Origin of the sequence: Dokdonia sp. (assembly GCF_039945015.1) — a bacterium.
Lineage (GTDB): Bacteria > Bacteroidota > Bacteroidia > Flavobacteriales > Flavobacteriaceae > Dokdonia.
The window spans coordinates 1-57,671 of the sequence record NZ_JBDUXP010000009.1; the positions used below are offsets into that span (position 1 = coordinate 1).

Sequence of the window (57,671 nt, forward strand, 5' to 3'; positions counted from 1 at the left end):
TGTTGTAGGGTTTAATGATAATAATCAGTATACAAATTCTACGGGTGAAATTGATTATGCATTCTTTTTTGCTTGGAATGATCCTGGAAGATATAGAGTAAGAATTCGTGAAAATGATGTTAGCTCGTATATAACAGGATACATTAATTACAATGCGAATGACCATTTTGCTATAGAGAGAGAAGGGAATGTACTTTCCTTTATTCAAAATGGAACAGTCGTAGCAACCCATACCATGACGCAAAACTTCCCTTCTTTAGTTGGGGATATGGTAATGGCTGATAATGGAGCACAGATCAGTAATCTTAATCTATATGCAACAAATATCGATAAGAGTCTTCAAAAAGTAGACTATCAGTATAATATCCGTGGATGGCTTACAGATATCAATGATGTGGATTCTAATGCAAGAACACCTGCCCTATTTAACTTTCATATTAACTATGATAATACTGTAGAAGGCGATGCAGCAGCTCCTGGACAAGCGGTATCTCTTTATAACGGAAACATCTCACAAACGATCTGGAGAAGTGCAAACGCTGATAGCCAGAAAAGAACCTATGGGTATAAGTATGACGCCTTAAACCGCATCAATACAGCTTATAGTAGAAAAGGAACTAATCTTACAGACTATGATCATTTTAATGTCTCTGGAATTGACTATGATAAAAACGGAAATATTCAGAGTTTAACACGTCAAGCAGATTATAATGGGAATGCTCTAAATATGGATGATCTAGTCTATTCCTATAGCGGAAATCAACTATTAAATGTAGGTGATAATGGACATGTTAATTTGAAAAATGAAGGATTCTTTGATGGAAATACTACTGGAGATGATTACATTTATGATGTAAATGGGAATATGATCATTGATCGCAATAAAGGAATTACAGATATCACTTATAATCACTTAAATCTTCCTACTTCTGTTGAAATTAATACTACAGATCCAGATGGAGATTTGCAAGATGGAACTATTACGTATATTTATGATGCCACAGGCGTAAAACTCGCAAAAGTGCTTCAAGATGATATACAAAATAGTACCATTACCACCTCATATGCAGGTGGATATATCTATGAAAATAACAATGGAACAGAGGCACTAAAAATGTTCCCGCATCCTGAAGGATATATAGAGCCCGTATATGGTACAGAAAAATCTATAGAGAAATTCAATAAAGAAACTGGAACATCTAGTTTTTCTGGATATCAATATGCTTTTAATTATACCGATCATCTAGGAAATGTACGACTCACTTATAGTGACTCTGATGGAGATGGGGCTATTGAACCTAAAACGGAAATTATCTCTGAGAAAAACTACTATCCTTTCGGATTGCAGCAAAAAGGATACAACGACGTGGTTACGAGTAATGTGAACAGCGTTGCCAACCGTTTTGGGTTTGGAAACAAAGAATTAGGAGAAGAACTTGGTTTGGATTGGTACGATATTTCTGCAAGAAATTACGATCCTGCAATTGGACGATGGATGAATCTTGACCCGTTAGCAGAATTAATGAGGCGTCATAGCCCATATAATTATGCCTTTGATAATCCTGTCTTCTTTCAAGATCCTGATGGAATGATGCCACAAGGATGTTGTCCAAATCCTTTTGCAGGAATAGGTGAAGGAATTGCAAATTCAGTTACAACAGCTATAAATAATACATCCGAAAAAGTAAGCAATGCCTGGAATAGTTTTACATCAGGAGTTGTAAATTTATTTAGCCCAGGTAATGAAGGAGGTATGGGGGCAGATGGTGGAGTCGTATTTTACATCGAGGGCTCATCCACAAAAGAGGGTTTATCAACACCTAATACTGCAAATCCAGGTGCTGACGTTAATTACATAGATGCAACAGGTGTTATGAATGTAGCAGATAGTCAGCCAGGCACATTTGGATCAGATAGTAAAGCAGGTGATTTAGCACAGTCAGGAGGCGATCTTTTAAATAAAGTTGCTCCAGAATTTATAGGTCCTATCGAAGAGAATGGAGGATCAATAAGCAATAGTGGTTCAGAAGAACCTACAGTATTAAAAGAAGAACTCCCATTTAGTACTTTTATGATGACTTTTAAGGATGGAAGTAAGACCACATTCCACGAAGGAAATAATGTTCAAGAAACTATAAAAAAAGGTGATTCGATAATGCAAAATGACCCAAAGGTTGATTCACTTCAAATTAAAACTTTCTTTGCCACAGGCGCTCCACCTCCTGGGTTTAAAAGAACAGAAGTTGATACTACTCTTCAAAATTAAAATGAATATGATAAAAATTGTAATTCCATTCTTATTACTAATCTTGATTTCTTGTAATAATAAGAAAAGTGTTGATGATGAAAGTATTTATGATGAAAAAAGTGTCGGAGAGTATGATGGAAGAAGGCATTCTATTAAAGTATCCAAAGATACAGTAGAGGTCAATCAAATGGTTCAAGCATTAGTATATCTTGCTGCTCCATATAATGTTTCATCAGAAACTAAAATGGTAGTTTTTCTAGAAAGAGATGGTTATTCTATGGTGGCAAATAAAGATAGCCTAGACTATTTACCTAAATTAGGTTTTCATAACTTAGAATATAACGTAGATAATCAGAAGTGGACTAGCGATAAATTCGAATATAGATTAACTTCTGCCATAGGTAAACAATTTAATGCACCTGGAGAACACCATTTAAGAGGATATATTTTAGAGTATTATGAAGGTGATCCATTACTTGATTCTGTATTTGATTATTCAAAAACAAAGAAGCATTTTTTTGAGGAAAAAGTATATGTTACTAAACCCAAAGTAATAGATGAAATTAAGTGGTAAGGGTAATGGGTCAAATTAGGTGATGTAGTAAAATGGTGGGCGCTAATCGTTAAAAGCACGACAAAAGTGTTCCAAGTTTGGAACATGCCTGTAAAAGAACAAGTTAGAGTTAAGACAGTTTTTATTAGAACTGTCTTTCTCTTTTTAGAAGTTCATTGATATATTGGAAATAGATTTCAAAAATAGAGACGAGTAAAAAGTAGACCGCGGCTATTTCTACGACTATTCTGAAATAAAACGTCCCTTATAAGGGAAATGACTCAAAGTAAACTAATTATAAAATAGCACAATAATTTTAAACTACTTCAGCACATTTCCTAACTCAAACATAGGCAAGTACATCGATATCAGGATAACACCTACAATAATGCCTACTATTAAAATGATGATAGGCTCTAGAATGGTAGAAAATGATTTAGACTTTCTCAATACTTCTTCGTTGTATTGCTCATTAAGCCTAGAGAATACAAATTCGGTTTGATTAGTCTCTTCTGCTACACGTACAAGCGCAATCATTTTTGCATCAAAAAAAGAATGTTCTTTTAAACTTTCGCTCAAGCTTTTCCCTCTTAAAATATCTTTTTCTACTTGCTCTAATGCGCTTTCTAAAGGAACAAATTCTATCATCTCTTTTGCTAGATGAATACTTTGGACAATAGACACTTTTGTACTTACCAATAAAGAAACAGCCTGTGTAAAACGAGCAATATTTGATGTTTTTATAAAAGAGCCTATGATAGGTATTTTTAATAGTAGTGCATCTCTCTTAGAACGATACCAAGCTTGTTTAATAAGATGTTTTTGAGAAATCACAAATATACTTAACACAAATAATAATATCCATCCATAGTCCCCTAGCCACTCTGAAGTGCTGATAACTCCTTGTGTAATCGCTGGAAGCTCTACATTGTTTTGCTTAAAGATATCTTTAAACATAGGTACAACAAACTGCAACATAAAAATCACAGCAAGTGTTGCTGTACTCAGTACAATGATTGGGTATGTAAGAGCGCTTATTACATTACGTCGTTGCTGATTCTTTCGGGTATAAAAATCAGCAAGTGAATTACATACTTTTTCTAAAGCGCCACTTTGCTCTCCTATACGTATAGAATGTTCTTCATACACTGTAAAGTTCTTATTCTCCTGCAGTACTTTAGAAAAATCATCACCAGCAATGATACGGTCTCCTATCTCTTGAAATAAACGAGCGTCTTCTTTCTTCTTTTGAGATTCCGCTATAAGATAGATAGCATCTTTAAGACGTATTCCAGAGGTAAGTAATACACTTAATTCTGTATAAAATTGCTCTTTCTTTTTTGAGTTAAAAGAATTTCCAAAAAGCTTAATTTCTTTTTTTAAGATACTATCAAGAGAAGATGACGTGTCTTCACGCTTTTTCTCTTTTTTTATGGTGCTCATCTTTATTCCCATAGTCCTTCCATTATATGTTCTGCATCTACTGTTCTAGACACAAAAAAGTGAATAGGTCGCCCAGAAATTGTAATACCTATTGTAAGTCCGTCTACGGATCCTTCTTCTACGTCATCTCCTAGGTAATAAAAAGAAGTATTTTCTACCTTAAAAGGAATCGTATCTGTATCTCTTAGCACATAATCTGACGCGATTTCATAAGTGACAACCTCATTTTGTGTCGTAATATCTAACTGTTGATTCTTTTCACTCCAAGAAACATTAGATGCTTTATTAAAATCAAAGAGTAATCGCTGTTTAAATTTTGTCACTTCGGTGCGTTGTTCATATCTTAAGCGCATTGTCGTAAACTGTTTAGTCACCAAACGTAATACCGTAAAAGCAATAGCAATTACAATACCTGTGATTGCCAGAACCACAAGTACTTCACTTAGCGTGAAAGCGGGTATCTTATTGGGGTGTTGTTTCATCTATTGTTTGTATAGTCAAAGGTGTCTTTTGTTGTTCTTTGCTAGCCTCGTATATAATATAATGTATGTTGTCTTCTGATGTTCTTTCTATAGATATCTCATATTCCTCAAAGCTTTCATAATACGGCAGGGTAAACTTCTCGTGCACGTATAAATACTGTAAAGTCTCTAATCTGTTTTGTACAGAAAAAGTATCTCTTAATGTTAGTGTTCTAAAGGTGTTATTAAGTACCAAACTTGCTATCACAAACACCATAAGAATGATACTCGTAGCCACTATGGTTTCCATAAGTGTTGTTGCTCGTATTTTCTTTTTTAATATACCCATTGCACAAGATTGGTTTGGGTCTCAGTGGTGATTAGACCGCAAAAGGATTCAGATAACTTTCTTGTATCAATAACGGCATTAAAAAGGTGATTTTTATAAACAGAACCTCTAGTTTTGGTTGCAAATTGATGTGTAAATATGGACCCTTTAACAATTCCTGACACCTGAACGATCTGATCACTATATATTTCCCCTTCTATCGTAGCAGTCTCTGATATGGTAATCATAGATCTTGAATCATTCCTTTCTGAACTTCCTAGATGAATAACACTTCCTTGAATAGTACTTTCCTTATCTAGGGTAATTCCTTCTATGATTTCTTTTTTAGAAGTAAGTAAAGATTTCTTTTTCTCTTGCAGCAATAATACCGAGGGGTATGATAATTTTGTGTTTTCACCAACACGAATACTCTTTGATGCAAAAGCTTGAAAAGAGCCTGTTGCGTTATCTTCTATGATAATATGTGGCGCGACAAGTATAACATTTTTTGCTTTCGCGAAAGCTGAAATCCGAATCAAACTATCTGATTTTATAATGATATTATTCTCTATCGATTGATTGTCTATATGTATTACATCTGGGCTATAGATCCATTTAGGAGCGCCCGTAAAGGAAGAAGAAATCTTCGTAGTATAGGAACCAATAAATAAGGAATCTTGTTGTGGCAGACTTCCAAAAAGGAGATCATTTATATAACTCTTTTTCTCTTCAGATAGTTGCGGTTTTATAGAAGCATTTTGAGTGATGGTACCATACACTAGTTTTTCTCCTTGATAGTAATTTCCAACTATATTCCCAGGCTTTATTCCTTGTCTAGGGAGTGTTACATTGCCATAAATAGTAGTTTCCCCTACAACAACCAAGGGAGAGTTTGTATCTTCTAAATAGATTGCAGGACGATCTTCTTTAGATAATTGTCCTCCTAGAATACCTATTTTTTGAGATGTAAAATTTTTACTCTTTGCCAGTGCTAGTACTTTATCAAAAATTCCCCAATGTGTTCTGATAACAGTAAGCTCTTCTTTTAATTCGTTTTCTATAGGGATTTCAATACTATCCCCATATATAAGGGGTTGTTGTTTGGCATATGCAATACCCATATGAGAAAGTTTGATCGTATTAGAAGAACGTTCCAATTGTTTTGCAAATTGAAGTTGCATATAGGTCAGTAAAATAAAAGCGCTGATAATAACTGCAATCACAACACTAATAAGAATTGCAAATTGCAGCGCACCAGCTTTTATCTTTACTCCTAACCCCAACATTAGCCCGAGATATTAATGGTCTTCTTTTTCCCTTTATAAGAAACTGTAACGTTCTTTGTGCTTCCTGAAATAACACGCACACTATCCACAACACTCCCTTCTTTGGTAATATATTCTTTTGCATTTATTTGGAGTGATAGTACTTTTTTATTTGATCCTGCATCAGAAATAACACCCATATATCTAACACTAGGAAAATAAGTATCTTCTGTTGTTTGCTCCTTTTGTTTTGAGGATATAGTACTCGTTATTTGATTTCCTTTAGAAAGCGTTCCTAAAAATGGATCTCTATAATCGTTGTTGATTGTAAATCTTTCTTTTATAACATATTCAGCAGGGGTAAATACGGTTGTTGCTTCAGGGGTAAAAAAAATATCCCCGCCTTTATTACTTAACATAAAAAAACGTCCTACAACAGCTCCATAAATTAATATGACTGCTAGCAATAAATATGTAGTACGCTTTTTATTTTTCATAGTTTATAAAATGGTAATCATTCGCTGGGTAAAAGGAGTATTCTGCGAGTCATTTTCTGCTCGTACTGCCCAAGAATACATTCCTGTTACAAAATCAATAGTGATATCTGTTGTTGTCACCGTTTGTTCAAGAAAGATACTATCGTCAGATAGATCGGTGATAACTACTCTATATAGTGTAGCTTGTTCTATCATTTCCCAAGACAAAGGGATCATTGTATCTGTCGTTTCAAAATTATCTTCTGGAGATAGTAATGTGACTGTTTGATCTGATAATGGCGAGACATCATCTTCAACAAAAAGAGTTTGTGTGGCATATACCGTCTCAGAAACTTCATTTATGGCTTTGATACGCCACTCATAGCTATTGCTATCAAGCATAGTCATATAAGATAATTCAGATGTGATGGTATCGTTTACGATTTGTACGGGGTTTTCAAAGTTTGGAAAAGCTATTTGAATTTGATAACTCGTTGCATCTGCTACTGCTTCCCAGCTAAATCCTATAGCGCCTGATGAAATTGTAACCCCATCTGATGGAGCTATAGTAGTAACTACCTCAGAAGATATATCTCCTACCATTGCAATAGTATCTACTAGTGTAAAACTTTGTGTCGTGTAATCAGTTTGAAAATTACTATTAAGCCCTCGTACTCTCCACTGATACATCTCTGAAGGTAAAGTTTTAGTAAAACTTCTAAAACTTTGTAATGAATCTCCCAAAATGGTGTCGAGTACAACTTGATTTGCATTTTCAAACGTAGGCTGTGCTACTTGAATTTGATATTGATCGGAAAACTCAATTTCCTCCCAAGTAAAAGTAACGTCTGTATTCTCTAATATAGCTCCATCTGTAGGAGCTAATACCGTAATTATATCTTCTGAAATATCTGGAACACTTACAATATCTTCGCATCCATAAATACCAGCTATCACAAAAAATAATGCTATTAGTTTTCTCATAAGTATCTTCTTTAATAATCAGCTAATCTTTTAATAGTATTCAGTTTTTTGGCTTTTCTTTCTAAAGGCCTCTTGCAGGATTTCCCCTCCTCTACAATATCCATAACTACTACTTGTCCTCGCTCGTTCTTTCCATAACAGAAATAAGAAGTTTGATATTCAAAAATGACCACCTCAGAAAAATTAATTGTCTGTACTAACTCTTCCTTTTTATATAGACTAACAGCATATGTTTTATTTGCTGTATCTTCTATAAAAGAAGCCGTCACTCCAGTCATATCAATCGTTGCCATTGTTACCATAGCAATCTTTGTAATTACTCCTGCGTCTTTTGAATTCTTAACGTACTCTCTAATAGAAATATCATTATTAATCGCAGTAGCATACCCAATATCATCGATAAGTTCTACTTCAAAATAAGTTGGTTTATTTTGAGAATCGTCACTATAGGATACGATTGGTTTTTGTGAGTTATATATAGAATTATACTTTGCAAAAGATGTTTTCGTAAATTCTTTTTGGGTAATGGTTACTTTCAATTTCTCAGTTAATAGAGGGATACCTTTAACTTCAATATTATTTTTTAAGACTCCTTCTTTCTTTACAATTACCCCTAATTCTATGTTATTAGTTGTGCCTTTTTTGAACTGAAGTTGTTTTGTCGTTGTACACTCTATAAACAACAAGCTTAAAAGCATACATACTATATATCGTTTATTATCATTCATATTATTTTCCTTTATTGAACTAACTGTAATACAAATTGTCCTTCTAAAGACTCTTTTGATGTCCGATAGTTTTTAAGTTTTTCAAATTGTAATGATGCAATCATCCCAAATTTACTTTTCTGTTCTAATTGATATGCTAATCCCAAAATAGCATTAAAGTCTCCAGAGACTGTAAATGCATAGGAATTTGTCTTTTTCCCTTTTTGTGTTATGCTATGAGGCTCATCAAAAGAAACAACTTTTATAGGATGATCTTTCGCATAACGATCTATAGTCTTTAATAGATTATTCTGTAATGAAGTCTCTGTAATTTGATAATGTTGTAACAACGAATCATAGTGTTTTTCTTTTTGTTTCAACACTCGTAATCGTAACGGGATATTAGCATATATCTGTTCTTGCTGTTTTAGATTGTCATAATTCTTTTTAATAGATAAGGTCGGAGAAATAGACAAAAAATAGCCTATGATAAGTACTATTGCAAATCCTAATCCTAAGACGTTATTTTTTTGTTTAATTGTCATTATGAGCCTATTAGGAGTTCTATACCAAATGTTGTATTTCTCCCTTCTTTTTCCAAATTTTTAATAGATACACTTTCTGTAAATTCTAATCCTTCTAGTGTTGAAATCCATACTGACAGATCATTATTAACCGTTGTCGTTCCCGTAATTATGATGGTATTCTCTTGTACAATTACTGGTTTATTTTTTCGAATCTTCTTTACTAAAGGGTGGTATTGCAACCCATCCAAAAGAATTGTATGTGGCATCTCCTGTATAATTTCATCTAGAAAATATGATGATGATGATGATGCCGACTCTATCACATCTTCAAACAGTTTCTGTTTTTGATTTACAATAGAATCTTTTTTAATCAGAAGTTGTTTTTGTAATACATTGGTTTCTCCTACTTCCTGAAGGCTGGTTACTTCTGTATAATAATGATTATAGAATAAGAAGTTTACTAAAAAGATAAGTAATAATGCACCTATAGTCAGGGGTACTCCTATAGCAAATATCCTATGCTGCTTAAAATGTGATTGTTGCTCACCTTCTCTCTCATTAAAATTTGTAGTTACTAAATCATCATCTGTTCCTCCTATGATTCTTACAATAGCTCCTAAAGCGTTTACATAATCTCCTTCTACTTTTAATCCTTCTACATCATAATACCTTGTTTGATATTCTCTTTCTATAGTGGGAAAAATACCTGTAAGTTTTCCCTTTTCAAGAGATAGGGTTGTTTTGACTGTTTGAATTTCTGATACATCTTCCAGTAAAGAGAAAAGAGAAACAAGCGCTGTACTTCCTAGACTCCAAGCTGTAATAAAAAGTTTTTGATCTTCATAGGTCTTTATCAGTCCATCTATATAGGCTTTTCTACATATATATACATAGGCTGTTACCTCTGTACGTATTATCTCATAATAAAAAGCATCTAGTTCTATATTAGGGAATGCCCCATTAACAATAACCGTATCAGGAACTTTCTGAGTAATCTGAACTGTTTTCTGAAGAACCAAATCATTATTTATAATCAGATGTGCATATCGTAAGGTGTCATAATGTTCTTTGATATCTTCCACCGTTGAGACGACTGCTCTTTCTTCAAGTAGTAACTCTCCTTTTCTTTTTTTAGCAATAAGAACAGCTATGCTCATATCGCGATCTGTACCTCTATGCTCAAGTGCACAATAGGTAGTCCCATAGATGATATTTCGCGTTAAGCTATCCAACATTAGTAAATGACAGTAGGTTTGATTAAGACTGTTAATTTTGATTTTGAATCCGTACGGACTCGTTTACTAAAGAGCCATTTTATAACTGGAATTCGCGCTAAAAAAGGGATGCCGCTACCTGAATCATTTTTACGATTTTCTTCAAGCCCCCCTAATACGACAATATCGTTATTGCGTGATTTAATAATAGAGGTAAATTCCCTAGAACTAATTTCTGGCGGCCCATTTTCTGTAACGCGTTCTCCATTAAAACTAGATTGAATGACTTTGATATCCATCGTAATAATGCCATCTGCTGAAACAAAAGGAAGTACTTCTAATGACAATTCTGCATCTATAGGGACAAAGTTAACACTCTCACTGACAATCGGATTTTGTGTGCCTACAAATTGGTTATTCGTAATTTGAAAATAACTTGTCTGTCCATTAGAAAAATAAGCTCGATGTCCATTAAGTGTCGTAATACGTGGGGAAGATTTTATTTTAAAATTCCCATTAGATTCTGAGGCGCGTATGGTAGCAAAAAAGTTAGGGCCGACTTGTCCAATATTAAAAAAACTAGAACCATCAATACGACCTAAAATACGATTAATGGTATTGGCTCCCAAGTTAATATTGGTTTCTGGAAATATAGCTCCTTGCGTTGTGGTGGGTTCTGATCCTATTCCCCATTCTATCCCTGCATCGAGTGTTGCATTACGACCTACTTCAAGAATCATCACTTCTATAATCACAATAGGCACTTGCTTATCAATCTCTTTTACAAAACGCTTAAATCGTTCTATATCCGAACTTGCACCACTTACTATAAAACTATTAAGTTCATTATCTGCAATAATATTTAAGTCTTGTTTTACATCATCAGGAATAAGAGAGCTTATATCTAATGTATCACGATTTTGATCTCTTTGGCTTGCCTGTCCAGAAGTTTGCCCGTTTCCATTAGAATTAAATGTTCCTGATGTATTTCCAAACCCTGTGTTGGATCCAAATCTTGAATTATTTCCAAAACTTGTATTTGATCTTCCTGCACTTCTACCTGACCGCTGTGGATCTGCTAGTACTCCAATAGATCTATATCGAAGAGGAATCACCTCAGCTGAACGTAATGTGAGCTGTTTAAAAGTTCCAAAGTAATATACGCCGTCTTCTATCTTAAAGGTAAACCTATCTAATGCAGATGTTGGTGGAGTACTTTGTCCTGCTCTGGTTGGGTTATTTGCTGTAGTATTGGTAGTATTTTGTGAAGCTAACGTGGTATTTTCAAAAATTTTAGTAAGCAATTGATCAAAGGTAATATCCTTTGCCTTTACGCTTGCCACTCCTGCATTATCCAATGGAGACGCTGTAAATACATTCAATTGTAATTCATTCCCGATATCATAAATTATATCTGCGACAGCAACATTTTGAATATCAACTTCAAGTCGTTTTGATTCTTGATCAATAACTTTAAAAAAGAAATTTGCTTTACGCGGTCTAATAGGTCTTGTTATTGCTGTTTGTCCGTTAGTGTTATTTCCATTTGGGAGTACTCTTGATTCAAATTCAAAAGAACCATCTTTGGTTTTGGCTACTATCAGATCATTAGAATACGCTATTTTTTCCATAGCTATATCAAAAGGTAACTCTTTGATAAATGCTGAGATTGTTTGATTTGCTACATCAGGAGTGTAGAATATCCCTTTACCAGAAGTATCCGAAATGAGCTTAAAAGCATCTGCAAGATTATCATTCTTTAAGTCGATAGAAAGATATTGACTAGTTGGTTCATAGTTAATATCAATGATGTGTTTTTCAGAATCATTTTTTTTCTGATAGGGTGTCATATATAAAATACTGCCCGTAAAATCAATGGTTACATTATAGGTTTTACATACATACAAAAGCGCATCAGAAACTAATACATCTTTAAAATTATTGATAATCTGTATACCACTTAACTGAGGATTGACATCTAAATTTAGATTATGAACTTCTGATATTCCTAGAAGGAAAGTAGATAAATTTGTTTGTTGTAATGTAATATTAAGTTTTTCAGAAAGGCCTGGTACATCAGTAGAAATTGCTGTTAGCTTATTCTCTAATTTTTGTATCCGCTGCTGATCATATTCTTGTGCTACGATACATTGTATCATAAAGACACACATCCATAAGAATGTTATTTTTTTAATCATATGCTATTAATTTGCTAGTAATGCAAACACTTCTTCTACAGATGTTTCCCCCATTTGAATAAGATGTATCGCTTGATCGCTTAGTCGTTTTATATTTTCTCGTTCTAGATAGTTATCTATCTGTAATTCATTATTCTTAATATGAACTGATAATTCTTTTGTTATCGGTAAGAGTTCATACATTGCTTTTCTTCCCAAATAACCCGTATGATAGCAATGCGAACATCCCTCTGCAATGTAATGCTTTTTTAATCCTATAGGGTCTGTAAAATTCATTGGAAAGGTGTTTTGTTCTACTAATGTTTCTTTTTTACAATGTATACACAGTTTACGCACCAATCGCTGTGCAACACTTATATTTAAAGTACTGGCAATTAAATGTGCAGGTACACCCATATCAATAAGCCTAGAGATCGTCCCCCAAGCAGAATTCGTATGAATCGTTGAGAGTACAAGATGACCTGTAAGTGCAGCACGTATTGCCATATTTGCTGTTTCTACATCTCGTATTTCTCCTACCATAATAATATCTGGGTCTTGACGTAAAAAAGTCTTAAGCGCAGTCTCAAAATCCAATCCTATATCTTCTCTGAGTTGCATTTGCATAACCCCTTCTAAGGTATATTCTATCGGGTCTTCAATTGTTAGAATTTTTGTATCTGTCTTATTTAATTGTTTTAGAGTCGCATATAAAGTGGTTGTCTTTCCTGACCCTGTGGGGCCTGATATCAAGATAATGCCATTAGGATTACGAATACCTTCTTTATATATGAGTAATTCCTTATCAGTAAACCCTAATTGATCTAACTGGATATTTGAAGTGTCTTTACTTAAAATACGAAGTACAATACTCTCTCCATCCATCGTAGGTAATGTAGAGACACGAATATCAAACTCATCAGTTTGTGTTTTTATAGTAATCCTTCCGTCTTGCGGTAAACGGTTTTGAGAGATATCTAAATTCGCTTGATTCTTGATTTTATTAATAATGACAGGATACTCTTCTTTTGCAATACGATATTGTTCCTTTAGTTTCCCGTCTAGTCTAAAACGAATACGACAACTATTTTCAAAAGGTTCAAAATGAATATCACTACTCCCTATGGATTTTGCAGTTAATAAGATTTTCTCTAAAAAGTCTTGCGTATAAGTAAGCGTCTGATTTTCTGTTTCAAAAGCTTTTCTAAAATTAGAACTTAAATACCTGTCTAGCTCTTTTGTTTCAATTTGCTTAATAGAAACGGTATATCCTAAAAATATAAGAAGTTCTTGAGATAATGTATCTGCTGTCTTTGTGTCAGAATATAAGATTACCGTATCGTTTTCTTTATCAATAGGTACGATACGGTATTGATACGCTTGTTCTGCGCTAATCAATTGTTGTAATTCAACAGGAATGCTATATGTAGTTGTATCTTCCATAAGCTAAATCACATATAAATTATCATAAAAACCTAACCAGTGTACTAATAAAACTCCTGCAAAAAACAGTGATAAATAGCCCGCTAGTGGTACTGTTTTTTCTTTATGCATTGATATATCTTTAGTATGCTTTCGCGAAAGCGTAAACTTTTGAAATACCAAGTGAATTATCAATGAAAAGATGAACCCAAAAACAAGCAAAGTCACAAAACTTAGGGTTGCAAATCCTAACGCTAAAGCAAATAGGAAAAAGATATCTCCGATACCTAACACGTTTTGTAAACTGAATGTTTGCATTCTTATTTTTATATATCCTATAAGTACTAATAACATTAGTAAGACAAGACCACTATTAAATGCACTATGAATACCATATTGCAACCAACCAACTGCATTTATATGTATTACGGAAAGCCCTAAGGCTCCTACTAAAAAAAGCCACCAATACACCAAACGATCTTTTTGGTCTTGATAAAAAATGGCTAGTAAACTAGCCATTACTATAATTTTTATGACAATTAGAATCATTAATCTTTAATGATTTGCTTAGGTGTCCCGTTTTCATCTATTTCCCATACATTAAAGACCCCATCTCGATCAAAATCAATAATAGCTGTTGCTCTTGCTTTAAAGCCTTCTGAAGAAACAGTTGTGATTTCATATACATAATTTGCAGTACCCCCTTCTTTTACTGTTTTTGGAGCTTCAAAATCAATCTCATTAAAATCTCCAGAAAAGGTAGAATATGAATAACTATACAGTGTTTGCATATTATGAATCTGCTTTAATTGTGCTTGTGCTTCTATACTTTTTGTTTTAGCAATCAAGGGCATTAATTTAGGCATTGCTAGTAAGAGCAATATCCCAATAATAGCCAGTACAATGAGCATTTCTTGAAGATTAAATGCAGAGAGTTTATGTTTAAAAAATCGCTTCAAAATGAAATGTATTTGTAACATTAAATATACTAGAAAATAAATATAGTATCTATATTTTGCAAACTTTATTGTCTTATTCATACATATCTTATCTGTATAGCAAAAACATAGGTTCTGTCGCATTAATAACTATATTTCAAGTTTTCTGTTCTATTACTACATAAGCTCTAGATCTTATTCAAAATTCTATTTTTATAGAATTAATGCGACAGAACCGTGCCTAGTACGTTAAATTAATCCAACAAATATTTCAAAAGACTTTTGGCCTCTTCATATTTGTAGTGAGAAGGTATAGCCGCAATCTTTTGTAATTCTGAACCAGCCGTATCCTTATCTCCTTTTTTAAGAAACAATAATGCCATATACCATTCTCCTTTGGGTGCATCTATAACATCACTATTGGCCAGAGTTTCAAAAATCTCTCGAGCCTCCGCATAATTACCTAATTCCATATAAGCGATACCTTTATAAACTTCCAATGTTGTATTGGACGGGTCTTTAGGTCTGAAGTCCTGAAAGTAGGCCAGTGCTTCTTTATAATTTTTATTTTCAAAAGCTTCTTGTGCGACTTCAAGCAATCTTTCTGAGTCATTTTCACCTCTGTATGTCAGTGAAGGTAATTCAGAAAGGTTTAGGGCATTGGTATATAACTCGTCTGTAGTAGGAGTTGTTGGCCATAAAAATACAAGTCCACAAATAATGACTACTGCGGCGGCCGTACTATATATTTTCCACAAGCTATTTTTAGATCCGCTAACTGAATTTTGATAGGTAGCGTTAGCTTTATCAATTGTTTCTTTTAGTTTGAGAATATTCTCTCTTTTAGACAATTCTATGTACGCATTTTTATTCTCTTCGTTCACTTTTTGAACATAACTCCAACGCTCAGGATCAATGGAATCAAAGAGCTGCATCTCGATTAGTACGCTTTCGCGAAAGCTTTTCTCTTCAGAAATTCTCTGCTCAATTTCCTTAGTTTCTTCAAGAGAAAGCATTCCGTTCAAGTAGTTACCTATTAAGTGACTTTCTTCACTAGTCATAATTCCTTAAGAGTATTAAAGCGTCGATCTTGTTTTACAATCTCAATGAGCTTATTCTTACATTTATACACACGCTGACTTACAACTAGTTCAGAGTTATACTCCATCTTAATCATAATTTTAACATAAGGAACTTTCGCTAAATAATACTTAAGTATCTCTTTGCAATTATCTGACAATTCGTCCATTTTCTCTGTTATTAATTCCCACCTTTCCTGTTCTAACACAGTATTGGCAATCTCATCATATTCATCTATAGGTTCAAAAACTCCATCACTTATTACCCTTGGGGTGGATTTATTTAGTTCTCGTCTCCATAAATTTCTGCACACAGTAAAAAAATATGCCTTGAAGGTTGTCTCGATAACAAATGGTTCTTTACTATATCGAATGGCAAGTTGCATTAGACCTTTTTGAAAAACATCCTCAGCATCAACCTGTTGCCCTTTATTCTTTAAAACAAAAGAACGGACACTAGGAAATACGTCATTATAAATAGAAAGAATTACTTTGGAATCATTCGCTACCAAAGCTTTCAAAAACACATCGCTATCTGCCACTGATATTTTTTATTTAATACTCCAACAAAAATAAACTTTTATATTTGTTCGGGTAATATTTGAAATTGTTTTGACACGACATAACATATAAACCCTTTAATTAATTTCAATTTATGAAAACATTTAATCACATTGGCAAATTTGCATTAATCTTTAGCTTTTTTGCTTTTTTTGGTTGTAGTACTGAAACAGAAGAATTTAGTGAGATCCAAACCATTGAAACGGTTACTCCAACTACTAGAGCTTCAGATCCTGTATTAGAGGCAGGAGTGCGACCATTTCAAATTACATACGAGTCTGGAACGACCAGAGTCCAAAGACGTGAAACACGAGAAAGTTTCTTAAACGATCCGTTTACCACCTTTGTTGATTTTACTAGTTGTGGATCTCAATCAGATAAAGAGATTTGGTATATGGATGTACATCCAGAACACGCTCCTCCGTGCCCTCCATGTGGCGGACCAAAAACGGCAGCTTCTCACATCGAAGATGACGGAGACCCCCTTGAAAGAATCCTTCAAGTTCTTGATGATGTAGATACTTGTGACTAAATCGAGTTAACACTTAGAATCTGAAACATTTTTTTTTCAAAAATATCGTCTGGTTATGCACTGTGCTTTTCACAAGAATTGGATATAGCCAGACTTTTATTGACTCCTATCAGCAACTCCAACCAAAAAATAAAGGCCTAGCGGTTATTAAACAAGTAGACAGCTTACTTCTGGCTGCAGAGAATACTAAAACGCTTCAAGATGCTATTTTTATAGCACATGATTACGCTATTCGCTGTGCCAGTAAAAGAGTTTATGACAAAGCTATATATTATGCTCAAAAAGATATAGCGTACTATGAATCTACAGACTCCATAAACGCCAAGTATTCACATGCCCTTTTTAACTTGGGTATTTTCTATTATCGAAGCGGTCAAACGAACCCTTCAATAGAAACCTTTGACAAGGTAATTTCAATAAACAACAATCCTTCAAGAGTTGCTAGAGCATACAGCGAGCTAGGAAAATGCTACAATAGATTACAACAATATTACAAAGCTTTTGACCATTATAAAAAAGCTATATCACTACTTGAAGAAGAAGTTCCAGGTGGAGCCCTTTTCTCTGCCTATGTAAACATCTCCCAGGCCTATGATAATCTAGGAACAAAAGAGAGCTATAAGCAAGAGATTACTTACTTAAAAAAGGCACAGACACTTTCAGATAGCATATCTCTTTCGTATAGTCGTTATACCTCCCTTTACAATACTATTGCACGCTATCACAGAGTTAAAGACGTATACAATTACAATGTCTCCAAATTGTACTACAATAAAAGTCTTGCAATGGCGCAAGCCATAGACGACTCCCTATCTACAGCCAAAATCTACCTGAATTTAGGAGAATTATTGCTTGCCGAAAGTAAAAACAAAAACAATATCCCAAAAGATAGTATTCTCTATTATCTCAATAAAAGTATGACCTATGTGTCCGATGAGTATGTAGAGGAGCGCAGTCTTTTTCACAGTAATTTAGCCGATTACTATTTACTTGAAAACAAGTACGAACTCGCGCTTCAAGAACGCCACAATGCTCTGAAAGCAGTACTGCCTCTTGTGGAAGATATATCACGAGCACCGACATTAGCCGACTTAAAAAAAATTCAGAACCAGCATTTCGTAATTGGCGTATTGAGTGAAAAAGCCAATGTTTTTGTAGACCGCTTTCGCGAAAGCGGACATCGAGAAGATCTCGTTTTTGCTATGAATCACTTACAAGTGGCCGACAGTCTAATTACCTATATGCAAGACAGGACCTACGACACTCAATCCAAACTCTTCTGGCGAGATCAAGCCGTATATCTTTATTCGAAGGCAACGAGCACTGCGCATTTGATGAATAATCCTGAACTTGCCTTTAAGTTTACAGAAAAAAACAAAGCGTACTTACTTACAGAAGCAATTCTAAACAATACGCAGCAGGCCGGCATTCCTGAAGCTCTTTTGGACAAAGAAGTAGCCTTAAAAAAGAGACTCTTTTCACTTGAAAACAGCGTTAAAGTAGATGACACCAACAAGAATCAGGATGCTCTTTTTATCCAAAAAGAAAACTACACTCAATTTCTAGATTCCCTTCAAACTGTTTTTCCTGAATTTTACGAAACAAAGATACAGAGTAGTGTTTTTTCTACAAGACAGATTCAAAAAGAGCTTGATTCGCAGACTGCAATCATCTCGTATATATGGAATGAAGAAGATCTTGATTGGCCTGCCTTGAACGGAGTATTACTTACAAAAGATATTTCTGTTGTTTTTGAAGTTAAAGAAGTTCGAGAAATTGAAGACCTTATCACCAGTTTTCGAGCGGCTATTTCTAAACCCTTTGTAAACAATAAAGACAGTGACTCTTTTAAAGAAAGTGCTACAAGATTACATCAGTATTTACTGCCAGAGAAAATCAAAAAACAATTAACTGGAAAAAAGCTAATCATTATACCAGACGGACAATTACAATATCTTCCTTTTGAAGCCTTGGTCGATACTAAAAATGACAAATACCTTATTGAAGAACATCAAGTAAGTTATGCATATTCGGCTTCATTTTTAGTACATAACAAGAAAGTGAATCGTGAAAACACTTCGGGATTTACTGGTTTTGCGCCCGTCTCGTATAATCACAACAATCTTAACACTTTAAAAAACAGTTCGCAGGAATTGAATAATATTCATAGTCTAATAGACGGCCAAAAGTTTTTGGAAGCGGAAGCTTCAAAGGAAAACTTTTTCGCGAAAGCGTCTCAAAGCAATATCATACATCTCGCTACACATTCTGAAGGATCTAACAACCCATGGATTGCTTTTAATGACAGCAAATTAGAAGTTCATGAACTATACACAAGTAAACATCCTGCAGAATTGGTGGTTCTAAGCGGTTGCGAAACCTCTCTAGGAGAAATAGCCAAAGGAGAGGGTGTAATGAGTCTCTCTCGTGGTTTTTTTCATGCTGGAGCAAACACTGTTGTCTCTACCCTTTGGAGAGCTAACGACAAGTCTACAGCGACTATCATGGCTAGTTTCTATAGCAATCTCAAATCAGGACAAACCAAAGCAGAAGCGTTACACAACGCCAAACTCAATTACCTCAACACTGCCAATCTTTCTGAAAAATCTCCTTCCTACTGGGCTCCTTTTATATTGACAGGAGATGGAGAAACTGTATTGTTCACGCCTTGGTATTTGAAAATTCTTTGGGTTCTGGGTGGTGTTATTGGAGTACTTGGTGTTGGTTTCTTTGTAAGAAATAAGTTCAAAGAGTAGACTAATTTAATGTAGCTTGGATATTGCCACCAAGTATTATGCTTTTTAGTCATATTTCCTAGACTCTGTGACTCCTAATCATGAATTAGATAGATAGTGAGTATGAACATCTCATTTAAAATCATCTGACGGTTATTTACAAATGATCTTATCATGTATAGAACAATGAGTATAAATAGTCATACTTTGGCGAAAGCTTAAAACTCAAATTAAGAAGAAAGCCATACAGTTAATTGCATGGCTTTCTAGATTAGAACTCTAATTTAACTTTTACTAAAAGTTGTACTCTTTTTAAACAAGCATGAGTTGTAGGCTTGTCTTTTTCTTTAAGTAACAATTGCTAAATTATTGCCTTGATAAAATTCTTTTTCTAAACTCCTCCCTCAAAGTACCGTCAAAATAATTAATGAATTTTTGTCGTAATTCGACAGTTCTAAATAGCAGTTCACCCACTCTCTTCCTGTTCTCATCTTTAAATGTTATAGTTGCATACCCTTGAAATGTAGTTTCAAGAAACGAATTTCTATCTTGACTGGTCAAAAGTTCTGATCCCATATTATTGTATACAATGTTAGTTCCTGCTTCATATAAGTAACCATAATCACTATTATTTGCTTTAGTATCTAGAACGGTAAAAGTTTCACTAAAATTTACTACACCATAATCCCTATTGAACCCTGTCGCTCTTCTGCCTTTATTGTTTCTACTTCGAACAACATCAGTAGGTAAGTAGGTTATAGTTCGCATATGTTTATAATTTTTAAATTTTTCATTAGTAAAGGAGATTTCTATGACAGTGTGCACATAAACCTTTAGTATAATATGTGATAAAAAAGCGTTTACAATTTTATCTCCTTTACTAGTAGCCTTATCAAGACCAAATTCTTTATCTAGCCCTGCTTTCAAGTTAGCTACATTGATGGTAAACCCTTTTGCTTTTCTTGTACGAGATTCGCCTTTCTTTTTATTATCAATACCTCTATACCTATCAGACCAGTGTCCATTTCTATATTTAGGTTTATCATCCTCAGGATCTCTTTCCGCATCTGCTCCACTTGGGTCTGCAAATACAATAGGGTTATTATCAAATGCAACATATGGAGAAAACTGATGATGAGTTACTGGGTCCATTGAAGTAAATCTTCCAATTGTAGGATCATATTGACGCAATGGCATTTCATATAGGTTAACAGCTAATCCTTCTTCCTGTTCAATCCCATTGTATTTAAATCTACTGGCAATTGAATTTACATTTCCAGAAACATTAGTATTATATCCTCTGTGCTTTAAGCCAAAGGGGTAATAATTATTTTCCTCAATAATTTCTGTATCAGCATTTATACTTCCGTTCTTATCGGCATCTCCAAAAGACAAGCGTACATTGCCTAAGTGATCTTTGTATTGATACACATAGTTGGCAGTAGCCAAAGAATATCCCGATAATAAGGTATAGGTAACTGTCGGTTCTACATAGCCTTCTGGCTGACTTATAAACTTCAAACTCGTATTAGACATCCCTGTTTGGCGTTCATAAATATAATTACCTGCATAAAAAGTAGATTGACCACTAGATAAATTGGCTTGCTTCACATTCTTTTCCTGTTTTACACCATTGGCATCATAGACATACATTATAATCCCTGCATTTGGATTAGACCCCGTATTATTATGCATCACCATCTCTATAGGCAAGTTTAAGTGATTGTAGGTAATATTGGTAATCCCCTTGTTTTTATCAACAGTCATATTTCCATTGTTATCATAAGCATAGTCATCGCCAACCGTATTTCCATCATTAAAACCGTCTGGGTCATTATACTGATCAGTCACACTTAACAATTTATTTCCAGCATCATAAGCATAGGTAAGTCGATCCATTAACCCAGGAGATTCTCCGCGAGATCTCCACAATGTCTGCAAATTCCCATTTTTATCATAGGAAATATTTTGCACATCTAAACGGCCTTGATTTGAAGCATACTGCCCAAATACATGAATGGTATGTTTAGCCTTTTCAAGTCTATTCAATGCGTCATACTCATATGCATAGGCTCTTTTATGATTCGATACATTGTCACTTCTCCATAGGGTTTCACTGATATTTCCATTAAACAATGCTTCTCCATAAATAGTCTCGGGATTGTTATAATTTATTTGAAAACCAAACAAATCGTCTCCCATGTTATTGACATCATTGATTTGCTTCAACCATCCTCTTATATTGTAATCAAAGTCTACTGTTTGTAATCCGACAGAAGCTTCAGGAATTGAAGCTACTTCACCTCCTACTTTCTTAGCCTCTAATTGTCCCAGTTCATCATAGATGTTGTTTACAATGAGTTCCGGAGTCAAATCATTCAAGGTTTGTTTTTGAGTCAACAAACGATTTGCATGATCATAAGTAAACTCATCTAAAGTTTTAATCTCCAGACCATCTTTTTGATGTGTATGTTCTGATGCAATCACCTTACCCACAAAATCAAGCGCCGTAAGTATCACATCTTTCGCCCCTAGATATTGATTGAGACTTCCCGAATATATTGGTCGTTTCTTGAAATCGTAATAAATGGCATCAATAATCCATTTATCTGTCCCCAAAACACGCACCTTTCCTCCTGTAGGGAGTGAATGTGTATCAGAAGTAATCTCATTATTCGTTCCTACTAAGGGAAAGACTCCTAAATGAGGAAACTCTGCATTGACATCATCGGTGTACTCATCATAATAGTTTACAGTATACACTTCAATATTTTGAGTAGGATATACTTTGTTGTTATGATGTAAACTCATATCTCCAATTACCACTGGCGAGACCAATGCTTTTCCTTCACTTAAATCTGTTTGTACATCTAAAATACCTTGTAACAAGAGACGATTGTCGTTACCGTCAAAATCGGCTGACTTAAAATAATAATACTTGCCCGTATACACAACCCTGTTTAACTCATCATATTTAGTAAATAACCAATGATTGGTACTGCCTAAGTTCGGATCTTGCGTCAATACTGGGCGATCTAATTTGTCATAGACAATATACTCCCAACCTTTACCAGGAATCTTCTTGGCAATTAAACGGTTTCTACGATCGTATCTATATTGATACCCTAAATCGTTAAGCACTTCAATTTCAATAGCGCTTCCCGACAATATCCCATCACTTGCTTTAGGAGACAATACAAATGTTAAGTTTCCAAAATCATCATAGATGTACTGTGTATCATGAGCTAGGTTATTTTGATAATTACGTTTTAAAATAATCTGTCCAGATTTATTAGAGAACTCCTCAGAAGTATGATCTTTTTCATGGGTTTGAGTAGGTGACCAATTTTCATCTCTAGTAATACTCTTAAACAATTGTTCAACATCATAGTATCCATTAGAAGTCAATAAAGGCTCTTCAGTGTTACCTGTTGGAAAAGTCACTTTGAAATAACGTACTTCATTTGCGACATTGGTATGATGTTTAAACTTTATCGTGTGATCTGTATCTCCAGAAGCGTCAATTTCCCAATCTTTTCCCGGAGCTCCTTGTTCAAAAACACGACCACTTGGGGATGCCTCCAATGCTTTATCAGAATAAGGATTCGGAGTTGAAGCATTTAAGTCAGCACCATGTTTACCAACATAGTAATCATTTAATTCAGGAAGGAGTATATCATGTCGTGTAAACATACCATTCACAGCTTTCGCATGTGGCAAATAGCTTTTGGTTTGTCTACCGTATTGATCATACACCACTGGAGTAATAATGTCTTTCGCATTTGAAGTATTGAACAATTCAGACAAATCACCTTGTGTACCATCCAATTTTTCTAAAACAGGACGATAAAAGTATTGTAGTACATTACTATCATCGCTTCTGTATAGAAAATTTCTAAACAAAGACTCTGTTGTGTCATCACTCCATTTAAATTCGTTTCCGTTGGCTATTTTATTACCGTTTTTATCATATAAACCACTGATGCCAGTATTGGAAATGCTTCCAAAATCATGTGGATGAATGACCCCTACAAGGAGATACCATGTATTTTCTTGTGGCAGAAAACCACTAAAGAAATAAGGATTGGTATTAAAAACTCCATTCAGGTTTTTAACATTCCTAGTTCCAAAATAGAGCCATCCGTTATTCACATCTCCTGTGCGTTTTACCCATACACTGTATCGATACGCCACGTTTTTATCAACCGACATCATATTGGTATTCCAACCACCATCGGGTCCTAAAACACCATCGTTCCCACATCTCCAAAGCAACCCCAAATCTCCAGAAGGTGTTTCTCCTTGTACAATTTCATTCTCACTTGACTGTCCATATTTATAAAAATTGGGTGTTGTTTGCGCCCCCAAAATCCAATCCATCGTCAACTCATTGTTCACGCTATGCTCACCTCCTTGACGTATTAAAATACTCTGTTCGGGACGCCCTAAACCATCGTAATAATTGATGTTCTCAATTTTATCAAAATTTGAGAGTTGGTTTATTTCTTGTTCATTTTCAACCGGCACTTGATATGCCGTTTGTTTTACGTAATTCTTATTTTGTGTTTGGGCCCATCCTAGACAAGACACCAATAGTAACATTACTGATATTGCTAATTTTTTCATCTTTTCCTAGTTCTGAGCTGTAAAATTATATTCATTCTTACTTAAAATATTCCCATTTTGATCCTTCACATATTTCAATCGATAGAGGTTGTCATATTCGTAGTAAATAGAATTACAACTAGGATCGATCATATGCGTCATCAAATTTGTAAGTGGGTCATAGAAATAAAAACTCACTAGTGATCTTGGAAAAGTATCTGCTACAAATTGACAAAGTATAGGTAGATTGTCTCCTTCAGGAAAAGTTGTTGTAGAAGGAATATAATTTTCAATTTTGCGCGTTACTTGGTTGTGCACGTTGTATTGATACTGCGTAATTGTTCCATTTGCAGCCTTCACCTCAATCAAATTACCAGCACTGTTATACTTTTCAAAAACCACACGTTCTTCAAAGGTATCTTCTCCCTTAGCAGAATGAATAGCAGATGGCAATACATTACCTTCATAGCTATCAAAAACGGTCTTACTTCTCGACAATGTAGAAATCGCTCCTCCTTCTTCTACAAAAGATTCTGACTGAATTGGTGTATTAATTCTCTTACTATCTAATACCGCTTGATAATTCGTTAATTCCTGTGAAGAACTTGCTACCGCAGCTGCCTCATCCAAATACTTTACTATTGTTCCTTGGCGCTTACCATTTATACTAGTGCTCACAGTTGTTTTGGTAGGTTGTCCTGCATAACTATTGTATTCATAAGATGTTTGTGTAATTACTTTTCTGTAATCACTTTCATCTATACTTCCATCCCAGTTTTCTTGAAGGAATAAGTACTCAGCATCCAAATAATTTTGGACCCCATCATTGTCGTGATCCTGCACTTCCCATCCAGGATAATTATATGGATTTCGGGGTGCCGTCACTCCTTCCCAAGCTACTGGAATACAATCCATATAAGTAGTTTGAGTGGTGGCGTTGACAGCCACTTCTTTAGATTGAATCTCATATAATCCAAGTCCTACGTGCGAATATGGAACATAAGCTCCCGCTCCATGATTAGTATGAGCAGAACCTACTACGACCTTTTGGAAAGAGCGCGTTTTATTCTGATACGAATATTGGGTCTCACTTATTTTAAATAGTGTGTCATTTTCTTTTTTAAGTACTTTTTCAGTCAAAGTCTTCCCATGGCGAAGGTTCAACCAACTTGCACCAGAATGCGCTTTGATTATCCCATTAAACGCCATCGTTGAAATTTCTGGAACATGCGTAATAAGGACTGAGTTACCAATATCCTTGATGAATCGTTTTTCTATTCCTCCATTCTCAAATGTATCTCCGCCATAACTAATGGTAACTACTTTATGATTATTGATAACATTTTCAGAATAATTCGTTGGATGTATGCCTAAAGTATAACCTCTATGAGAATCTATTGATCCTGCAAAGGGCAAAGGACTAAACACTCTAGGAGGGGATCCATTCTCACATGGGATATTAGTCATTTCCCAAACATTACATTTTTTTAGTAAGCTTACTTGCTCATGAAATATAGGTTTTCTATAAACAGCAACATAGTCCGCCGGATTTTTAAGAACATTTTCTACTCGAGTATAGTAATATCTTTTTATATTTTGAGGAGTTGCATTTTCACTGTTAGAAACAAAATCAGACAACCGTTTCACTCGCAATCCTTCGCCTTCTACTAATTGATATCCTACGTTGTAATCAAAAGACAAAGACGCCGTCATAGAAGGGGCACTTTGATTGACAGGTGTTGGTAATCTCAACTCAATTTTATAAATCTTTCCTTCTTGAAAATTATAAGAAAAAACCCTTTCTTCTTCATAAGTTGGATCAAAACCATCAGGGTAAATCATGACTATTGATTCAGTATGAACAAGCGTATCATCGGATTGCGTAGTTGGGTCACCTAAATCGATGATAAAAACTTTGGTTCTATCACGAGTATAATCAAGAGCATGAACCTTCACTGTTATTTCAATAGTTTGATCTGTAAACACCCCATTTTGGGTAGATGAAGGAGTATCTCCATCACTCAACAATTCTGGGTAGCCTAAATAAACAAATTCACTTAGTTTATCATTATAATAAGCCCCAGAACCATCTTCAAAAGGATAATTATTACGAAAAGTTCTTATGTACTTGTGTTCAAACTTGATTTCTTTAGCTATTTCTCCTTCGTATTCAAAAAGTGTATGTCCTCCAGTTGGATAGTACATTTTCTTAAGAGCACCTTTAACTTTGTAATTGAGATCGGTACTGCGATCTGCAGTTGCATATCCCAATCCACTCAACACTTGTGAAGCAGAACCGTATCCAGTAGGTAAATCACTTACATCTGGAAGTAATCCGTACTGATTGTTTTTACCATTGTAAAAACCAAGTGCATCTTGAGAATTTGCAAAACGGGCTGGTAAGCCAAGTGGGTCATAGTACTCAAAGTTAAACTCACGATGTTGTCTTCCTCCTACTCCTGAACCGGACTCGAATTCTTTATTAAAAATGACTTTTTCTAAGAAAAAACGCTGTCCTATATTATTACCATAAGCAAAAATATATTCTAAGTCTATATTCTGAAAAAGTGTAGATCCCTTATGCACTTGTACTCCTTCCAAAACACGTTCAAAATTAAAACCTCCATCTATTAAATTGGTGTGATTAAAGATTACTTCCTCGTTTGTAAAAGGGGATCGTATTTTCTTTAAAAACTTACCTCCATAAACACGAGTAAATACTTTTGATGCTGCATAATTTTGACCAGATGATTCTTCCAAAGGTTCACAATTTGGTGGATCACCACAACCTGAATAATATCCCAGTTCAGGGTCCGCCTGATACTTTACGATTGTTTTGCTTTGAGAGGTTAAGAGTCTATAAGATCCAACATCATCATATTCTAGATATATACGCCCATTAATAGGATGTACTATTTGAGTCAAATAGAAAGAGGTGACTGCTCTAGGTGTTACTACATCATGATAGTTTTGATCTAGCATGGTTTCTTCCGTGGCTATATCTCCAAAGTAATACTGAATGCCATCAGGAGTAGTAATTTTAAATTCCTTTTGTTGCAATAATTTTAGACGATTGGTATTTTGACTTCCTAATATTTCAATTTCTAATTCACTATCTACATTAATTAAGATTGGACTCATATCGTCCTGACTCAAATAGAAACTCCCTGAATATCCTGGAAATGAAAAACTGAAAATATCAGGTTGTGTATCCCAAGTTAAACCTGTAGAATTATAGTACTGATAGATTACTACGGCTTCATCTTGTTCATTAGTAATATTAAGTAAATCTATATCTTCTTGAAAAACACGTTGATTTACTTGTTCATCAGGTTTGTGATTTACAGTTCTGGTAATTACACCTCCGGCATCAAGAGTCCAATTAACGCCTGTCCAAGTATTATTGGCGTCAACTTTAACACCATTACCTATATAATTCATTGTAATAGGCAATTGTAATTGCCCTGCACTAAATGTATGAATAGGGACATTGGCAGTTGCCTTTCCTGTAGATTCATTTATTGGCAAATCACCATATTGAGTAATTGCACCCGCCTGTGGCGAGGGTGGCGTAAAATCTGGGAGGTCATTGGGTGCCTCCGAACTAGTTGTTCCATCACCAATTTGAGCATATACGCCTACACTCAAAAACAACACAAACAGTGTTACTACTTTTTTCATTAAACTTTATTTATATGATTATTAAAATAGGTTTGTGCATCCCGCACATCCCAAGTCTCAAATAATCGTGCCTATAAAAATTTATTTATTACCCATAAAATCGAAAAAAGCAAAAAAAACAAGTGAGAAAAGATCGGGGCGGAGAGATATGGCTGATGTTATATAATAAAAGAACAAGACGTGAAACTAAAGCTTTGGATGCACTATTGTTTCCAATAAGTTTATTCGAACAACTTTTCATGTTTTCTTAATGTTTCGAGTCTAGAAGGGGCTCTCAAAACCACCTAATCTTCTAAATAGCAAAGTTTTACGGTTCGATAATGAACTAATAGGGGGAGCAAAAGCGATAAAAGCCTTGACATATATCAAGGCTTTTTTTATACGTACTATTCTGAAAATCTTGTGTTTATTATGACATACACATAGAACTACATTTTTAAAATAATTGTGATTAATCTTCTTGACCTTTGCAAGTTGATGTATCCGTTTGATAAGATCAACTTCTTGCTTAAAAAATTTTATTGATTTCACAATATTTATGCATTTTATTATACTCTTGTTTCCATCTTGAACTATTAAAACTTAGGATTGAAACTGTTTATTTTTTGGCAAGTATCCCTTATAAAAGTTTGTGATACGTACTCTATTTTATAATTATATCATAGGAGGATTTTTCATTTTCTAGTGTTTCAAAGAACAAAACTATAGTAATAATAATAATATAGACATCTAACTTTGAGCAACTTCCCTTATACTGGACATTTTATTTCAAAAGTATTATAGAGATTGTAAGGGAAACTTTTTTGATATGCAAGATTATGGAATAATCACCCCTTTTCTAGTATCATTTTTGTACTTTAATTATTAATTTCTCATTATTCACAAAGTAAAATCGATATTAATGATGCCACAAACACAAGTTAAAAACCTCATAAATGGTCAAAAATTGAGGAACGGACAGACTTCTATGGATATTATTTCTCCTCTGGATGGATCGGTCATTTCCAATCTACCCATGAGTAACAGTTCAGATTTGGATGCGGCAGTAGAAGCAGCTAAAAAAGCATTTCCAACATGGTCAGATATGACACTTAAAGAGCGCGTACACATATTTTTTAAGTATCGCCAATTGCTCGAAGATAATATTGAAGAACTAACGGAACTCGTGCATTTGGAAAATGGGAAGACCGAAGATGAAGCTCGTGCAGAAGTATTAAAGAGTATGGAACTCTGTGAATTTGCCGTATCAATGCCACAAATTGTAACCAATGAAATTCAAGAGGTAAGCAAAGGTGTTGAATGTAGAATAGAAAGAAAACCGCTTGGAGTAGTTGCATGTATTACACCATTCAATTTTCCAAACATGGTGCCTCACTGGACTGTACCTAATGCACTCATTCTAGGAAATACATTGGTGCTCAAACCTTCTGAATTGGTACCTCTTAGTGCAGTAAGAATGGGTGATTTATTAAAAGAAGCTGGATTACCAGATGGAGTATTTAATATTGTCAATGGTGGGAAGGAAGTCGTTGAGGCCATTTGCGACCATCCAGATATCAAAGCAACTTCTTTTGTAGGATCAACCAAAGTGGCAAAAATTGTATATAAAAGAGCAAGTGGAAACCTCCAACGATGTGTAGCTTTAGGAGGTGCAAAAAACCACCTTCTTGTATTACCTGATGCCAATCCTGATATGACTGCAAATAATGTAGTGGCATCTATGGCAGGTTGTGCAGGACAAAGATGTATGGCAGCGTCCGTAATGGTTGGGGTTGATAAAGTACAACACATTATTGACAAAATGATCGCTGAGGCAAACCTGATTATGCCAGGTAAAAACCTTGGCCCAGTAATTAGTCAAGAAGCAAAAGATAGAATAGAAGGATATATTACAGAAGCTGAAGCGCAAGGCGCTAAAATATTAGTAGATGGCAGAGGTGTAACTGTTTCTGGACATGAGAAGGGCTTTTATGTAGGACCAACCATAATTGATTATGTAAAACCAGATATGGCTATTGCTAAAGAGGAAATTTTTGGACCTGTAATTTCTATTATCAGAGCAAGCGATATAGACGAAGCCATTCGAATAGAAAATGGATCAAACTATGGGAATGCAGCCGCTGTATTTACAGAAAGTGGATCTATGGCCAAAAGAGTTATGGACGGTGCAAGTGCAGGAATGATAGGGGTCAATATTGGCGTACCCGTTCCTAGAGAACCTTTCTCCTTTGGCGGATGGAATGAATCAAAATTTGGAGTCGGAGATATTACTGGTAAAAGTTCCATTGAATTTTGGACACAAAATAAGAAGACAACGACAAAATGGAATCCAGAAGATAAGAGGGATTGGATGAGCTAATTAAATGAATTTTCGAAGGCATGACCTTAAAACAAAACTATGAATTCCTGATCAAGTGAAATTACTTCAAATAAAAATATGTAATGACAGAAGCTTCAAACAAAGCAGTTGATATAATTAAAAACAACTTAGACTACACACTCTTCTCCTGGTCAAAACAAGGAGGATTAAATCCACTTAACATAGAAAGAGCCAAAGGTGTCTATTTTTGGGACAGCACTGGTAAAAAATACCTTGACTTCAATTCTCAATTGATGAATGTCAATATTGGACATGGAGATCAAAGGATTACGGAAGCTGTTTCTCGCCAAATGAAAAATTTAAGTTTTATTTATCCGGGAGCAGTTACTGAGGTGAGAGGTGAATTAGGGAAGAAAATAGCAGAGCTTACTCCTGGAAATTTGACAAAAACATTCTTCACCAATAGTGGGGCTGAAGCAATAGAAAATGCCATTAAGATAGCTAGAATATATACTGGGCGAACAAAAATAATTTGTCAATACAGAGGATATCATGGAGCAACTTATGGTGCAATATCTGCAGGAGGCGACCCTAGAAAGCATGCTATTGATGACCATCAAGCGCCTGGATTTGTACGCATTGAAAACCCCTACTTCTATAGATGTCCATGGAACAGCAACTCGATGGAAGAGTGCGGAGAACTTGCTTTGAGGAACTTGGAACAAGTCATTAATTATGAAAACCCAGATAGTGTTGCAGCCATTCTTATGGAAGGTGAATCTGGTTCTTCAGGTTGTATTAAATATCCAAAAAATTACTGGCAAGGTCTACGTAGAATTGCAGATAAGTATGGGATTCTACTCATTTCTGATGAAGTGATGAGTGGTTTTGGACGAACAGGAAAATGGTTTGGAGTAGATCACCATAACGTAACACCCGATATTATGGCTCTGGCCAAAGGATTAACATCTGGATATATCCCATTAGGAGGCACAGTAGTTACTGATACAATTGCTGATGCTTTTAATGAAAAACATCTAACTATAGGACTTACTTATTCTGCTCATGCTGTGGGATGTGCAGCAGGATTAGAGAACGTCAGAATAATACAAAGTGAAAATTTAGTAGAAAATGCCGCTTCTAAAGGTTTATATTTAGAAAAGAAGATGGAAACGCTAATAAGCAAACATCCGTCGATTGGTGATTTTAGAAATACAGGATTACTTGGATGTGTCGAATTGGTAAAAAACAGAGAGACTAAAGAGCAATTAATTCCATGGAATGCCAAGGGAGCTGAAGGAGCCATTGGTGCAAAAATTGCTGCAAAATTAAAAGAATTAGGAATGTTCACTTTTGTAAAGTGGAACTTCATCTTTTTGGCACCGCCATTAAATATAACTGAAGAACAGATTGATGAAGGAATAGGAATCTTATCAAAAGCTTTGGAAATCGCCGATCAACATTATGAAGAATGAAGACATCGTAACTCTTAATGAGGATCTTTCTCATTCGAGTTTGTATAGTGAAGATTTAAAACCTGTTCCGCCAGAGGAACGTACTTGGTCCATGTGGTCACTTGCTGCGCTTTGGGTGGGAATGGCTGTTTGTATTCCAACATATCTCTTGGCTTCCTACATGATAGGTGATGGAATGACCTGGTTGGAATCATTAATTATCATTGGAGTGGCTAATCTTATTATCACAATACCAATGGTACTCAATGGGCATGCTGGTGTAAAATATGGCATCCCCTTCCCTGTGCTTGGTCGGTCTTCATTTGGGATTACCGGCATTCATATACCCTCAATTGTCAGAGCAATTGTTGCTTGTGGTTGGTTTGGAATTCAGACTTGGATTGGCGGCTTAGCTATATATGCCATCTTTAATGCTGTCACTGGAGGTACGGCGGTAGAAGGAATAAGTTTTGGGAAGTTTGTTGGTTTTGGAATATTTTGGTTGTTTAATATGTACTTCATTTGGAAGGGAACAGAAAGTATAAAATTTTTAGAACAGTACTCTGCACCTATTCTTATTATTATGGGTTTGATCCTAATAGGTTGGGGTGCCAACGAAGGAGGAGGTTTTAAAAATGTATTAAACCAAAGTCACTATTTAGCTGCTCCAAGCATTGGTGTAGAATCTGGACAAAATATCATTCACATTAATCCAGCTATGGATAGCGATGGAAATCCTAAAGCCACAGAATATAGATTATTTAATAATGACCAAGCTGAAGATTGGTTGAAATTGGACAATATAACCATTGCACTTAATGGAAGTACAGAGAATAGGAAAATACAACTCAGAAAACTCACCAGTAATGGTTTTGTCGAATCACCAGAAGTTTCTTTGTCTGTCCAGGAGATAAGTACAAGTAACACTGGTTCCAAATTATGGAGTTACATTTTATGGTTGACAATAATGGTCGGGTTTTGGGCAACTATGTCTTTAAGTATTGCCGATATCACTCGATATTCTGCAACCCAAAAAGAGCAAGTCCTTGGGCAATTCATTGGACTTCCAAGTACTATGATGCTATATTCTTTTGTCGGAATCTTTGTAAGTTGTGCCGCTGTCATCATCTTTGACGACGTACTCATTGGTAATAATGCCCCATGGGATCCTGTCACTCTTCTTGCCAAATTTCAAAATCCAGTAGTTGTAATCATATCTCAAATATTTATGATCATTGCTACTCTAAGTACAAATATTGCAGCTAATGTGATCGCTCCTGCCAATGCTTTTTCCAACCTGAATCCTAAAAAAATATCTTTTAAAATGGGAGGCTTGATTACGGGAATTATAGGAATTATAATTTGTCCTTGGTATTTAATGAATGATATCAGCAATATCTTAATTTTCATTAGTGGCCTGTTAGGACCAGTTCTTGGCATCATGTTATCTGATTATTACATAATTAGAAAAATGAAAATTCCCTTAGACGAGTTATACAAAGAAGAAGGTCAATTTAAATATACGAATGGTTTTAATATTTCTGCTGTGATTGCTTTAGCTCTTGGAGTATTTGTTGCCATTATCGGCTATTTTGTACCAAGTCTGGATGCACTCTATAAACTATCTTGGTTTTCTGGCTTCGCTGTCTCTTTTGTAGTTTACTATTTATTAATGAAATCAAAAAAATAAATGTCTGTACTGATTAAAAATGGAAGAGTTGTCACCGCCGAATCGGATTACCTCGGGGATATTTATATTGAAAATGAATCAATTGTAGCCATTGGAAAAGATCTCCCATATAAAGCGGATAAAACAATTAATGCAAAAGACAAATTGGTTTTCCCTGGAGGTATTGATCCCCATGTACATTTAGATATGCCATTCATGGGTACATCTTCGAGCGATGATTATACATCTGGAACACGAGCTGCACTTTTTGGAGGTACAACTATGGTTATTGATTTCATCTTACAAACTCAAGGTGATACTCTAAAAAATGCATTAAAAGCTTGGCAAAAAAGAGCTAAAGATAAAGCTATTGGAGACTATTCTTATCATATGGCAGTCACAGACTTTAACCCTAAGGTTGCAAAAGAAGTGGTGTCTATGATTGAAAAAGAAGGTATTACTAGTTTTAAAACATTCATGGCTTACAAAGGGGCTCTAATGATTGACGATGGTCAAATGATGCAACTTATGAAGGTTGTAAAAGAAAATGGAGGCCTAGTCACAGTACATGCCACAAATGGTGATATGATAGATTCACTCATTGCAAAAAATCGAAAGGCTGGAAATATGAAGCCCATATATCATTACCTATCTCAACCTGAGGTTACAGAAGCAGAAGCTTCAGCTAGGTTTACTGATATGTTAGATTACACAGGTTGTCCTGGTTATATTGTGCATATGACATGTGAGGGTGCACTTAATGCTGTCCGAAAAAGTACCATGAGAAATCAAAAAGTATTTGTTGAAACATGCACTCAATACCTTACTTTGGATGCCAGTCTTTACAAAAGAGATGATGGTGCAAAATGGGTCATGAGTCCTCCTCTTCGCGAAAAGAAAGATCAAACTTCTCTTTGGTCAGGAATAAATCAAGGTCTTATCCAAGTGATAGGAACAGATCATTGCCCATTCACTTGGGAGCAAAAGCAAATGGGTAAAAACGATTTTTCTAAAATCCCAAATGGCCATCCAGCTATCGAACATAGAATGGAATTATTGTTTTCAGAGGGCGTAAGAAAAGGAAAGATCTCTCTCTCCAAATATGTAGAGTTAACTTCAACCAACGCAGCAAAGATTTTTGGCATGTATCCTAAAAAAGGAACTATAGCCATCGGAGCAGATGCAGATTTAGTCATTTTCAATCCTACTAAAAAACAAACTCTCTCTAAAAAGAGCCATCATATGAATGTCGATTATTCTTCTTACGAAGGATTTAAGGTAACAGGAAAAACAGAAACTGTTTTACTTAGAGGTCAAGTAGCTATTGAAGATAACAAATGTTTACTCAAACCTGGTTATGGCCAATTTGTAAAAAGAGGAAAGACATCTTCGTATGTGTAAGAAGGAGTTTCAAATTTAGAATGGGAACGATGATTTTTTTGTAATTTAATAAACACTAAAGAAGTTTCATTGATTAAAAGAAATTAGATTTAAAAACAACCAAATGGCACGAAAAATAAAATCTGGGCTAATACAAATGAGCCTTCCAATAACTGAAGGAGAGGGCAGCATTGACGAAATCATGAACGCAATGATTGACAAACATATCCCTTACATAGAATCCGCAGGAGAACAAGGAGTTCAAATATTATGTCTTCAAGAAATATTCAACACACCATATTTCTGTCCAGGGCAAGATCGTAAATGGTACGAGTCAGCAGAATCAGTACCAGGACCAACAATTGAGCGAATGCAAGTCTATGCTAAAAAATATGACATGGTTATGATCGTTCCTATATATGAGAAAGAGCAACCTGGTGTACTTTATAATACAGCTGCTGTTATAGATGCGGATGGAACTTATTTGGGAAAATATAGAAAAAATCATATTCCACATACGACTGGTTTTTGGGAAAAGTTTTTCTTTAAACCGGGCAATTTGGGATACCCGGTTTTTCAAACCAAGTACGCTAAGATTGGTGTTTACATTTGTTATGATAGACACTTTCCTGATGGTGCTAGAATATTAGGATTGAATGGTGCAGAGATCGTTTATAATCCTTCTGCGACAGTTGCAGGGTTATCGCAATATCTATGGCAGTTAGAACAACCTGCACATGCAGCAGCCAATGGCTACTTTATGGGATGTATCAATAGAGTTGGAGAAGAAAAACCATGGGATCTTGGAAGGTTTTATGGAACATCCTATTTTGTAGACCCTAGAGGGCAAATATTTTCACAGGCATCTGAATATGACGATGAATTGTTAATTGCAGAATTTGATTTAGACTTGATAGAAGAAGTAAGATCTACATGGCAATTTTTCAGAGATAGACGACCTGAAACCTATGGAAAAATAACAGAATTGTAATTATCATTTTAATCTCAAAACTAATTAAATGTCAGAATACAAACAACCGACATCTGAAATAGAGTTTGAACAAAACTTTGCTCAAAAAAAACCTTTGATGAATGCGACAGAGGCATACTTTGAAAGTTCAAAATGTCTATTTTGCTACGACGCTCCTTGTATAAAAGCTTGTCCTACTGGTATTGATATTCCTTTATTTATCAAACAGATAAATTCAGATAATCTGACTGGATCAGCTAAGACTATTTATGAATCGAATTGGTTAGGAAATTCTTGTGGTAAAATTTGTCCTACTGGAGAATTATGTGAAGGAGCATGTGTATTCAATCACCAAGATTTACCTCCAATACAAATTGGACGATTGCAAAGCTTTGCAAGTACAGATGCTATTAAAAATGAAAAAAAACTATTTACTCTGAATTCGCAGAATGGAAGAAAAGTGGCAATTATAGGTTCAGGAGGAGCAGGAATCGCTTGTGCATGTGAATTGCGGACTATGGGATATGAGGTAGATATATATGAAGCCAAATCAAAACCTTCTGGATTGACTTTACATGGTATAGCAGCATATAAAATAACAAATCAAGAGGTTGAGGATGAAATTAATTTTCTTGAAAAACAAATAGGATTAAATTTCATCTGTGATCATCCTATTGAGAATAAAACACAATTAGAAAAATTAGAGGCTGAATATGATGCAATATTCCTTGGAGTTGGTATAGGAGCTACAGCTCAAATAGGTTTACCAGGAGAAAACAAAATTAATGTAATTGGTGCAGTAGAATTTATAGAAGAACTCCGAATGAAACATCATCAATTAACTGTTCCAAAACGAGTGATAGTTATCGGTGGAGGGAATACAGCAATGGATGCCGCCTCACAATCAGCAAGAATGGGGGCAGAATCGGTGGTGTTGGCCTATAGAAGATCAAAAGAAGATATGGGGGCTTATGGATTTGAATATAAATTGGCCATTAACGCGGGTGTAGAAAGTTTATTTAATGCACAACCTTTAGAAATTGTTGGAAATGACAAAGCAACTGGTGTACAATTTATTAGAACCCAAGAAGTAAATGGTAGACTTGAAAACATACAAGGAAGTAAATTCATAGTAGATGCCGACTTGGTGATTAAGGCAACTGGTCAAGCAAAGCAAAAGCATTTTCTTGAGCTGATTGATGGTTTAGAATTAGATAATAGAAAAAGGATTGTTGTGGATGCATCGAGTTTTCAATGTACAAATCCGAAGTATTTTGCTGGAGGTGATGCTGTCAATGGAGGGGCTGAGGTAGTGAATGCTGCTTTTGAGGGAAAGATGGCTGCTCAAGGAATTGAGAAATGGTTGAATAAATAATAAATAATCGAAAATATGCCAAATTTAAATATTGATTTCGCAGGAATAAAAGCACCAAATCCATTTTGGTTGGCTTCAGCGCCACCAACAAATTCTGGATATCAGATTATGAAAGCTTTTGATGCTGGCTGGGGAGGTGCTGTGTGGAAGACACTTGGTGTTCCTGTTATTAATGTGTCGAGTCGATATGGATCTGTAAATTATGGAGGCTCACGAATGGCAGGGTTTAATAATATAGAGTTAATTACTGATCGGCCGCTAGCAGATAACCTTAGAGAGATTGAGGAGGTTAAGAAGTATTTTCCAGATCATGCAATAATTGCATCCCTTATGGTTGAGACCAAAGAAGAGTGGATACAAATAATCAAAGATGTAGAAAACGCAGGGGCAGATGGAATAGAATTAAATTTTGGCTGTCCGCATGGTATGTGTGAACGAGGTATGGGGTCTGCTGTTGGTCAAGAGCCAGCTGTACTTCAGACTATTGTCGAATGGGTGATGGAAGCAGCTAACATACCCGTAATTACTAAATTAACCCCTAATATTTCGCACATTGTTGATCCAGGGTTGGCTGCTGTAAGAGGTGGAACCAACGCTATCTCACTAATCAACACAATTAAAAGTATTGTCGGAATTGATTTAGATACTTATGCTCCATATCCTGTTGTAGGTGGCAAAGGAACTAATGGCGGATATTGCGGCCCGGCAGTAAAACCAATCGCTTTGGAAATGGTGAAAGAACTAACTCAACATCCTGAAATCCAAAATATTCCTGTCTCAGGTATTGGTGGAATAGAAACTTGGAGAGATGTCGTGGAATTCATTTTACTCGGTGCTGGATCTGTTCAGGTATGTACAGCTGTAATGCACTATGGCTTTGGAATCGTTCGCGAAATGAAAGCAGGTCTCGAGCAATTCATGATCGACAAAGGGTATGAAACTATATATGACTTTAAAGGCAAAGCCCTTCCAAATGTAACTGAATGGAAGCACCTAAATCTCAAACATAAAGTCGTAGCAAGTATAGATAATGATAAGTGTATTGGTTGTGATCTTTGTTACATCGCATGTGATGACGGTGCCCACCAAGCCATCCAAATTCCTAAAGAAAATGGCAATAGAATTCCGGAAATAATAGAAGAAAATTGTGTTGGCTGCAATCTCTGCTCTCTTGTTTGTCCTGTTGAAGAATGCATCACTATGGAACAAAGGGATGACGGGAAACAACACTTAACCTGGAATGATAAATCTAAAGCTAATGCTATCCCTACTACCTTTGATGATGATCGAGCTGGAGGTAAAAACCATTTTGTTCCTACCGTTGAAGACGCTTTAAAACATAGAAAATGATAGATCCATTCATGGCTGAAGCTATTAGACAAGCTAAAAAAAGTCTTTCAGAAGGGGGTATTCCAATTGGATCCGTCTTGGTGAAAAATGGAAAAATTATAGCTACTGGTCACAATAAGCGTGTTCAAGAGAAAAACCCAATTCTACACGGAGAAATGGATTGTCTTAATAATGCTGGGCGTGTGGGCTCATATAAGGATTGTGTCATCTACTCTACTCTAATGCCTTGTTATATGTGTGGTGGTACGATTGTCCAATTTAATATTCCCAAGGTTATTGTTGGAGAGGATAAGACTTTTAAAGGGAGTTCTGTATTTATGGAATCACATGGTATAGACGTTGTTAACCTTATGTTACCCGAGTGTGTTGAGATGATGGAGAAATTTATTCAAGAGCGTCCCGAGTTGTGGTGGGAAGATATTGGAGACTTGTGATTCATTAGAAACACATTTTTGAAAATTGAAGGAGTCGTAGAAAAAATAAAAAAACTAGAAAAACAAACAATGATTCAATAACTAAGAGGGTCTTTATTTTTAGCTAATCTGCTAAAAATATGATTCATGAGGTTCGATACTAAACTAAGAAAGGGAGCAGAAAAATTGATAATGAATTAAAAAAATTCCAATTTACATAGTAGGTTTAATTCATTGCTTAAACAGAATATATAAACAAACTAATTCGGCAAGCAATGTTTTTAAGTTGGATCTAAAATTATTCCATAGTCAAAGCTATAGATACCTGTTTTTTTAGAAATAAGAAATCCTAAACAGTAGTAATAACTATTTAGGATCCTTATTATATTATTTTGAACTTTCCGTTATGACTAATCAGCATAAGCTGTAAGCTCAATCTTTCCTGTATCACGATCTACAGTTCCTGAAGCCCATACTTGTAATCCATTTACCCACTTATAGTTTTCTGATGACGTAAATAAGACACCGTTTTCTCTGAAATCGATTATTCTTGAATTATCCGCTCTAAGAGTTGAACTTCCAGTAAGTTGACCAGATATGTTTTGACCATCTTCGGTTTCAATTTTTAAATGAATATTAAGATTGCTTCGACCATCGGCTCTCATATTCATATAATCAACTCCAACTACTTTTCCTTTAACTTTTGGACCTTCTATTGTTCCTTCGAAATCAATATCAAATCTTGCACCTTCTGGCGGTACAGTTGCTTCACCATCTGCAATTTTATCGAAATCAGAACCAAATCCTGTTAGTCCTGTCATATTTAAATCCATTTTGTAAAGGATCTCTTGTGTCTTTGAATGTGCTACATTTCCCATAATTCTTTTTTTTAAGATTATTAAATTAATTTTATAAATTTCACTTTGAAATCCTAAACAAAGATATATCGCATTCAAAACAAGTAAATGGAGAAAGCGGTCAGATATATAGAAGATAAGTTCAATTTGATTTTCTTAAAGTATTTGTTTTTTAACTCATAATTTTAGTTTTCACTAAAAACATGAATTGCAAAAACGTAAACTATGCGGTTGAGCTATCCAATTATACACAACTATTATTGATATGATTATTACGTGCAGGTTTTTCTTTTTTAAAATTGAAGAATATTATGCCAAATCAAAATCTTTACATAAAAAAGAATATTAGTTTTGTGTAATGAAGTTACAAAACTAATATTCTCAATAAACCTCAGTAAATCTTATACTGAAATTGTAAATTAATTATTCCAAGCAAATTTTTGAAATGGAGCATCAATTTCAGTTTTTGCCACATAATTGGTATAATTGCTCATAATCTTCTGCGCATACCCAACTAAGAGTTCTAAGTAATGCTGAACTGTATAATCTGCGTCAAAAAATGCTTGCATTTTTTCATTAGAAATTTTTCCACCATCTCTTGAAATAGACAAAGTCATATCCTGTAAGGCTTGTAATTTCTCATTTGGGAGGGCTGTCTTGTTTCGCAATGCTTCAGTAATTGCAGCATCTACATTCATAGAGTGAGCAACTCCTGTGTGAGCAGGTATACAATAATGACATTCATTTTCTACATTAATAGTTTGCCAAACAATTGTCAATTCTTCTGCATTAAAGATTGTTTTTGTAGCGAATATCTCATGAATGTTTTGGTAGGCTTCCAACATTGCTGGAGACTCTGCCATTACCGCATGAAGATTAGGCAACATTCCATAGGCTTTTACTGATGCTTCCATCATTGGTTTAGAGGTTTCAGGAGCAGATTCTATGGTGTGTATTTTAAATGGATTCATAATTTTATTTTTTAAATTATCTTATTTTTTATAATATAAATTTTCAATGTTTTCTGTTTAATTCAAAAGGAGAAAACGTTCATTATTATAGAGCGTTAGGTCAGAAAAGGTTAAATTATCTTAGATATAATCTACATACCCAACTTCTCCTGGAGCATAGAAAGTATTTGGATCTGCATCAGTTAATGTTTCATTAGCTTTTAATTTTTCAACTAGATTCGGATTTGAAATAAATGGTCTTCCTATATACACTAAATCATAACCTTCATCAATCAGTTCTTCAGCCCTTGAAGCAGTATGTACATCTCCTCCAACGATAATATTTCCGCCAAATGTATTCTTTATAGTACTTTTTATATCTGTAGAAAACTCAGGAGCACCCATCGCGACACGTTGATCAACGATGTGGATATAGGCAAAGTTCAACTTCTTTAATTCTTCGGCTAGATAAGTATACGCATCTACAAGATTTTCATAATCGCCTTGCATGTCATTAAACACTCCATAAGGGGAAAGGCGCATACCAACTTTATTTCCACCAATAATATCGGCAACTCGTTTTGCTATTTCTAAAACAAAACGTGCTCTATTTTTATAATTACCACCATATTCATCTGTTCTAATATTTGATTTAGGGTTGATAAATTGTTCTAACAAATATCCATTTGCTGCGTGTAATTCAATTCCGTCGACACCTACTTTAACTAATTCTACAGCAGCATTTACATGTTCGTCCTGTGCTGTTTTAATATCAGCAATTGTCATTTCAGCAGGTGTATCATGTGGCTGAGGCCCTTTAACATCTGTATACATTTCACCATCTAATTTTATTGCTGATGGCGCTAATGCTTTTGCTCCTTCTGGTAAATTTAATCCTGAAGTCACGCGGCCAGTGTGCATTAATTGCACAAAAAACTTTCCTCCGTTTTTATGAACACCTTCAGCTACTTTTTTCCAACCATTAATCTGTTCATTAGAATAAGCTCCTGGTATTCTTGGATACCCAAGTCCATTTGGTGAAGGTGATGTACCTTCAGAAATAATTAAACCTGCTGATGCTCTTTGCGAATAATATTTTCGCATTAAATCATTAGGTATATTATCTATAGCACGACTTCTAGTTAAAGGAGCCATAATTATTCTATTTTTTAATTTTAAATCTCCTAGTGAGAATTCTTCAAATGTTTTCATAAATTTTTTTTAACTAATTTTTTGACTTAAAAAGCATCTATTAATTATAGATTAACCTTTAGACAAGTTTTCTACAATTTCTGGAGTGATTATATTTCCTCCAATGCTCCAATTAACAGGTTCTTGCTCGTCTATAATAATTGTAACAAATTTTGCAAAATCTTTATTACCACGGCCTTCTGTTCTTATCATTACATCTGTAATTCCTTGATGCATTTCCTTTTTTACTTCTTCTGTAAGCATTCCTTTTGGAGTACTAATTTTTACTGTAGGCATATTTAATGTATTAAATATTTATAATTTATTTAATTCGTATCAGAGACTGAATACTCTCTTTTGATATCAGAATACATATACTACTTGGAGAATATGCTCTTATCAATTTTGTTATTAAATTTAATATTGGTCCAATACGTTGTTGCCCATTTTTTGCCAACAGCGTCACCTTTCCAATTTGACTGAATTTCAACACGATCAGTAGGGACTTTTATTCCATCGATAGTATCATAGCTAAACTTATATAATAAAGGTTCTGTAATGTTGAAGGCTAAAACAGTAAATAACAACTGATCTACAAGTTTAGTCCTCTTATTTACATACAGAACGTAGGTATCTTGAGCATCCCCTATATCATCTCCAAAGGTTACCTTTATTAAATCATAATCACGACCTTCTACTTTTTTGTTTCCAATGTGTTTTAGATTTACACCTTCATCTTGAAGTTTAAAGAACATGGCAAACCAGTAGTAATTTGTTTTTCTCCAGAATCGAGCAACTCCGTTCGATTGCTTGTCATTAGAAAGTTTATCATCGAATCTAATCCATGCCGTTTCACCATCGTAAGCCTCTGTAACCTTGCCTTTTGCACCTAACATGGAATGTTCAGTATACTCCGCAAAGGATTTTTCTTTATCAAAAACATAAATTTCTTTGCTTACTAGAGTCGTTTGTGAGTTTGGATCTCGGTATTCGAGATCATAGGTTACATTTTTCTTTTCGTAAAATGCCTTTTTACCACCTAACTCATTCACCATGTCATCAACTATTTGCTCCGCATTTTGCGCAACTATCATCGTTATTGAGCAAATAGTTAAGACTAAAATTGAAAAAAACTTTTTCATTTTTCTGTATTTATTTATTCTTAATTTTTAAGAACGATTCTAAAACGAGCCTTACCTTCTTCTAGATGTTGCATTGCTTCGTTTACTTTTTCCATTGGAAATTCTTCCACAGTTGGATAGATATTATGCCTTGCACAAAAATCGAGCATCGTTTTTGTCAATTCAGGACTTCCAACACTACTACCACCAACTGTTTTGTTTCCAGCAATTAGGCTAAAAGCAGGAATTTCCATAGGTTCTAATACCGCTCCTACTGTGTGAAATTTTCCTTTCTTTGAAAGTGCCGATAAATAGGCATTCCAATCTAAAGTTACATTGGTAGTGTTTATAATAAGCTTGAGTTTTCCTTGAACAGATGCCAATTCTTCAGGGTCTCTAGAATTAATTACTTTAGATGCTCCCATAGCTAAAATTTCTTCCGTCTTATCAGGGTTTGAAGAGAAAGCAATAACCTCACAACCCCATGCTTTTAAAAATTTAAGTGCCAAATGCCCTAACCCACCTATGCCAATAACTCCAACAGAATCGGTAGGCTGAACACCTGCAATTACAATAGGGCTAAAAACGGTTGCTCCACCACAGAATAAAGGGCCTACTTTACTAGAATCCATTTCTTCAGGAATAGGAATTGCCCATGACCAATGTCCGCGAACATGATCCGCAAATCCACCATGCCTTCCAACAATAGTTGCTTCCGCATTATCACACATATTATGATCACCGTCCATACAGTTTGAGCAGCTCATACATGAAGATGAGAACCATCCCATACCAACTGTTTGGCCTACTGTAACATTCTTTACTGCGCTCCCAATGGCTATAACTTCTCCTACAACTTCATGGCCAGGAACTATAGGGTATTCTGTCATGCCCCATTCATTGTTCATCATGCTTAAATCAGAATGACAAATACCGCAATAAGTAACTTTAATATCAACATCTTCCGCTCCAATTTCACCTAATTCATAGGTAAACGGATTTAATTTTCCTTTCGGTTCTTGAACCGCGTATGCATTTACTTTCATATTAAATGATTTAAATTATTATTACTTCTTTTCATTAAAAATTTCTCGGAGTATTTGCCAATCTCCTATAGTATTTTTTTTCCAGACTATATGCCAATTAGAATCCGTATACCCAATGATTTCTTCATTTTCAAGATAGGTGATTTGATATTCGGCTTTACTCAATGCTAAACTGTCTGAAACAATTAACTCGTGTAACTTCCAGCTTGTAAGCTTTATCTTTTTGGTCTTCAACCTACTTTTGAAATGCGCTACTATGTTTGTTTTATCATAAACTTCGTTTCCATTTCCGTCGATAATAATTGCCTTTTCATCTAATAACTCATAAAATTCAGAAAGACTATTGTTCTTGAATCCGTTAGTCATTTTTTCAAATGATTCTTGAATCATTTGAATATCTTTTTGTCTATGATTCGTAATAAAAGTTTGTTCGTTTTCTGAGTTATTAACCATATTTCTTTTACATGATGTAATTGCAAAAAAAGTTACTAGAAAAAGGATGATTGAGTTTTTCATTGTTAGATTGAGTTTTTAATTAATATCTTCCAACACTTCAAAAATTTGTAAATCTATTTCACTGGTAAGTAGTGGTCTAAGCTTTTCAAAATCCCCTGTTTTATTTCTCCATTCACCATATTCTAAATAATGTTCGCTAGACTCCCAATATTCAATGAGCATAAATTTATGAAGCTCCATTGGGTAGGTTAATATTTTTGCATCCTCACAACCTTCATAATTTCTTGTTTCTGGGAGTATTCTTTTAAAGAAATGTTGAACTTTTTCTATATTTTTATATTGAGCTATTAATTCTATTTTTACCATTATTTTCATAAAAACTTTTATTATTGTGACTATTACTCTAGGTTATACAGTTTGAGAATTAATTGGTTTCACTATATATTATTCTGAATCTTGTCTAGTGTAAAATATTTTACTCACGATTTGCCACTTTCCATCTGCTTTTAATACATGCATAAAATCGATGTATGTAAATGTTAGAAATTGAATTTCTAATTGCGCACTTGCAGCATTGCCTGCTATATCTATAGAAACTACTCTAGTTTTCACATCCTTAAGAGGTGTGCCATCCATCCCTTCTGTTAATCCTGCGATCGCATTAACTTCTTTATATTCTTTACCAACCCATTTCATAGTGGCGGTAGGATGAAACGCTTTCGTTAACGTTTTAGCATCATTATTTACTAATCCTGTTAAATAATAATTTAATGTCGTTTCAATTTTCTGTAAATCGGTTTGTTGTGCTTGTACATTAATTGTTGTAATAAGTACAAATGCTAAAAGTGTGTTTTTCATAATTAAATTATTTTTATTTTTTAACAAAGTCTGGCCATGATTTCATCATTTCGATAAACTTTGGACCTAATCCTTCATGCTCTAAATGAGAGATAGAAATTGGTAATTGTTTTGATTTAAAATTTTTATCGTTCATGACTCTTAGCGGAAAGTCATGATGGAGTATTGCTGACTTTCCTATAGCAACAAAATCTACACCTGAATTAAGAATTTCATAAACTTCCTTGCCACCATTAATTTTACCAGCAACTGTTAGTTTAACGTTATTATAATCTAGTTCTAGAAAATGATCTAACAGCCTTTTATTTGTATCAGAATGCTTTTCAGGTTTTTTAAGAACATCCCATAGGGACAAGTCTAAAAAATCAATTTTATCTGAATCGATAAGCCACTGAGCTACTAATTTCACTTCATCCAATATCATCCCATAGCGCTCTGGTGATAATCGTACTCCAATAAGGAATTCTGAACCACAAGCTTTATAAACGCCATCAATAATTTCAAAAATTAAGCGAGCTCTATTTTCTAAACTCCCTCCATATATATCATTCCTATGATTAATTTCGCTACTTAAAAACTGCGCGAGTAGATAACCGTGCGCTGCATGGATTTCTACACCATCATAACTAGCTTCTTTTGCTCTTAAAGCCGCAGAAATAAAATCATCTTTAACTTGATATACTTCTGCTAAGGACAATGCTCGTGCATCATATTCTTTATTATCAGATGGACAAACAGGCTGACCATCTATCAATTCTTTTGGAGACCTCATTCCTCCATGAAAAAGTTGAATTACAGCAAGACTACCATGGGCTTTAATACCTTCTGCCAATTTTCGATGTCCTGAGAGTTGGATATCTGAATAGACGCCCAATTCTCCAGACCAAGCTTTACCATTGGCTTGTACATTCGAGGCACAAGTCATTACTAATCCAAACTGTCCTTTAGCCCTCATCGTTAACCATTTTAATTCATCGTCTGATAATGTTCCATTATCGTGACTTTGCTTATTGGTTAGAGGTGCTAACATAAATCGGTTTTTCATTGTCTTGCCAGAAGCAAAACGTAAAACCTCATTGGTTTGGACAAGATCATTAGTTTGCATTATATTGAAATAAGGGATTGTTTAAAATATCTTTTTCTGACTTAGAATCGGTATCCCAGTTTAAAACTTCAGAAACCGCTAAATGGTCATCATAAGTTTTTCCGTAATGTGCTTTTTTAACCTTCAAGTTTTCATCAATAAGAAAGTTTGCTGGTAATACTGGATCTTGAAATGTTGATTTTATATTAAAAAATCCACCTTTTATAGCTTTTAAAACTTTCTTAATATTAAAAGAAGTTTTAAACATCCCTTTATACGAAATCTCTATGCCATAACGTTTGTAAATTTTATATTCAGGGTCAGGAATAATTGGAAATGGAGCATTTTGCTTACCAGCATATTTTAATATTTCGCTTCTTGGTGAGGCAAATATTGCTAGGATTTCAATTCCTTTTTTTTCAAATTTATCATGCTCTTTTATTAAATCCTGTAATGCCATGTTACAAAAAGGACATGCTGCTTTCCTAAAAAATACTAAACACAATTTTTTACCTTCATAGTCTTTTAAACGTACTTCGTCGCGATTTATAGTTGTAGCAACAAATAAGTCTATTGAATCTCCTTTTTTAAATCTTTTCATATTAACTTTTTTTTATAATGCTATGAATGTGGTGGTAAAAGACCAGAAACAGATTTTAAAGATTTCGCCTTAAAACCCGTTTCTGGTTTTTAGTTTTAATTTTTTGAATGTGAATCGTAGACTTTTCCACTAATTTTCCATTCTCCATCCTTCTTGTACAGCACAAAGAAGTCTGTAAAACGCATCCCATTCCAATCAATAAATTCAACTTTTGCTGCAGCTGCAGGACCAGAAACGTCTATCCATGCGATACGACTTTTTACATCTTCTGAAGGACCTCCTGCATCTACAATTTCTGCAAATTCCTGAGTTCCAACATTATAAAAATTACCTTCTATTGAACCCACGATGTGAGCGTGATTATAAAAAGTAGATATGCTTAATTTTCCATCGCCTGAACGTGCACTTTGAATATATGGTTGTAAAGCTTTTGCCACTTCGTTATACTCATTAAAATTTTGAATCTCGTCTTGTGCTGTTTCCTTTGTTATTGTTTTCATTTTGTTATATATATTTAATTATTTTTTTACTTATATATTGATGTAATTGTCTGGTCAACATTCCAGATGTCGACTGTCATTTTCCATTCATTGTTAGCATTCTTTTTCCAAATTGTAACTCCTTTTTCAAATAAGTTGACTTGTTTTCCGTCTTCTCCATCAAAATTCACTAAAATTCTATCTACTGAATATCCAAGATCTCCACTTATAGACACAAAAGCTTCTTGTGGCTCCCATATAATTTTGAATCCAGGTAATGATTGAAATTCTTGTAGTGTTTTCCCGATAGCTTCATGTCCTTTTAATACACCTTTGTCTGGTGCCAACATTAGGGCATCACTGCCTATGAAACTAAAAAACTCTTCAGGACTTGCTGCTTTTGCCCATTTGCGATTAGCTTCCATTAAGTTAGCCTCTTCTTGTTTTTGAAGCTTAGCAATTTCTTGAGCTGTTGGTACTGCTTTTTCATTGTTTGCGCAAGAGGCTAAGAAAAGCCCAATTAATGCGATTAAGAATACTTTTTTCATTTTCTATTTTTTTTGGTTTATTTATTATTTAATTAATCTTATTACTATAATTTCTCTATGAAATTTATATAGTCTTTGGCATTAGTGTCAATATCTTCGTGAGTTGGATTATGTTCTTCTCCATAGAATGCATAAAGCGGTCTGTAGTCAGCTTTTACATATTTAAATGTCGTTGCAAAAGGAGTTGTTAATTCTTCTAGAGTATAATCATATCGTCCTGTTGCTCTATAATCTTCCTCTTTAATACCTGCTGTAATTGCTAGTGCAAATTTCTTACCTGCTAGCTTATAACCACTATTTTTACCATAGGCCCATCCATGAGCTAAAACATCATCTATCCATTTTTTCAAAAATGGAGGACAATTAAACCAATAAAAAGGAAATTGCAGTACGACTTTGTCTACCGACTCTATTAATTTTTGCTCTTTTTTTACATCTATATCTAGATCAGGGTAGGAGGCATGTAAATCGTGAATAATAATATTCTCTGGATGTTTTTTTAGTTCTTCAACCCAGCGTTTATTAATTTTAGAGCTTCCTAATTTAGGGTGTGTTACGACCACTAATGTTTTTTCCATAACTTCTTTATTTTTAGTACAACTATTATAATTATACGAGTACTATTCTCTTTATAATAACTTACATTACAAAGATATTAGAGAAGGAAATGTTAGAAATGGAGTAAAAGTCCGTAGATATGGACTTTAAGTTCAAACAGTAGTATTATTGCGATATTCGGTAGGAGAATTACCGATTTTCTTTTTAAAAATTCTGGTAAAATATAGGGGGTCATTGAATCCTACACCATAAGCAATTTCGCTAACAGGCATTTCTGTAATGCTAAGCAATTCTTTAGCTCTTTTAAGTTTCTGTTCAGTAATATAATTATGAGGGGTATCGTTAAATGCTTTTTTGAATTCTCGTTTGAAAGAAGATAAACTTAAGTTGCATAATTTGGCAAATTCATCTAAGCCTAAGTTAGAATAACGATGTAAATCAATAACCTTTTTTACTTGTACACTCCGAGTTGAATATAAATCAGATATTAACTCATGTATTGAACATACATTTTTAGATTGTATGAGTAATAAAATAAGTTCTTTTATTTTAAGTTCAAGAAGATCGTCATTTATTAAGAGAGGATTCTCAAAATAAAACTCTAAAGATTCAATAAATCTTGAAATTACTTCTTTAGAGACTACGATTTCACTTTGTTCATTACAATCGTTTTTTTCAATTAAGCTAGGCAGTTCTTTTGCATATAATTTTTTTAGTATTTCTGGATAGAGATGAACAACCATAGCTTCAACTTCTTCATTATCTGTTTCTTTAAGGATTTCCAAAAAGTGATTACCGCATTTTAATAATACAGCTTCTTGGCTATTTACTTGAACATTCTGATTTGCAGACATTAACTTAGGGGCTCTATCTTTATAGTAGATAAAACAGCCACTATTTTCAAAAATAGCTTCGTATTTAAAAGGAGTTCCTATTTTTACCTTTTCGATAAGTACTCTGTTATCGTATTCGAATGTCTGTCTGTCGAGAATCATTTATTTGTATTTATAATCATTTTATAATTATGAGGTTCGTATTCAAATTTAAACAACAATTTAGATAAACCTAAGCAAATATCTGTCTGTTATTCAGCAATTTTACGTGCTATCTAAATTTGAATACGAATTATCATTTTTAAAAGTCCTGAACTGTTGGACGAATTACTATTTCATTTACATCAACATCTTTTGGTTGCTCTATAGCAAATGCAATTGTTCTAGCAATAGAATCTGATGGAATAGCTATCTCATAAAAATCGTTTACAAAATCTGAACTTTCTTTATGAGAACTTCCATGTTTTAATTCAGAGTCTATAAGCCCTGGTTCTATAGTGGTTGTTCTAATATTTCCGCCAACCTCATGACGTAAACCTTCTGATATAGCACGAACGGCAAACTTTGTCCCACTATAAACGGTACCCCCTGGACTAAAAACTTTTACACCTGCAACTGAAGATATATTTATAAAATGTCCTGATTCTTGCTTCTGAAAAATTGGTAGTGCTGAAGCTATACCGTACAAAACACCTTTAACATTGATATCTATCATACGATCCCATTCATCAATTTTAACCTCGCTCATTGGTGCAATAGACATTAAACCCGCGTTATTAACCATAACGTCTACTCTACCAAATTCATTCACAGCTTTATCTACTAAACTTCTAACTTCTTCTTTTTTAGTAACATCCGTTTTTACAAATACAGCTTTACCGTTTGCTTCTGCATTAATTTCATTAGAAATAGTCTGTAAACGTTCTTCTCTACGCGCTCCTAAAACTACGTTTGCCCCTTTAGATGCTAAGTAACGTGCGGTTGTTTCTCCTAGCCCACTACTAGCACCAGTAATTACTACTACTTTTCCTTTAATGTTATTTTCTAAATTCATAATATTTTTTATTCTTAATTAAATCTTTGTGATTTAACCTTTAGATGACAAAATTATAGTTTAAAAAATGAGGCTTAATGGAGAAATTGTCCTTATATATGGATAATTAGGTCAACTTGATTCTTAATTAGTTTTAAAAATTTAATTTAATATTCAAGAAGTTAAACGCCTAAATTATTATTTCATAAAATATAGTTGACATTTATCACCTATGAAATTAGGATTCATTTAACCAATCTGCACATAGTTTTTTGAAAATCGCTGTAAGAATCATGATATATTATATTCAACAAATGGTTAAAGAATTCTGCACTTAAGCTTTTTTTAATGCTTTTGCTTTATTAATAACGAGAAATCTTCACTTTTTATTAAAAAATAACGTTTCCCTGCTACCTCTACGGCGATATATTTCTCTATGTTTTTAGAAAACTTAAAGACTCATCTTTGGATTGTTGAATGATCAACTTTTATACCTCGCATATTTAATAGCTCTTCTATATCTCGATAACCTTAGAGTGAATCTACATTTAAAATAAAGAGCTTGTAATATACTTCAAATTCCGATTTAGTCTGAGCTACCGTGATATTGAAGAATTGATAGCTATTCGAAGAGTCAAAGAAAGAACACTCGCAGGAATAGAAATCGTACACATTATTAGAATAAGGTCAGATATTGAATCCTAAAACTTCAATGTTTAAAACCTTTTGTTCACTGACTGCTTAATCTTTAAATTTCTTTCAAAATTATATACTAGGTGAAATAACGCGACAGAGCCATCGTAATTGAATATTTATTTTTTTCCAGAATTTAGATATTTAATCCCTACAATTTCACAAACATTGGCACATCCTCCATCAACATCTGTACAGTTTAAAATTGCTTGACTAGCATCTAATCTATCTTCAAAAGTTTCAGACCAGATTAAATCTCCATCACTATCAAAACAATCCACTTGCCAAGCTCTAGTTGAATTTTTATTTTCTATAGATGCATTAATTCTTGAAGTATTTTTTAAAGTAAAACCAATACCATCATAAGCTAGTGTCACATCAAGAGACTCGTTATTTTTACTTTTACTTATCTCTTCAACTTCTTGAAGTACTTTGTCTAAATTTTCTAGCTTTTTTTGTTTTATCTTATAACTAGCTGGTATATAGGTAATTTTGGCATTACAAATAGTAGCGCACCCTCCATTTTCTGTACATTCCCAAGTAGCAGAACCTGCGCAAGCTACATCATTTCCACACTCTGTAACTACAGTCTCTCCATCACTATAACTACAAGTCACGGTATAATTGTCATCTGGCCCTAAAAAGGCTTTAGATGATCCAGTGGAAAAAATATATGCTTTTTTAGAAACATTAAGAATTTTAAAATGTTCTGAAGGATTATCGGATATAATATTTTTGGTTTCAAATACGATAATTTTTTCTTGACTATCTCCTAAATTTTTCATCTCTGAAATAATGCCTTCTATAGTACTTTTTGAAACATCATTTTGAATAATTTTAGATTGAGAAAGTTCTCCATCTACAACAGTTTCTTTTTCAGAGCAGGAAAAGAATAAGATTAAACTTAAAATGAATAATAACCTAGCACTCAATTTTTGTAGATTGTTTTGTCTTATTATGTTTCTTGTTTTACTTTTTCTCGTCTTCATAATGTCTTAATCGGCTAGTAATCACTAATATACAAAAATATATTAAGCTGTTAATTAAATGTTCATAGCAAATTAAATATATCTTCTAGGAAATCCGTTACGGAAATCCGTAATAGCTAAAATTATTTGTATCCAAAAGTTCTCAAATATACATCTTTAGAACACATAACTTATTTAAAATGAATGAAATGACTGAATAAATAAGGGCGTGATAGGTTTTATTAATAAGCGTAACCTGTTAACCTCAAATTTACCAAAACCAATACAATGAAGTGCGAGGCAAAGATATGATTTTGGCGTTATGCAAGGTATGGGACGGTAATATCTTCACTCTTGTAAGGGAGAGACAAATCACATTACATTTGATAAGGTTTTTTGGTATAAGCTTCTAAAAATGCTTACGTATTTCCAAAGATTGTTACTAAATAAACAAAAGATGAAAAACAGTACTTTAGTTTTTTCTTTACATTAGTATCTATACTAAAAACTTAATACTAATGAAATTTAAACTACTTCTCTTCTTATTCTTTTTTGTGTCACTTACATCTTGTCAAGAGAACAAGACAAATAATTTGACTGATCTAAGCCAAGAGGTATGCACTAAACTGAAAAAACATCCTTTAGACACAAGTGAAGAAAAGAGTAAAGAAAATCAAAGACTAGGTAAAATACCTATGGAGGTTCTGAATTTTTCTTCATTCATAGAACACGTAGAAAACCTTTTACCAAAGCATAAAAAAAATGTTTTGGAACATTATCAAATTAATAAGATAGAAGATAAACATCTTCTAAAGCTTTGGGAAGATTTAATTCCACAAGTAGCTAATTGTTCAAATCTATCAGAGCAATATTTAAAAGATGGCTTTAAAAAGTTCAAATCATCCAAGGGCTTGTAGAATCGCTAGCATTCCAGCTAAAACTCATTATATTACGTATCTTGATGCTTGTGTATGAGCGCTTTTGATATTACTTCAAAATTATAAAATGAAAAAAATTATCTTTCTAACTCTTTTTTTGGCTTGCCATTTAGTCATGTGGAGTCAAACCCATACTTGGACAGGAAATGGAGATGGTTTTTTCTGGTCAGATCCTTTAAATTGGGATATGGGAACCATCCCTTTACAAAATGGTGAAGGAACTGTTATCATACCTGAGGGAGTAGAAGTACATTCAACTTCTGCCATCATTTTTACTAAAGGAGAGTTTACAGGTGGAGGGGCATTGAATAGTAACGGTACTTTTCAAGCAATACACACCTCAGAAACAAATGCTACTAAAACGTTATCAAATTTCACATTAAAAAATACAGGAGCGTTCACTATAACAAAAGCAGATGGGATTTCAAACCCAGAACCTTTTTTTATAAATGAACAAGCTAGTTTAATCTCTCAAACGCAACAGGGTTTTATAACAATAGACGGTGTTGACATTAGTTTTAACACGCCAAATCCTGGTTTATTAAATATAACAAGTCCATTTTTTAAAAATGGTGCTGACACTGTCACTATTGATATAGACATGTATATCTGTTGTTATGATTTTACCGTAACCGAAGGAACTTTACTTATTGAACCCTTTAACGAGAATACGATTTTAGGACCTACAATTCAGGTAGAAGAAAATGCAGGTTTAATTTTTAGTGGCGCTAATAATTTTGGACTCAGTGGCGGATCTATTGAGGGCTACAACCATGGGTATTTAGAAATTAAAAATAATGATGAAGCACATCCTACGGTCATCGGTGATTTATTTTATCGTGTAAACGGTATCATAACTTGGGATGATGTCACCTTTACGGGAGGTGGAACATTTAGAATACGAGAAGCAGATCTTCTTATTACAGGAAACCATGACATAACGCTCGATAATGTAATCGTGCTGGTACAGCCTGTAACTAGCTCTGCCATCTTGGGAACTGGAAATCCTTTTACTATTTTCCTTAAAAATGGCGCTCGGTTTAGTAATGGTAGTGATGAATTTTACCTAGATGGCGCCACTTTTATAGGGACTGGAACGGCTAATGAGCGATTTAGTAATTCTGGTATTTTAACTGTTTTGAACTCGACTATTGACCATCACTTTAATGGGTTAGAATTTACAAATAACGAATTAATATTATTAAATGAAGGCACCATACTAATTGATGACACTTCAAGTTTTTCTAATTATTTTTTTCAACATCCAGACTATCCAGAATTTATAGAATATGGAACTTTACAAGGTTCTGGAACATTCCAGTTTCCTTCAACATTTACTATTCCACTATCTAACAATGGGTGTTTTGATCCAGGACCAGGAATTCAGAAATTAAAAACTACAAATTATAATCAAACAGAAACTGCTAAATTATTGATAGATATTAATGGATATATTCCTGGAGTAGATCACGACATCATAGAGAACTCAGATGAGGCTTATTTTGAAGGTGGATTTGAAGTCAATCTAACTTTTGAACCACAAATTGGAGATGAATTTGTAGTGTTCTCATCAGACTCAGAAATCACAAATTGTGTTCCTGAAAGTACGACAACAGCAAGTTACAACAACTTAAATTATACGTTTGATGTTCTTTGCAATTTGCAGGACATCACACTTAAAGTATCACAAATACTTAGTGTCGAAGATTTCATAACTGATAAACCATCATTTAATCTAGCATCAAATCCTGTTTCGACTGAAGCAATTTTCAATATCGAAGATTTCTCCAGAACCAAAGATGCTGAAATAAATATCTATACCCTCGCAGGAAAAAGGATTAAGAGAATCACAAGTATTACTAAAAAAACAACTCTAAATACGGAAGAATTTTCTAATGGGGTATACCTTGTAAAATATGAATCTAATGGTAGATCAAATACATTAAAAATGGTGGTTCAGCGTTAAAACAAAAAACTCCATCCTGTGCTATCTCTACGGTGATTATGAAATAAATTGCCTCGTATAAGGTAAAACGCTTTAAATAAATCAGTTACAAAAAATATATGACTACACATAGTGAAACAAAAAGAGAAGTCTAAATCAGGCTTCTCTTTTTACTTTATGTTATTTCTCTTTTCTTTTTAATAACAGACTATACAAGCATTCTGTTTGTTTTGAAATCTTCTCAATGCTTTTTTCTTTAAAATGACTCGTGTATCTGGGTTTCATCTATCAGATGAAAAGAACAAAACTATAGTAATTAGAATAATATCAATATTATAATTTTATATTTATCTCATTTAGAACTACTTTCTCTTATAGGGAACAATTTGTTTTAAAAGTAAAGTATCATAGAGATTGCGCCGTAACAAAAGTTACACTGTAAGAATCTGAATTCATTTATATTTAGACATTAATAATCCTTTATCGACCAATGAAGAGAAGAAATTTTATTAAGAAGGCAACATTAACCTCTATAGGAACTGTTATAGGAGCAGAAATTGTATTTGCTCATATGATGCCAGAAGGCTATGTACCACTAGCGATACAAGATCCAGACCCGTTTAAGATGTTTGCAAAAAACAAAGAAATGGTCGTCTTAAATGATCGACCTTGGAATATGGAAGCCCAAGCACATCTTCTTAATGAAAAAATCACATCAAGCCAATATATGTTTATTCGTAATAATGGGAAAATCCCTGAGAATATAGATATAAAAAACTGGAAGGTTGTCTTTGATGGAGAATCAATTAAAGCACCAAAAACATATACCTTAGAAGAACTGAAATCAAAATTTCAACAACACACCTATCAATTAACCTTGGAGTGTGGTGGTAATGGTAGAAGTGAGTTTGATCCCCCGGCAAAAGGAAATCAATGGACTGTAGGTGCTGTTTCTTGTGCCACTTGGACGGGTGTTAGATTAAGGGATGTTTTAGAAGATGTAGGCATTAAAGATAACGCAGTATATATAGGTTATCACGCTGCAGATACTCATTTGAGTGGAGATCCTACAAAAGAACCAATCTCTCGTGGAGCTCCAATGGCAAAAGTGATGCAAGATGAAACATTACTTGCCTTTAAAATGAATGGAAAAGAGATACCACTTGCACACGGATATCCTTTAAGGCTTATTGCTGGAGGTTGGCCAGCCTCTGTTTCTGGCAAATGGATTACAGGAATAAGTGTGAGAGATAAAGTACACGATGGTACTAAAATGACTGGTACGGCATATAGAGTTCCTTGTGAACCTGTTGAGCCAGGAGAAAAGGTGAAAGATGAAGATATGTGCATTATCGAGTCAATGCCTGTTAAATCTTTGATTACATATCCTAAGACAGGAGCTACTATAGATGAAGGTAAAAAACTCAATATTAATGGACACGCTTGGGCAGGAGAACTAGCAGTTACAAAAATGGAATACTCTATTGATTTTGGTTCTAATTGGGTTTCTTGTGAAATTGAACCTGCAGTTAATCGTCTCGCTTGGCAACATTTTTCAGCAAGTATATCATTTCCTAAAAAAGGATATTATGAGGTTTGGGCAAGAGCTACAGATGCTCAAGGTGATAGTCAACCTATGGTTTTACCAGGGTGGAACCCTAAAGGATATTTAAATAATGCCTGCCATCGTATTGCGGTAAAAGTAAAGTAATGGACGATAAGCATCAAGAATTTAGACATAGCGTAAAGAAAATATACCACACTATAGTTGCCGTGTTTTCTTTGGTAGGAATTGTTGCCTGCTTTTTAATTTATATGCTAACGGACCCAGGGTTTTCCGCTTTTCGCGAAAGCGATACCTCTACAAGTTATACTGCTATCGACAAAGATGAAAATTGGGATACAATTGAAAACGGCATTCATATACGTACGGGTTTAAAAGAAGGTGAAGGTCTTATGGAAACAGTAAACAATTGTACCAATTGTCACTCTGCAAAGCTAGTAACGCAAAACCGAATGGATGCCAATCGCTGGGCCACTACAATAGACTGGATGCAGGAAACTCAAAATTTATGGGATCTCGGACAAAACGAAGAAATAATTATTAATTACCTAGTCACTAACTATCCTGTTCTGAAAAAAGGAAGGCGTGCTGCATTAGAAAATATTGAGTGGTATGAATTGGAAGACTAGTATATTCTTAAGTACCATTTTAGTATTCATCTCTTGCAAAGAGATGAGCAAGGATGCTACTATAGATTTAAATAAAGAAATAGCTATTGAGTCTATTACTTATGTGAATACTGATCATATTATTGAAGCCAATGAGTTGAAAGATTTGATGGGAATTCCCAACATCAAAATTGTACACTTCGGGAGAGAAAAGCAATATAAAGAGGGTCACATAAAAAGTGCAATTAATATATGGCGTACTGATATAGAAGATGCTTCTTATCCATATAAGGGTATGATGTGCTCTAAATCTCAACTAGAAAAACTATTTAGTTCTAGAGGAATAAGAAATGAAGATACCCTTATAATCTATGATCATGTTGCCTCTTGTGATGCCGCTAGATTATGGTGGATACTAGAAAATTATGGCTTCCATAACGTTAGAATTTTAAATGGAGGCATTAATGGGTGGA

The 57,671-nt window shown here is 34.3% G+C and carries 51 protein-coding genes (1 of these 51 running past the window's edge); 17 read left to right on the forward strand and 34 right to left on the reverse strand.

Annotation, left to right across the window (positions count from 1 at the left end; genetic code table 11):
- A partial coding sequence (locus ABJD27_RS07680; RefSeq protein ID WP_348202023.1) for an RHS repeat-associated core domain-containing protein occupies window positions 1–2,266 on the forward strand: 2,266 nt, incomplete at its 5' end.
- A 7-nt stretch (window positions 2,267–2,273) separates the two neighbouring features.
- Window positions 2,274–2,822, forward strand: a complete 549-nt coding sequence (locus ABJD27_RS07685; RefSeq protein WP_348161894.1) for a hypothetical protein — start codon at window positions 2,274–2,276, stop codon at window positions 2,820–2,822.
- Window positions 2,823–3,122: 300 nt separating this feature from the next.
- On the opposite strand, the gene ABJD27_RS07690 is transcribed toward ABJD27_RS07685, so the two are convergent.
- From ABJD27_RS07690 to ABJD27_RS07760, 15 genes are all read right to left on the reverse strand, one after another.
- Window positions 3,123–4,244, reverse strand: coding sequence for a type II secretion system F family protein (locus ABJD27_RS07690; protein WP_348161896.1), 1,122 nt, complete (start codon window positions 4,242–4,244; stop codon window positions 3,123–3,125).
- A 2-nt stretch (window positions 4,245–4,246) separates the two neighbouring features.
- On the reverse strand, window positions 4,247–4,726 hold the full coding sequence (locus ABJD27_RS07695; RefSeq protein WP_348161898.1) for a prepilin-type N-terminal cleavage/methylation domain-containing protein: 480 nt from the start codon (window positions 4,724–4,726) through the stop codon (window positions 4,247–4,249).
- Window positions 4,707–5,054 (reverse strand): hypothetical protein, encoded by a 348-nt coding sequence (locus ABJD27_RS07700; protein WP_348161900.1) that lies wholly within the window; start codon window positions 5,052–5,054, stop codon window positions 4,707–4,709. Before ABJD27_RS07700 ends, ABJD27_RS07695 begins: the two co-directional genes overlap by 20 nt.
- Window positions 5,042–6,319: a hypothetical protein gene (locus ABJD27_RS07705; RefSeq protein ID WP_348161902.1), complete on the reverse strand. Its 1,278-nt coding sequence runs from the start codon at window positions 6,317–6,319 to the stop codon at window positions 5,042–5,044. The genes ABJD27_RS07700 and ABJD27_RS07705 overlap by 13 nt, the downstream gene beginning before the upstream one ends.
- Window positions 6,319–6,795 carry a hypothetical protein gene (locus tag ABJD27_RS07710; protein ID WP_348161904.1) on the reverse strand — a complete coding sequence of 159 codons (477 nt, stop codon included), beginning with the start codon at window positions 6,793–6,795 and terminating at the stop codon, window positions 6,319–6,321. The genes ABJD27_RS07705 and ABJD27_RS07710 overlap by 1 nt, the downstream gene beginning before the upstream one ends.
- Before the next feature lie 3 nt (window positions 6,796–6,798).
- Complete coding sequence (locus tag ABJD27_RS07715; protein WP_348161906.1) at window positions 6,799–7,758, reverse strand: hypothetical protein; 960 nt, start codon at window positions 7,756–7,758, stop codon at window positions 6,799–6,801.
- Window positions 7,759–7,769: 11 nt separating this feature from the next.
- Entirely contained in the window at window positions 7,770–8,486 is a 717-nt protein-coding gene (locus ABJD27_RS07720) for a hypothetical protein (protein WP_348161908.1), read from the reverse strand.
- A gap of 11 nt (window positions 8,487–8,497) precedes the next feature.
- Window positions 8,498–9,010 carry a hypothetical protein gene (locus tag ABJD27_RS07725; RefSeq protein WP_348161909.1) on the reverse strand — a complete coding sequence of 171 codons (513 nt, stop codon included), beginning with the start codon at window positions 9,008–9,010 and terminating at the stop codon, window positions 8,498–8,500.
- Window positions 9,010–10,227: a hypothetical protein gene (locus ABJD27_RS07730; protein ID WP_348161911.1), complete on the reverse strand. Its 1,218-nt coding sequence runs from the start codon at window positions 10,225–10,227 to the stop codon at window positions 9,010–9,012. The genes ABJD27_RS07725 and ABJD27_RS07730 overlap by 1 nt, the downstream gene beginning before the upstream one ends.
- The gene (locus ABJD27_RS07735; protein ID WP_348202024.1) at window positions 10,227–12,404 is read right to left on the reverse strand and encodes a hypothetical protein; all 2,178 of its coding nucleotides are present in this window, start codon (window positions 12,402–12,404) and stop codon (window positions 10,227–10,229) included. The genes ABJD27_RS07730 and ABJD27_RS07735 overlap by 1 nt, the downstream gene beginning before the upstream one ends.
- A gap of 6 nt (window positions 12,405–12,410) precedes the next feature.
- On the reverse strand, window positions 12,411–13,826 hold the full coding sequence (locus ABJD27_RS07740; protein ID WP_348172552.1) for an ATPase, T2SS/T4P/T4SS family: 1,416 nt from the start codon (window positions 13,824–13,826) through the stop codon (window positions 12,411–12,413).
- 3 nt (window positions 13,827–13,829) lie between these two features.
- A complete protein-coding gene (locus ABJD27_RS07745; RefSeq protein WP_348172549.1) occupies window positions 13,830–14,324 on the reverse strand; it encodes a hypothetical protein in 495 nt (164 codons plus the stop codon).
- A 29-nt stretch (window positions 14,325–14,353) separates the two neighbouring features.
- Window positions 14,354–14,764 (reverse strand): prepilin-type N-terminal cleavage/methylation domain-containing protein, encoded by a 411-nt coding sequence (locus ABJD27_RS07750; RefSeq protein WP_348172546.1) that lies wholly within the window; start codon window positions 14,762–14,764, stop codon window positions 14,354–14,356.
- 233 nt (window positions 14,765–14,997) lie between these two features.
- On the reverse strand, window positions 14,998–15,804 hold the full coding sequence (locus tag ABJD27_RS07755; RefSeq protein ID WP_348172543.1) for a tetratricopeptide repeat protein: 807 nt from the start codon (window positions 15,802–15,804) through the stop codon (window positions 14,998–15,000).
- Window positions 15,801–16,364, reverse strand: coding sequence for a sigma-70 family RNA polymerase sigma factor (locus tag ABJD27_RS07760; protein WP_348172540.1), 564 nt, complete (start codon window positions 16,362–16,364; stop codon window positions 15,801–15,803). The genes ABJD27_RS07755 and ABJD27_RS07760 overlap by 4 nt, the downstream gene beginning before the upstream one ends.
- Before the next feature lie 113 nt (window positions 16,365–16,477).
- On the opposite strand from ABJD27_RS07760, the gene ABJD27_RS07765 reads away from it, so the two are divergent.
- Window positions 16,478–16,915 (forward strand): hypothetical protein, encoded by a 438-nt coding sequence (locus tag ABJD27_RS07765; RefSeq protein WP_348172538.1) that lies wholly within the window; start codon window positions 16,478–16,480, stop codon window positions 16,913–16,915.
- A 62-nt stretch (window positions 16,916–16,977) separates the two neighbouring features.
- A complete protein-coding gene (locus tag ABJD27_RS07770; protein WP_348172535.1) occupies window positions 16,978–19,671 on the forward strand; it encodes a CHAT domain-containing protein in 2,694 nt (897 codons plus the stop codon).
- 345 nt (window positions 19,672–20,016) lie between these two features.
- On the opposite strand, the gene ABJD27_RS07775 is transcribed toward ABJD27_RS07770, so the two are convergent.
- Complete coding sequence (locus ABJD27_RS07775; RefSeq protein WP_348172532.1) at window positions 20,017–24,276, reverse strand: DUF6443 domain-containing protein; 4,260 nt, start codon at window positions 24,274–24,276, stop codon at window positions 20,017–20,019.
- A 6-nt stretch (window positions 24,277–24,282) separates the two neighbouring features.
- A complete protein-coding gene (locus ABJD27_RS07780) occupies window positions 24,283–27,936 on the reverse strand; it encodes an RHS repeat domain-containing protein (RefSeq protein ID WP_348202025.1) in 3,654 nt (1,217 codons plus the stop codon).
- A gap of 901 nt (window positions 27,937–28,837) precedes the next feature.
- Between ABJD27_RS07780 and ABJD27_RS07785 the strand changes: the two genes are divergently transcribed.
- From ABJD27_RS07785 to ABJD27_RS07820, 8 genes are all read left to right on the forward strand, one after another.
- Window positions 28,838–30,295: a CoA-acylating methylmalonate-semialdehyde dehydrogenase gene (locus ABJD27_RS07785; RefSeq protein ID WP_348172526.1), complete on the forward strand. Its 1,458-nt coding sequence runs from the start codon at window positions 28,838–28,840 to the stop codon at window positions 30,293–30,295.
- Window positions 30,296–30,378: 83 nt separating this feature from the next.
- Window positions 30,379–31,731 (forward strand): aminotransferase class III-fold pyridoxal phosphate-dependent enzyme, encoded by a 1,353-nt coding sequence (locus tag ABJD27_RS07790; RefSeq protein ID WP_348172523.1) that lies wholly within the window; start codon window positions 30,379–30,381, stop codon window positions 31,729–31,731.
- Window positions 31,721–33,400, forward strand: a complete 1,680-nt coding sequence (locus ABJD27_RS07795; RefSeq protein WP_348172520.1) for an NCS1 family nucleobase:cation symporter-1 — start codon at window positions 31,721–31,723, stop codon at window positions 33,398–33,400. Before ABJD27_RS07790 ends, ABJD27_RS07795 begins: the two co-directional genes overlap by 11 nt.
- Window positions 33,401–34,780 (forward strand): dihydropyrimidinase, encoded by a 1,380-nt coding sequence (hydA, locus tag ABJD27_RS07800; RefSeq protein ID WP_348172517.1) that lies wholly within the window; start codon window positions 33,401–33,403, stop codon window positions 34,778–34,780.
- A 136-nt stretch (window positions 34,781–34,916) separates the two neighbouring features.
- Complete coding sequence (locus ABJD27_RS07805; RefSeq protein ID WP_348172514.1) at window positions 34,917–35,750, forward strand: nitrilase-related carbon-nitrogen hydrolase; 834 nt, start codon at window positions 34,917–34,919, stop codon at window positions 35,748–35,750.
- A 28-nt stretch (window positions 35,751–35,778) separates the two neighbouring features.
- Entirely contained in the window at window positions 35,779–37,104 is a 1,326-nt protein-coding gene (locus tag ABJD27_RS07810) for an FAD-dependent oxidoreductase (protein WP_348172511.1), read from the forward strand.
- A 15-nt stretch (window positions 37,105–37,119) separates the two neighbouring features.
- Complete coding sequence (gene preA, locus ABJD27_RS07815; protein WP_348172508.1) at window positions 37,120–38,454, forward strand: NAD-dependent dihydropyrimidine dehydrogenase subunit PreA; 1,335 nt, start codon at window positions 37,120–37,122, stop codon at window positions 38,452–38,454.
- On the forward strand, window positions 38,451–38,888 hold the full coding sequence (locus tag ABJD27_RS07820) for a nucleoside deaminase (protein WP_348172505.1): 438 nt from the start codon (window positions 38,451–38,453) through the stop codon (window positions 38,886–38,888). The genes preA and ABJD27_RS07820 overlap by 4 nt, the downstream gene beginning before the upstream one ends.
- A gap of 389 nt (window positions 38,889–39,277) precedes the next feature.
- Here ABJD27_RS07820 and ABJD27_RS07825 read toward each other — a convergent pair whose 3' ends face one another.
- The 17 genes from ABJD27_RS07825 to ABJD27_RS07905 form a co-directional block, all read right to left on the reverse strand.
- A complete protein-coding gene (locus ABJD27_RS07825) occupies window positions 39,278–39,745 on the reverse strand; it encodes a DUF3237 family protein (protein WP_348172502.1) in 468 nt (155 codons plus the stop codon).
- Window positions 39,746–40,143: 398 nt separating this feature from the next.
- Window positions 40,144–40,695 carry a carboxymuconolactone decarboxylase family protein gene (locus ABJD27_RS07830; protein WP_348172499.1) on the reverse strand — a complete coding sequence of 184 codons (552 nt, stop codon included), beginning with the start codon at window positions 40,693–40,695 and terminating at the stop codon, window positions 40,144–40,146.
- Between the two features lie 120 nt (window positions 40,696–40,815).
- Window positions 40,816–41,886 (reverse strand): alkene reductase, encoded by a 1,071-nt coding sequence (locus ABJD27_RS07835; RefSeq protein ID WP_348172496.1) that lies wholly within the window; start codon window positions 41,884–41,886, stop codon window positions 40,816–40,818.
- A 51-nt stretch (window positions 41,887–41,937) separates the two neighbouring features.
- Window positions 41,938–42,162: a tautomerase family protein gene (locus ABJD27_RS07840; RefSeq protein WP_348172493.1), complete on the reverse strand. Its 225-nt coding sequence runs from the start codon at window positions 42,160–42,162 to the stop codon at window positions 41,938–41,940.
- Between the two features lie 80 nt (window positions 42,163–42,242).
- Window positions 42,243–43,007, reverse strand: coding sequence for a hypothetical protein (locus tag ABJD27_RS07845; protein ID WP_348172490.1), 765 nt, complete (start codon window positions 43,005–43,007; stop codon window positions 42,243–42,245).
- 20 nt (window positions 43,008–43,027) lie between these two features.
- Window positions 43,028–44,032 carry an NAD(P)-dependent alcohol dehydrogenase gene (locus tag ABJD27_RS07850; RefSeq protein WP_348172487.1) on the reverse strand — a complete coding sequence of 335 codons (1,005 nt, stop codon included), beginning with the start codon at window positions 44,030–44,032 and terminating at the stop codon, window positions 43,028–43,030.
- Window positions 44,033–44,053: 21 nt separating this feature from the next.
- Window positions 44,054–44,548, reverse strand: a complete 495-nt coding sequence (locus ABJD27_RS07855) for a hypothetical protein (protein ID WP_348172484.1) — start codon at window positions 44,546–44,548, stop codon at window positions 44,054–44,056.
- 15 nt (window positions 44,549–44,563) lie between these two features.
- Window positions 44,564–44,863: an antibiotic biosynthesis monooxygenase gene (locus ABJD27_RS07860; RefSeq protein ID WP_348172481.1), complete on the reverse strand. Its 300-nt coding sequence runs from the start codon at window positions 44,861–44,863 to the stop codon at window positions 44,564–44,566.
- Between the two features lie 69 nt (window positions 44,864–44,932).
- Entirely contained in the window at window positions 44,933–45,346 is a 414-nt protein-coding gene (locus ABJD27_RS07865) for a nuclear transport factor 2 family protein (RefSeq protein ID WP_348172478.1), read from the reverse strand.
- 13 nt (window positions 45,347–45,359) lie between these two features.
- The gene (locus ABJD27_RS07870; protein WP_348202026.1) at window positions 45,360–46,451 is read right to left on the reverse strand and encodes an NADH:flavin oxidoreductase; all 1,092 of its coding nucleotides are present in this window, start codon (window positions 46,449–46,451) and stop codon (window positions 45,360–45,362) included.
- Window positions 46,441–47,031: a peroxiredoxin-like family protein gene (locus ABJD27_RS07875; RefSeq protein ID WP_348172472.1), complete on the reverse strand. Its 591-nt coding sequence runs from the start codon at window positions 47,029–47,031 to the stop codon at window positions 46,441–46,443. Before ABJD27_RS07875 ends, ABJD27_RS07870 begins: the two co-directional genes overlap by 11 nt.
- A 95-nt stretch (window positions 47,032–47,126) precedes the next feature.
- Complete coding sequence (locus tag ABJD27_RS07880; protein ID WP_348172469.1) at window positions 47,127–47,531, reverse strand: nuclear transport factor 2 family protein; 405 nt, start codon at window positions 47,529–47,531, stop codon at window positions 47,127–47,129.
- Between the two features lie 26 nt (window positions 47,532–47,557).
- Complete coding sequence (locus tag ABJD27_RS07885; RefSeq protein ID WP_348172466.1) at window positions 47,558–48,058, reverse strand: hypothetical protein; 501 nt, start codon at window positions 48,056–48,058, stop codon at window positions 47,558–47,560.
- A gap of 44 nt (window positions 48,059–48,102) precedes the next feature.
- Window positions 48,103–48,636: an NAD(P)H-dependent oxidoreductase gene (locus ABJD27_RS07890; RefSeq protein WP_348172463.1), complete on the reverse strand. Its 534-nt coding sequence runs from the start codon at window positions 48,634–48,636 to the stop codon at window positions 48,103–48,105.
- A gap of 132 nt (window positions 48,637–48,768) precedes the next feature.
- Window positions 48,769–49,611 carry an AraC family transcriptional regulator gene (locus ABJD27_RS07895; RefSeq protein WP_348172460.1) on the reverse strand — a complete coding sequence of 281 codons (843 nt, stop codon included), beginning with the start codon at window positions 49,609–49,611 and terminating at the stop codon, window positions 48,769–48,771.
- Window positions 49,612–49,750: 139 nt separating this feature from the next.
- Entirely contained in the window at window positions 49,751–50,503 is a 753-nt protein-coding gene (locus tag ABJD27_RS07900; RefSeq protein ID WP_348172457.1) for an SDR family oxidoreductase, read from the reverse strand.
- 791 nt (window positions 50,504–51,294) lie between these two features.
- Window positions 51,295–52,164: a hypothetical protein gene (locus ABJD27_RS07905; protein ID WP_348172454.1), complete on the reverse strand. Its 870-nt coding sequence runs from the start codon at window positions 52,162–52,164 to the stop codon at window positions 51,295–51,297.
- Window positions 52,165–52,661: 497 nt separating this feature from the next.
- On the opposite strand from ABJD27_RS07905, the gene ABJD27_RS07910 reads away from it, so the two are divergent.
- From ABJD27_RS07910 to ABJD27_RS07930, 5 genes are all read left to right on the forward strand, one after another.
- Window positions 52,662–53,060, forward strand: coding sequence for a hypothetical protein (locus tag ABJD27_RS07910; protein ID WP_348172451.1), 399 nt, complete (start codon window positions 52,662–52,664; stop codon window positions 53,058–53,060).
- An 88-nt stretch (window positions 53,061–53,148) separates the two neighbouring features.
- Complete coding sequence (locus tag ABJD27_RS07915) at window positions 53,149–55,047, forward strand: T9SS type A sorting domain-containing protein (RefSeq protein WP_348172448.1); 1,899 nt, start codon at window positions 53,149–53,151, stop codon at window positions 55,045–55,047.
- 469 nt (window positions 55,048–55,516) lie between these two features.
- Complete coding sequence (locus ABJD27_RS07920) at window positions 55,517–56,737, forward strand: sulfite oxidase (RefSeq protein WP_348172445.1); 1,221 nt, start codon at window positions 55,517–55,519, stop codon at window positions 56,735–56,737.
- On the forward strand, window positions 56,737–57,219 hold the full coding sequence (locus tag ABJD27_RS07925) for a monoheme cytochrome C (RefSeq protein WP_348172441.1): 483 nt from the start codon (window positions 56,737–56,739) through the stop codon (window positions 57,217–57,219). Before ABJD27_RS07920 ends, ABJD27_RS07925 begins: the two co-directional genes overlap by 1 nt.
- A protein-coding gene (locus tag ABJD27_RS07930) for a rhodanese-like domain-containing protein (RefSeq protein WP_348172438.1) crosses the window boundary here: on the forward strand, window positions 57,203–57,671 show its start. Its footprint extends 503 nt past the window's final position; the window shows 469 of its 972 coding nt (coding positions 1–469); its start codon is at window positions 57,203–57,205; its stop codon lies off the right edge, out of view. Before ABJD27_RS07925 ends, ABJD27_RS07930 begins: the two co-directional genes overlap by 17 nt.

Excerpts from the sequence above, each read along its gene's own strand:
- ABJD27_RS07855 (WP_348172484.1), bottom strand. The coding sequence starts at position 44,548 with ATGAAAAACTCAATCATCCTTTTTCTAGTAACTTTTTTTGCAATTACA.
- ABJD27_RS07890 (WP_348172463.1), bottom strand. The coding sequence starts at position 48,636 with ATGGAAAAAACATTAGTGGTCGTAACACACCCTAAATTAGGAAGCTCT.
- ABJD27_RS07775 (WP_348172532.1), bottom strand. The coding sequence starts at position 24,276 with ATGAAAAAATTAGCAATATCAGTAATGTTACTATTGGTGTCTTGTCTA.
- ABJD27_RS07810 (WP_348172511.1), top strand. The coding sequence starts at position 35,779 with ATGTCAGAATACAAACAACCGACATCTGAAATAGAGTTTGAACAAAAC.
- ABJD27_RS07875 (WP_348172472.1), bottom strand. The coding sequence starts at position 47,031 with ATGAAAAGATTTAAAAAAGGAGATTCAATAGACTTATTTGTTGCTACA.
- ABJD27_RS07685 (WP_348161894.1), top strand. The coding sequence starts at position 2,274 with ATGATAAAAATTGTAATTCCATTCTTATTACTAATCTTGATTTCTTGT.
- ABJD27_RS07700 (WP_348161900.1), bottom strand. The coding sequence starts at position 5,054 with ATGGGTATATTAAAAAAGAAAATACGAGCAACAACACTTATGGAAACC.
- ABJD27_RS07910 (WP_348172451.1), top strand. The coding sequence starts at position 52,662 with ATGAAATTTAAACTACTTCTCTTCTTATTCTTTTTTGTGTCACTTACA.
- ABJD27_RS07870 (WP_348202026.1), bottom strand. The coding sequence starts at position 46,451 with ATGCAAACTAATGATCTTGTCCAAACCAATGAGGTTTTACGTTTTGCT.
- ABJD27_RS07905 (WP_348172454.1), bottom strand. The coding sequence starts at position 52,164 with ATGAAGACGAGAAAAAGTAAAACAAGAAACATAATAAGACAAAACAAT.
- ABJD27_RS07900 (WP_348172457.1), bottom strand. The coding sequence starts at position 50,503 with ATGAATTTAGAAAATAACATTAAAGGAAAAGTAGTAGTAATTACTGGT.
- ABJD27_RS07785 (WP_348172526.1), top strand. The coding sequence starts at position 28,838 with ATGATGCCACAAACACAAGTTAAAAACCTCATAAATGGTCAAAAATTG.
- ABJD27_RS07730 (WP_348161911.1), bottom strand. The coding sequence starts at position 10,227 with ATGTTGGATAGCTTAACGCGAAATATCATCTATGGGACTACCTATTGT.
- ABJD27_RS07860 (WP_348172481.1), bottom strand. The coding sequence starts at position 44,863 with ATGAAAATAATGGTAAAAATAGAATTAATAGCTCAATATAAAAATATA.
- ABJD27_RS07725 (WP_348161909.1), bottom strand. The coding sequence starts at position 9,010 with ATGACAATTAAACAAAAAAATAACGTCTTAGGATTAGGATTTGCAATA.
- ABJD27_RS07720 (WP_348161908.1), bottom strand. The coding sequence starts at position 8,486 with ATGAATGATAATAAACGATATATAGTATGTATGCTTTTAAGCTTGTTG.
- ABJD27_RS07845 (WP_348172490.1), bottom strand. The coding sequence starts at position 43,007 with ATGAAAAAGTTTTTTTCAATTTTAGTCTTAACTATTTGCTCAATAACG.
- ABJD27_RS07925 (WP_348172441.1), top strand. The coding sequence starts at position 56,737 with ATGGACGATAAGCATCAAGAATTTAGACATAGCGTAAAGAAAATATAC.
- ABJD27_RS07895 (WP_348172460.1), bottom strand. The coding sequence starts at position 49,611 with ATGATTCTCGACAGACAGACATTCGAATACGATAACAGAGTACTTATC.
- ABJD27_RS07790 (WP_348172523.1), top strand. The coding sequence starts at position 30,379 with ATGACAGAAGCTTCAAACAAAGCAGTTGATATAATTAAAAACAACTTA.
- ABJD27_RS07865 (WP_348172478.1), bottom strand. The coding sequence starts at position 45,346 with ATGAAAAACACACTTTTAGCATTTGTACTTATTACAACAATTAATGTA.
- ABJD27_RS07710 (WP_348161904.1), bottom strand. The coding sequence starts at position 6,795 with ATGAAAAATAAAAAGCGTACTACATATTTATTGCTAGCAGTCATATTA.
- ABJD27_RS07840 (WP_348172493.1), bottom strand. The coding sequence starts at position 42,162 with ATGCCTACAGTAAAAATTAGTACTCCAAAAGGAATGCTTACAGAAGAA.
- ABJD27_RS07915 (WP_348172448.1), top strand. The coding sequence starts at position 53,149 with ATGAAAAAAATTATCTTTCTAACTCTTTTTTTGGCTTGCCATTTAGTC.
- ABJD27_RS07850 (WP_348172487.1), bottom strand. The coding sequence starts at position 44,032 with ATGAAAGTAAATGCATACGCGGTTCAAGAACCGAAAGGAAAATTAAAT.
- ABJD27_RS07835 (WP_348172496.1), bottom strand. The coding sequence starts at position 41,886 with ATGAAAACATTTGAAGAATTCTCACTAGGAGATTTAAAATTAAAAAAT.
- ABJD27_RS07745 (WP_348172549.1), bottom strand. The coding sequence starts at position 14,324 with ATGGCTAGTTTACTAGCCATTTTTTATCAAGACCAAAAAGATCGTTTG.
- ABJD27_RS07780 (WP_348202025.1), bottom strand. The coding sequence starts at position 27,936 with ATGAAAAAAGTAGTAACACTGTTTGTGTTGTTTTTGAGTGTAGGCGTA.
- ABJD27_RS07795 (WP_348172520.1), top strand. The coding sequence starts at position 31,721 with ATGAAGAATGAAGACATCGTAACTCTTAATGAGGATCTTTCTCATTCG.
- ABJD27_RS07920 (WP_348172445.1), top strand. The coding sequence starts at position 55,517 with ATGAAGAGAAGAAATTTTATTAAGAAGGCAACATTAACCTCTATAGGA.
- ABJD27_RS07695 (WP_348161898.1), bottom strand. The coding sequence starts at position 4,726 with ATGAAACAACACCCCAATAAGATACCCGCTTTCACGCTAAGTGAAGTA.
- ABJD27_RS07820 (WP_348172505.1), top strand. The coding sequence starts at position 38,451 with ATGATAGATCCATTCATGGCTGAAGCTATTAGACAAGCTAAAAAAAGT.
- ABJD27_RS07825 (WP_348172502.1), bottom strand. The coding sequence starts at position 39,745 with ATGGGAAATGTAGCACATTCAAAGACACAAGAGATCCTTTACAAAATG.
- preA (WP_348172508.1), top strand. The coding sequence starts at position 37,120 with ATGCCAAATTTAAATATTGATTTCGCAGGAATAAAAGCACCAAATCCA.
- ABJD27_RS07885 (WP_348172466.1), bottom strand. The coding sequence starts at position 48,058 with ATGAAAAAAGTATTCTTAATCGCATTAATTGGGCTTTTCTTAGCCTCT.
- ABJD27_RS07880 (WP_348172469.1), bottom strand. The coding sequence starts at position 47,531 with ATGAAAACAATAACAAAGGAAACAGCACAAGACGAGATTCAAAATTTT.
- ABJD27_RS07805 (WP_348172514.1), top strand. The coding sequence starts at position 34,917 with ATGAGCCTTCCAATAACTGAAGGAGAGGGCAGCATTGACGAAATCATG.
- ABJD27_RS07765 (WP_348172538.1), top strand. The coding sequence starts at position 16,478 with ATGAAAACATTTAATCACATTGGCAAATTTGCATTAATCTTTAGCTTT.
- ABJD27_RS07735 (WP_348202024.1), bottom strand. The coding sequence starts at position 12,404 with ATGATTAAAAAAATAACATTCTTATGGATGTGTGTCTTTATGATACAA.
- ABJD27_RS07705 (WP_348161902.1), bottom strand. The coding sequence starts at position 6,319 with ATGTTGGGGTTAGGAGTAAAGATAAAAGCTGGTGCGCTGCAATTTGCA.
- ABJD27_RS07715 (WP_348161906.1), bottom strand. The coding sequence starts at position 7,758 with ATGAGAAAACTAATAGCATTATTTTTTGTGATAGCTGGTATTTATGGA.
- ABJD27_RS07830 (WP_348172499.1), bottom strand. The coding sequence starts at position 40,695 with ATGAATCCATTTAAAATACACACCATAGAATCTGCTCCTGAAACCTCT.
- ABJD27_RS07755 (WP_348172543.1), bottom strand. The coding sequence starts at position 15,804 with ATGACTAGTGAAGAAAGTCACTTAATAGGTAACTACTTGAACGGAATG.
- ABJD27_RS07740 (WP_348172552.1), bottom strand. The coding sequence starts at position 13,826 with ATGGAAGATACAACTACATATAGCATTCCTGTTGAATTACAACAATTG.
- ABJD27_RS07690 (WP_348161896.1), bottom strand. The coding sequence starts at position 4,244 with ATGAGCACCATAAAAAAAGAGAAAAAGCGTGAAGACACGTCATCTTCT.
- hydA (WP_348172517.1), top strand. The coding sequence starts at position 33,401 with ATGTCTGTACTGATTAAAAATGGAAGAGTTGTCACCGCCGAATCGGAT.